35 protein-coding genes and 10 pseudogenes are annotated in these 42,841 nt (G+C 38.8%); 22 read left to right on the forward strand and 23 right to left on the reverse strand.

Going from position 1 to position 42,841, the window contains the following annotated elements; translation table 11 throughout:
• Positions 1 to 100: 100 nt before the first annotated feature.
• Both ahpF and ahpC read right to left on the reverse strand, forming a co-directional pair.
• Positions 101 to 1,633: an alkyl hydroperoxide reductase subunit F gene (gene ahpF / locus HSISS2_RS00360; protein ID WP_021144822.1), complete on the reverse strand. Its 1,533-nt coding sequence runs from the start codon at positions 1,631 to 1,633 to the stop codon at positions 101 to 103.
• 21 nt (positions 1,634 to 1,654) lie between these two features.
• Positions 1,655 to 2,215 carry an alkyl hydroperoxide reductase subunit C gene (ahpC, locus tag HSISS2_RS00365; protein ID WP_021144823.1) on the reverse strand — a complete coding sequence of 187 codons (561 nt, stop codon included), beginning with the start codon at positions 2,213 to 2,215 and terminating at the stop codon, positions 1,655 to 1,657.
• A 273-nt stretch (positions 2,216 to 2,488) separates the two neighbouring features.
• Here ahpC and rpsB point away from each other — a divergent pair, with 273 nt between their 5' ends.
• Together rpsB and tsf are read left to right on the forward strand one after the other, a co-directional pair.
• On the forward strand, positions 2,489 to 3,256 hold the full coding sequence (gene rpsB, locus HSISS2_RS00370; protein WP_002886342.1) for a 30S ribosomal protein S2: 768 nt from the start codon (positions 2,489 to 2,491) through the stop codon (positions 3,254 to 3,256).
• Positions 3,257 to 3,367: 111 nt separating this feature from the next.
• Positions 3,368 to 4,407: pseudogene (gene tsf / locus HSISS2_RS00375) on the forward strand (translation elongation factor Ts).
• A 97-nt stretch (positions 4,408 to 4,504) separates the two neighbouring features.
• Here the strand turns inward: tsf and HSISS2_RS00385 are convergent.
• Positions 4,505 to 4,975, reverse strand: a complete 471-nt coding sequence (locus HSISS2_RS00385) for a small multi-drug export protein (RefSeq protein ID WP_021144826.1) — start codon at positions 4,973 to 4,975, stop codon at positions 4,505 to 4,507.
• A gap of 312 nt (positions 4,976 to 5,287) precedes the next feature.
• Between HSISS2_RS00385 and HSISS2_RS00390 the strand changes: the two genes are divergently transcribed.
• Both HSISS2_RS00390 and HSISS2_RS00395 read left to right on the forward strand, forming a co-directional pair.
• Complete coding sequence (locus HSISS2_RS00390; RefSeq protein ID WP_008536227.1) at positions 5,288 to 5,743, forward strand: CtsR family transcriptional regulator; 456 nt, start codon at positions 5,288 to 5,290, stop codon at positions 5,741 to 5,743.
• Positions 5,744 to 8,192: pseudogene (locus tag HSISS2_RS00395) on the forward strand (ATP-dependent Clp protease ATP-binding subunit).
• Between the two features lie 127 nt (positions 8,193 to 8,319).
• Here the strand turns inward: HSISS2_RS00395 and pbp3 (HSISS2_RS00400) are convergent.
• Both pbp3 (HSISS2_RS00400) and pbp3 (HSISS2_RS00405) read right to left on the reverse strand, forming a co-directional pair.
• Positions 8,320 to 9,575, reverse strand: a pseudogene (gene pbp3 / locus HSISS2_RS00400) (D-alanyl-D-alanine carboxypeptidase PBP3).
• A gap of 143 nt (positions 9,576 to 9,718) precedes the next feature.
• A complete protein-coding gene (gene pbp3, locus HSISS2_RS00405) occupies positions 9,719 to 10,966 on the reverse strand; it encodes a D-alanyl-D-alanine carboxypeptidase PBP3 (protein ID WP_021144831.1) in 1,248 nt (415 codons plus the stop codon).
• A gap of 208 nt (positions 10,967 to 11,174) precedes the next feature.
• Between pbp3 (HSISS2_RS00405) and pnp the strand changes: the two genes are divergently transcribed.
• The 13 genes and pseudogenes from pnp (at position 11,175) to rpsI (ending at position 23,070) form a co-directional block, all read left to right on the forward strand.
• Complete coding sequence (pnp, locus tag HSISS2_RS00410; RefSeq protein ID WP_021144832.1) at positions 11,175 to 13,412, forward strand: polyribonucleotide nucleotidyltransferase; 2,238 nt, start codon at positions 11,175 to 11,177, stop codon at positions 13,410 to 13,412.
• A complete protein-coding gene (locus HSISS2_RS00415) occupies positions 13,409 to 14,179 on the forward strand; it encodes an SseB family protein (RefSeq protein ID WP_021144833.1) in 771 nt (256 codons plus the stop codon). The genes pnp and HSISS2_RS00415 overlap by 4 nt, the downstream gene beginning before the upstream one ends.
• Before the next feature lie 72 nt (positions 14,180 to 14,251).
• The gene (gene cysE / locus HSISS2_RS00420) at positions 14,252 to 14,872 is read left to right on the forward strand and encodes a serine O-acetyltransferase (RefSeq protein ID WP_002886354.1); all 621 of its coding nucleotides are present in this window, start codon (positions 14,252 to 14,254) and stop codon (positions 14,870 to 14,872) included.
• Between the two features lie 375 nt (positions 14,873 to 15,247).
• Positions 15,248 to 16,591, forward strand: a complete 1,344-nt coding sequence (gene cysS, locus HSISS2_RS00425; protein WP_021144835.1) for a cysteine--tRNA ligase — start codon at positions 15,248 to 15,250, stop codon at positions 16,589 to 16,591.
• Complete coding sequence (locus tag HSISS2_RS00430) at positions 16,584 to 16,985, forward strand: Mini-ribonuclease 3 (protein WP_021144836.1); 402 nt, start codon at positions 16,584 to 16,586, stop codon at positions 16,983 to 16,985. Before cysS ends, HSISS2_RS00430 begins: the two co-directional genes overlap by 8 nt.
• Before the next feature lie 290 nt (positions 16,986 to 17,275).
• On the forward strand, positions 17,276 to 18,955 hold the full coding sequence (locus tag HSISS2_RS00435; RefSeq protein WP_021144837.1) for a hypothetical protein: 1,680 nt from the start codon (positions 17,276 to 17,278) through the stop codon (positions 18,953 to 18,955).
• A 47-nt stretch (positions 18,956 to 19,002) separates the two neighbouring features.
• A pseudogene (gene rlmB / locus HSISS2_RS00440) lies at positions 19,003 to 19,744 on the forward strand (23S rRNA (guanosine(2251)-2'-O)-methyltransferase RlmB).
• Positions 19,719 to 20,261, forward strand: a complete 543-nt coding sequence (locus tag HSISS2_RS00445; protein ID WP_021144840.1) for an NYN domain-containing protein — start codon at positions 19,719 to 19,721, stop codon at positions 20,259 to 20,261. The pseudogene rlmB and the gene HSISS2_RS00445 overlap by 26 nt, the downstream one beginning before the upstream one ends.
• 8 nt (positions 20,262 to 20,269) lie before the next feature.
• A complete protein-coding gene (locus tag HSISS2_RS00450) occupies positions 20,270 to 21,130 on the forward strand; it encodes a DegV family protein (RefSeq protein ID WP_021144841.1) in 861 nt (286 codons plus the stop codon).
• A 152-nt stretch (positions 21,131 to 21,282) separates the two neighbouring features.
• Positions 21,283 to 21,549: a hypothetical protein gene (locus tag HSISS2_RS11540; RefSeq protein ID WP_021144842.1), complete on the forward strand. Its 267-nt coding sequence runs from the start codon at positions 21,283 to 21,285 to the stop codon at positions 21,547 to 21,549.
• Positions 21,550 to 21,761: 212 nt separating this feature from the next.
• Positions 21,762 to 21,962, forward strand: coding sequence for a helix-turn-helix transcriptional regulator (locus tag HSISS2_RS00460; protein WP_008536245.1), 201 nt, complete (start codon positions 21,762 to 21,764; stop codon positions 21,960 to 21,962).
• 241 nt (positions 21,963 to 22,203) lie between these two features.
• Positions 22,204 to 22,650: a 50S ribosomal protein L13 gene (rplM, locus tag HSISS2_RS00465; RefSeq protein WP_002886374.1), complete on the forward strand. Its 447-nt coding sequence runs from the start codon at positions 22,204 to 22,206 to the stop codon at positions 22,648 to 22,650.
• A 27-nt stretch (positions 22,651 to 22,677) separates the two neighbouring features.
• Positions 22,678 to 23,070 (forward strand): 30S ribosomal protein S9, encoded by a 393-nt coding sequence (gene rpsI, locus HSISS2_RS00470; protein ID WP_002888293.1) that lies wholly within the window; start codon positions 22,678 to 22,680, stop codon positions 23,068 to 23,070.
• A gap of 110 nt (positions 23,071 to 23,180) precedes the next feature.
• On the opposite strand, the pseudogene HSISS2_RS11545 reads toward rpsI, so the two are convergent.
• The 5 genes and pseudogenes from HSISS2_RS11545 to HSISS2_RS00495 all read right to left on the reverse strand — a co-directional run bounded on the left by HSISS2_RS11545 (position 23,181) and on the right by HSISS2_RS00495 (position 26,959).
• A pseudogene (locus HSISS2_RS11545) lies at positions 23,181 to 24,396 on the reverse strand (tyrosine-type recombinase/integrase).
• Between the two features lie 70 nt (positions 24,397 to 24,466).
• Positions 24,467 to 24,725: pseudogene (locus HSISS2_RS10560) on the reverse strand (helix-turn-helix domain-containing protein).
• Positions 24,726 to 24,784: 59 nt separating this feature from the next.
• Positions 24,785 to 25,813, reverse strand: coding sequence for a replication initiation factor domain-containing protein (locus tag HSISS2_RS00480; protein ID WP_021144846.1), 1,029 nt, complete (start codon positions 25,811 to 25,813; stop codon positions 24,785 to 24,787).
• A 2-nt stretch (positions 25,814 to 25,815) separates the two neighbouring features.
• Positions 25,816 to 26,238 carry a hypothetical protein gene (locus tag HSISS2_RS00485; protein WP_002888288.1) on the reverse strand — a complete coding sequence of 141 codons (423 nt, stop codon included), beginning with the start codon at positions 26,236 to 26,238 and terminating at the stop codon, positions 25,816 to 25,818.
• A gap of 277 nt (positions 26,239 to 26,515) precedes the next feature.
• Positions 26,516 to 26,959, reverse strand: a complete 444-nt coding sequence (locus tag HSISS2_RS00495) for a hypothetical protein (protein ID WP_021144847.1) — start codon at positions 26,957 to 26,959, stop codon at positions 26,516 to 26,518.
• Positions 26,960 to 27,116: 157 nt separating this feature from the next.
• Here HSISS2_RS00495 and HSISS2_RS10565 point away from each other — a divergent pair, with 157 nt between their 5' ends.
• Positions 27,117 to 27,692: a helix-turn-helix transcriptional regulator gene (locus HSISS2_RS10565; protein WP_021144848.1), complete on the forward strand. Its 576-nt coding sequence runs from the start codon at positions 27,117 to 27,119 to the stop codon at positions 27,690 to 27,692.
• A 539-nt stretch (positions 27,693 to 28,231) separates the two neighbouring features.
• On the opposite strand, the gene HSISS2_RS00505 is transcribed toward HSISS2_RS10565, so the two are convergent.
• Both HSISS2_RS00505 and HSISS2_RS00510 read right to left on the reverse strand, forming a co-directional pair.
• Positions 28,232 to 29,602 carry an MFS transporter gene (locus HSISS2_RS00505; protein WP_021144849.1) on the reverse strand — a complete coding sequence of 457 codons (1,371 nt, stop codon included), beginning with the start codon at positions 29,600 to 29,602 and terminating at the stop codon, positions 28,232 to 28,234.
• Positions 29,603 to 29,642: 40 nt separating this feature from the next.
• Entirely contained in the window at positions 29,643 to 29,768 is a 126-nt protein-coding gene (locus HSISS2_RS00510; protein WP_021144850.1) for a hypothetical protein, read from the reverse strand.
• A gap of 102 nt (positions 29,769 to 29,870) precedes the next feature.
• Here HSISS2_RS00510 and HSISS2_RS00515 point away from each other — a divergent pair, with 102 nt between their 5' ends.
• The gene (locus HSISS2_RS00515) at positions 29,871 to 30,200 is read left to right on the forward strand and encodes a helix-turn-helix domain-containing protein (RefSeq protein ID WP_008536009.1); all 330 of its coding nucleotides are present in this window, start codon (positions 29,871 to 29,873) and stop codon (positions 30,198 to 30,200) included.
• 424 nt (positions 30,201 to 30,624) lie between these two features.
• On the opposite strand, the pseudogene HSISS2_RS00520 reads toward HSISS2_RS00515, so the two are convergent.
• A pseudogene (locus tag HSISS2_RS00520) lies at positions 30,625 to 30,986 on the reverse strand (MerR family transcriptional regulator).
• Positions 30,987 to 31,107: 121 nt separating this feature from the next.
• On the opposite strand from HSISS2_RS00520, the pseudogene HSISS2_RS00525 reads away from it, so the two are divergent.
• Positions 31,108 to 31,356 (forward strand): annotated as a pseudogene (locus HSISS2_RS00525) (acetyl-CoA C-acyltransferase); the annotation flags it as partial.
• 13 nt (positions 31,357 to 31,369) lie between these two features.
• On the forward strand, positions 31,370 to 32,125 hold the full coding sequence (locus HSISS2_RS00530; RefSeq protein ID WP_021144853.1) for an SDR family oxidoreductase: 756 nt from the start codon (positions 31,370 to 31,372) through the stop codon (positions 32,123 to 32,125).
• A 192-nt stretch (positions 32,126 to 32,317) separates the two neighbouring features.
• On the opposite strand, the pseudogene HSISS2_RS00535 reads toward HSISS2_RS00530, so the two are convergent.
• Together HSISS2_RS00535 and HSISS2_RS00540 are read right to left on the reverse strand one after the other, a co-directional pair.
• Positions 32,318 to 32,928, reverse strand: a pseudogene (locus HSISS2_RS00535) (Fic family protein).
• The gene (locus HSISS2_RS00540; protein ID WP_014713950.1) at positions 32,921 to 33,109 is read right to left on the reverse strand and encodes a hypothetical protein; all 189 of its coding nucleotides are present in this window, start codon (positions 33,107 to 33,109) and stop codon (positions 32,921 to 32,923) included. The pseudogene HSISS2_RS00535 and the gene HSISS2_RS00540 overlap by 8 nt, the downstream one beginning before the upstream one ends.
• Before the next feature lie 136 nt (positions 33,110 to 33,245).
• On the opposite strand from HSISS2_RS00540, the gene HSISS2_RS00545 reads away from it, so the two are divergent.
• Positions 33,246 to 33,746 (forward strand): hypothetical protein, encoded by a 501-nt coding sequence (locus tag HSISS2_RS00545; protein ID WP_021144854.1) that lies wholly within the window; start codon positions 33,246 to 33,248, stop codon positions 33,744 to 33,746.
• 346 nt (positions 33,747 to 34,092) lie between these two features.
• On the opposite strand, the gene HSISS2_RS00550 is transcribed toward HSISS2_RS00545, so the two are convergent.
• From HSISS2_RS00550 to HSISS2_RS00580, 8 genes and pseudogenes are all read right to left on the reverse strand, one after another.
• Entirely contained in the window at positions 34,093 to 35,301 is a 1,209-nt protein-coding gene (locus tag HSISS2_RS00550) for a site-specific integrase (protein ID WP_021144855.1), read from the reverse strand.
• A gap of 10 nt (positions 35,302 to 35,311) precedes the next feature.
• The gene (locus HSISS2_RS00555; RefSeq protein WP_042766867.1) at positions 35,312 to 35,584 is read right to left on the reverse strand and encodes a helix-turn-helix domain-containing protein; all 273 of its coding nucleotides are present in this window, start codon (positions 35,582 to 35,584) and stop codon (positions 35,312 to 35,314) included.
• A 202-nt stretch (positions 35,585 to 35,786) separates the two neighbouring features.
• A complete protein-coding gene (locus tag HSISS2_RS11550) occupies positions 35,787 to 36,179 on the reverse strand; it encodes a hypothetical protein (protein WP_240472030.1) in 393 nt (130 codons plus the stop codon).
• 5 nt (positions 36,180 to 36,184) lie between these two features.
• Positions 36,185 to 36,919: a hypothetical protein gene (locus HSISS2_RS11555; RefSeq protein ID WP_021144856.1), complete on the reverse strand. Its 735-nt coding sequence runs from the start codon at positions 36,917 to 36,919 to the stop codon at positions 36,185 to 36,187.
• 168 nt (positions 36,920 to 37,087) lie between these two features.
• On the reverse strand, positions 37,088 to 38,200 hold the full coding sequence (locus HSISS2_RS00565; protein WP_021144857.1) for a CHAP domain-containing protein: 1,113 nt from the start codon (positions 38,198 to 38,200) through the stop codon (positions 37,088 to 37,090).
• A gap of 16 nt (positions 38,201 to 38,216) precedes the next feature.
• Complete coding sequence (locus HSISS2_RS00570) at positions 38,217 to 38,441, reverse strand: hypothetical protein (RefSeq protein ID WP_021144858.1); 225 nt, start codon at positions 38,439 to 38,441, stop codon at positions 38,217 to 38,219.
• A 1-nt stretch (position 38,442) separates the two neighbouring features.
• Positions 38,443 to 40,321: pseudogene (locus HSISS2_RS00575) on the reverse strand (conjugal transfer protein).
• An 11-nt stretch (positions 40,322 to 40,332) separates the two neighbouring features.
• Positions 40,333 to 42,837 (reverse strand): ATP-binding protein, encoded by a 2,505-nt coding sequence (locus HSISS2_RS00580; RefSeq protein ID WP_021144862.1) that lies wholly within the window; start codon positions 42,835 to 42,837, stop codon positions 40,333 to 40,335.
• Positions 42,838 to 42,841 lie beyond the last annotated feature (4 nt).

Below are 42,841 nucleotides of genomic sequence, written 5' to 3' on the forward strand. Positions count from 1 at the left end.
ATTAAAGCTATGTATATTCAAAAAAAGAGGCTGAAATTTAGTCAACCTCTTTATAGTAATTATAACTGTTGCAGACAGATTACTAACACGTAAGTTTTGATTATTGTCTAATCAAGTAATCAAATGCACCAATAGCTGCTGTAGCGCCAGATCCCATGGAGATAATGATTTGCTTGTAGGCGCTATCAGTACAGTCACCTGCAGCAAAAATGCCAGGGATGTTTGTTGAACCAAATTTATCAACGACAATTTCTTGGCGTTCATTGAGTTCAATGCCACTATCTTTGAGCCAAGCAGTACTTGGTACAAGACCAATTTGAACAAAGACACCTTCAAGATCAAGATGTTTTTCTTCATTTGTATCACGCTCAACATAATTCAAACCAGTCACATGATCTTGACCAACGATTTCTTTGGTTGCAACATTTTTAAGAATGGTTAGATTATCAGTTTTAGCAGCACGTTCTTGTAAAACTTGGTCTGCCTTTAGTTCAGGTAAGAACTCTAAGACCGTAACGTGTTTAGTAATACCCGCTAAATCCAAAGCGGCTTCCAAACCTGAGTTACCACCACCGATAACAGCAACATCTTTTCCTTCAAATAGAGGACCATCGCAGTGTGGACAGTAAGTAACCCCTTTGTTACGGAATTCATCTTCACCAGGAACATTGATATTACGCCATTTGGCTCCTAAGGCTAGAATAGCAGTTTTAGCCTGTAGAACAGCACCATTAGCTAGTGTGACTTCAATGAGTTCTTTCTTCTCAATACCAGTAGCTAATTGACTTTTGATGATATCAACATTGTAAGATTTCGTATGCTCTTCAACTTGGGCCATTAACTTAGGACCTTCTGTATATAGCGTACCAATCATGTTTTCAATACCGACTGTCTCAATAACTTGTCCACCAAAGGTTTCTGCTAAAAGACCAGTTTTTAGTCCTTTGCGGGCAGCATAAATCGCAGCACTGTTTCCAGCAGGGCCCCCACCAATGACCAAGACATCATAGACTCCTTTATCGGCAAAAGCATCAGCATCAAGTGGACCATCCAATTTTTCTACAAGCTGTTCAATGGTTGCACGACCAGATGTAAATTCTTCTTGGTCTTTGTAAACTGTAGGAACAGACATGATACCTTTGGCTTTGACTTCATCTTGATACATACCACCTTCAATCATAGTGTGGGTGATATTTGGGTTCAAAACAGCCATTATATTAAAGGCTTGAACGACGTCTGGACAATTATGGCATGTTAGTGAAACATAAGTTTCAAGATTGATAGTTTTGTCAATCTTTTTGATGCGTTCAATAATATCCTCATCAACTTTTGGTGGACGACCAGAAACTTGCAAAAGAGCTAAAATGAAAGACGTAAATTCGTGCCCCATCGGTAGGCCAGAGAAAATAACACGACTTTTTTGCCCTTTCTGTGCAATACCAAAACTAGGTTGACGTTTTAAATGTGTTGATTCAAGACTAATGCGGTCAGACATAGCGACAATCTCGTCTAGAAATTCTTTTACTTTTCGAGAATTATCGTCATCTCCCAAATCGGTTTGTAATACAATATCAGATTCTAGTAAATTTAAATATTGTGCTAATTGAGCCTTGATTTCTTTATCTAAGACCATGGATACGATACCCCCTGGTTGTTAAATTTTACCTACAAGATCCAAGCTAGGAGTCAATGTTTCAGCTCCTTCTTTCCATTTGGCTGGACAAACTTCACCTGGATGTTGGCGAATGTATTGAGCAGCACGAACTTTATCAATAAGAGTGCTTGCGTCGCGTCCGATACCATCAGCGTTAACTTCCATCATTTGGATAACGCCATCTGGATCAATGATGAATGTTCCACGTTGTGCAAGACCATCTTGACCAAGAACATCAAAACCTTGAGAGATGAGATGTGAAGGATCTCCAATCATAGGATAAGTGATAGTTCCAACAACATCTGAGTCATCATGCCAAGCTTTGTGAACAAAGTGAGTATCTGTAGAGACAGAGTAAACCTCTACATCAAGAGATTTAAGTGTTTCATATTGCTCTTGAAGGTCGCCGAGTTCAGTTGGGCAAACAAATGAAAAATCTGCAGGATAGAAGCAGAAAACAGCCCATTTTCCTTTAACATCTTCATCTGTAACAGTGATGAATTCTCCATTGTGATAAGCTTGTGCTGAGAATTCAATAATTTCTTTTCCGACTAATGACAAAATAATGTCCTCCTCTATTTTTGATAGCCTAATTATAAACGAAATATTTTCGAATCTCAAAGGAAACGATTACCTTTTATAAGGAGGGAGTGCTCTGCTAATGGATAGCTTGATTTTATAGCTTGTCAAATGTCACTTTTTTTGATAAACTACTATAGTTGCGTAAAGTAACAAATACTCATTCTAAGCCGATTGTGGTCTTGTTGCCGCAGGGTGGGACTGCAAGTCTAAAGCTTAGAAGAGGAAAAAAACAATTTTTAAGGAGAAATACTCATGGCAGTAATTTCAATGAAACAACTTCTTGAGGCTGGTGTTCACTTCGGTCACCAAACTCGTCGCTGGAATCCTAAGATGGCTAAATACATCTTTACAGAACGTAACGGAATCCACGTTATCGACTTGCAACAAACTGTAAAAATGGCTGATACAGCTTACGAATTTGTTCGTGAAGCAGCAGCTAACGATGCAGTAATCTTGTTCGTTGGTACTAAAAAACAAGCAGCTGAAGCAGTCGCTGAAGAAGCTACTCGTGCTGGTCAATACTACATCAACCACCGTTGGTTGGGTGGTACTCTTACAAACTGGGATACTATCCAAAAACGTATCGCTCGTTTGAAAGAAATCAAACAAATGGAAGCTGATGGAACTTTCGAAGTTCTTCCTAAGAAAGAAGTTGCACTTCTTAACAAACAACGTGCACGTCTTGAAAAATTCTTGGGTGGTATCGAAGATATGCCTCGTATTCCAGATGTAATCTACATCGTTGACCCACACAAAGAACAAATCGCTGTTAAAGAAGCTAAAAAACTTGGTATTCCAGTTGTAGCGATGGTTGATACAAACGCTGATCCAGATGAGATTGATGTAATCATCCCAGCTAACGATGACGCTATCCGTGCCGTTAAATTGATCACTTCTAAAATGGCTGATGCTATTATCGAAGGTAACCAAGGTGAAGATGCTTCTGCAGATTTCCAAGAAGCAGCTGCAGCTGATTCAATCGAAGAAATCGTTGAAGTTGTCGAAGGTGACAACAACTAATCTTTAAGGTTAGTTAGGGCTCGATGCCCACTAAAAATAAGACAAACACCTAAGGGGCGGGGCTCAGCCCTGCCCCTTAGTTTGATAAAATAAATTTGGAGAAAACACAAAATGGCAGAAATTACAGCTAAACTTGTTAAAGAATTGCGTGAAAAATCTGGTGCTGGTGTCATGGACGCTAAAAAAGCATTGGTTGAAGTTGATGGTGATATCGAAAAAGCGATTGAATTGCTTCGTGAAAAAGGTATGGCTAAAGCAGCTAAGAAAGCTGACCGTGTTGCCGCTGAAGGATTGACTGGTGTTTATGTTCACGGTAATGTTGCAGCAGTCGTTGAAGTTAACGCTGAAACTGACTTCGTTGCGAAAAATGCTCAATTCGTTGAATTGGTAAACGAAACAGCTAAAGTAATCGCTGAGGGTAAACCAGCAAACAACGAAGAAGCACTTGCTTTGACTATGCCTTCAGGTGAAACTCTTGAAGCTGCATATGTATCTGCAACAGCTACTATCGGTGAAAAAATTTCATTCCGTCGTTTTGCTTTGCTTGAAAAAACAGATGCACAACACTTCGGAGCTTACCAACACAACGGTGGACGTATCGGTGTTGTTACAGTTCTTGAAGGTGGAGATGAAGCTCTTGCTAAACAAATCTCAATGCATATCGCTGCAATGAAACCAACTGTTCTTTCATACACTGAATTGGATGAACAATTTGTTAAAGATGAATTGGCACAACTTAACCACACAATCGATCAAGATAATGAAAGCCGTGCAATGGTTAACAAACCAGCTCTTCCACACCTTAAATTTGGTTCTAAAGCTCAATTGACTGATGCTGTTCTTGCTCAAGCTGAAGAAGATATCAAAGCTGAGTTGGCTGCTGAAGGTAAACCAGAAAAATCTGGGATAAAATCATCCCAGGTAAAATGGACCGCTTCTTGCTTGACAACACTAAAGTTGACCAAGCTTACACTCTTCTTGCTCAAGTTTACATCATGGACGACAGCAAAACGGTTGAAGCTTACCTTGAATCAGTAAATGCTTCAGTAGTAGAATTTGTTCGCTTTGAAGTTGGTGAAGGTATCGAAAAAGCATCTAACGACTTTGAATCAGAAGTTGCAGCTACAATGGCAGCAGCTCTTAACAACTAATTCTAGTTGCTAGATAAAAAGAAAAGAAGTTACGTAATCGTAGCTTCTTTTTTGTCGTAAATAGAAAACGTCTGAGTATTCCCTAGACGTAAAAATATTAATGAGCGAAGGTATTGACACCAAGGAGAAGAGAAAGCGTCCCCATGATAATACCTGCAAGGATAACTCCAAGCATAACAGCTAAAACGCTGCGTTTAAAGTCCCAATCTAGGATCGATGCTGCCAGTGTACCTGTCCAAGCTCCTGTTCCTGGAAGTGGGATACCCACAAAGAGTAAGAGGGCCCAGAAGATACCTTTGTCTCCAGCGGCTTTTTCAAGCTTTTGCCCCCCACTGTGGCCTTTTTTAAGACACCAGGTAAAGAAGCCACCAATAAGAGGTTTGTCAGCACCCCACTCGAGAACACTGCGGGCGAAGAAGAAAATAATTGGAACTGGAAGCATATTCCCGATAACACAAAGAATGAGGGCTTGCCACCAAGGAATACCTGAGGCAATAGCGACAGGTACGGCTCCACGGAGCTCAACAAGGGGAATCATAGAGATTAAAAATGCAATGATGTATTTCATGAATAACCTTTCATAGGAAAATAAAATTAGTGAGAAGTCCCAGGTGAAGTGAGTATTTCTCGATAGTGGTAAGAGGAATATTACCATAGTATAAAGTGAAAGGCTCTTGTTCTGATGAGGATTAGCTCTTCGATTGTTCAAGTTGTTTCAGCAGAATACCTAGGTTGCCTTTTCATTTTGTCTTATTTATTGTATCTTATATGACCTCTAATGACAACTTTAAAAAGCTTTTTGAGACTATAGTTTCCCATGTGCTGACATTTTTGGTATAATAATAGTCAGTTATAGTCAAATTAGACTGGAGGAATTAAGATGGCAAGAAATACATCAGACAGTATAGAAGAATATATTAAAGAATTGCTGGGCCAGTCTGGGATTGCTGAGATTCAACGTTCGAATTTAGCAGATACTTTTCAAGTTGTACCGAGTCAGATTAACTATGTTATTAAGACACGTTTTACAGAGAGTCGTGGTTATATTGTTGAGAGTAAGCGTGGTGGTGGCGGTTATATTCGTATCGTCAAGGTCAGATTTTCTGATAAACATCACAGAATCAATGCTCTACTTCAAAACTTAGCAGATCAGCTCAGCGAACAGGTTTTTACGGATTTGATTCAGTTGCTATTTGATGAAAAAATTATCACAGAACGTGAGGGGAATTTGATTTTAGCAACTGCTAGTGATGATATTCTCGGTGAGGATGCTGCTACAATTCGTTCGCGTATCTTACGCTCGCTTTTACTTAGATTGGATAGAAAAGGAAATTAGATGACGACATATTCAAGAAAAATGCAAGCCATTTTCCATCGTGCTCAGCTTGAAGCAGAGCGCTTTGGTAGTCCTTTTCTGGAGACTTGGCATGTGCTTCTAGCTATGCTTGAAGTTCCAGGAACTGTAGCCTACCTAACATTTACTGATTTTGAAGACCGTATTCGTGCGGAAGAAATTGAGACGGCTGCTGTCTTGGCTTTGGAGAAGAGTCCAACAGAGTTGTCCAAATCAGATATTATTGATTTACGTGCACAGTCACATGCTTTAGAGGCTATGCTGCAAGAGGCAGAGGGAATTGCTAAGGTGACTGGTGCCGTTGAGGTGGGTTCTGAACATGTTTTGATGGCTTTTTTGCTCCATAAGGATTTGATGGTTTGCCGTCTCCTTGAAGTTGCTGGTTTTCAATATAAGGATGACAGTGACAAGCCTCGTATTATTGATTTGCGACGTTCTTTGGAGCGTTATGCAGGTCTTAGTAAGCAAGATTTGAAGGCGATTCATGACCAGCGTAAGCCTAAAAAAGCAAAAGCATCTGGAAATTTTGCTAATATGATGCAGCCTCCTCAATCTTCTACTGGGGAACTGTCAGATTATACAAAAGATCTGACTGCAGTAGCAGAATCGGGAGCCCTTGATCCAGTCATTGGGCGTGACGAAGAAATTTCACGCATGATTCAGGTCTTGAGTCGTAAAACGAAGAATAATCCTGTTCTTGTAGGTGAAGCAGGTGTTGGTAAGACGGCCCTTGCCCTTGGTTTGGCACAGCGTATTGCTTCGGGTGACGTACCTTTCGAATTAGCTGATATGCGTATCTTAGAACTTGATATGATGAGTGTGGTTGCAGGGACTCGTTTTCGTGGTGATTTCGAAGAGCGTATGAATCAAATCATTGATGAGATTGAAGCTGATGGAAAAATCATTCTCTTTATTGACGAATTGCATACGATTATTGGCTCTGGTTCTGGTATTGATAGTACCTTGGATGCGGCAAATATTTTGAAACCTGCTCTAGCACGTGGAACACTTCACATGGTTGGAGCAACCACACAAGCTGAGTACCAAAAGCATATTGAGAAAGATGCAGCTCTTTCCCGTCGTTTTGCTAAGATTACGATTGAGGAGCCAAGCGTATCTGAAGCTATTGATATTTTGAAGGGCTTGCGTTCGTCATATGAAGTCTACCATCGTGTGACTATCACTGATGAAGCCGTCGAGACAGCTGTCAAGGCAGCACACCGTTATTTGACGAGTAAAACTTACCTGATTCGGCTATTGACCTTCTAGATGAAGCGAGTGCAACTGTTCAAGGTCGTATCAAAAAGAAGCCAAACGTGAGATAACGCCTTTGGATGAAGCACTTTTAGCTGGTGATATGAAAGCTGCTATTAAACAATATAAGGCTAGTCAAAAGGCAAAATTACCAAAACCAGCTTTGGTGGATACGGACCAGATTATGCAAACCCTTAGTCGCCTATCAGGTATTCCTGTTGAGAAGATGACTCAGGCAGATAGCAAACGTTACCTGAATCTTGAAGCTGAGCTTCACAAACGTGTTATTGGTCAAGACGAAGCAGTTTCAGCGATTAGTCGTGCTATTCGTCGTAACCAGTCAGGTATTCGTACTGGAAAACGTCCGATTGGTTCCTTCATGTTCCTTGGACCTACTGGTGTTGGTAAGACGGAATTGGCTAAGACTTTGGCAGAAGTCCTCTTTGATGATGAGTCAGCTTTGCTTCGCTTTGACATGTCAGAATACATGGAAAAATTTGCGGCTAGTCGTCTTAATGGTGCCCCTCCCGGGTATGTTGGATATGATGAGGGGGGTGAATTAACAGAGAAAGTTCGCAATAAGCCTTACTCAGTCCTACTCTTTGACGAGGTCGAAAAAGCTCACCCTGATATTTTCAATATTCTCTTACAGGTTTTGGATGATGGTGTTCTGACAGATAGCCGTGGACGTAAAGTTGATTTTTCAAATACCATTATCATCATGACTTCAAACTTGGGAGCGACGGCTCTTCGTGATGACAAAACTGTTGGTTTTGGTGCTCGAGACATTTCTCATAACCATCAAGCCATGCAGGCACGTATCATGGAAGAACTTAAGAAGGCCTACCGTCCAGAATTTCTCAACCGTATCGATGAGAAGGTTGTCTTCCATAGTCTAGAGGAAGAACAGCTTCGTGAAATTGTCAAGATTATGGTAAAACCGTTGGTATCAGCTTTGGCTGAAAAAGGGATTGAATTGAAATTCCAACCAGCTGCCCTCAAGTATTTAGCTCAAGATGGCTATGATGTTGAGATGGGTGCTCGTCCGTTGCGTCGTGCGATTCAAACTCAAGTGGAGGATAAGTTGTCTGAGCTCTTACTAGGTGGCCAAGTAGTGAGTGGACAGACCCTTAAGATTGGCTGCTCTAAAGATAAATTGACCTTTACAGTAGTGTAAAGGCTAAACAACAAAGACAGATTGCGCTTGTAATCTGTCTTTTTGTGTCAATAGGAGTCAAGCGAGTGTAAAGGCTTCAGTAAAGCGGGTGTAAAAGAAAAAGCCGAGCCAAGCTCGACTGTAACGGTCAAAGTTTCTCGTTGACAAAGGTGACAAAGTGATTCCACCAGACCTTGAGGAAGAAGCTTTTCTTAACTTCTTTACCAGCAACAAGTTCCATGCTAGGCATGCCCTGATCCGGTAGGTAGCCCTCTCCTACAAGGGTATTATCTTCAAAGGTAGCTGTTCCCACCTTGTCTCCTGATTTGACAGGGGCTTGAATCTGGTTGGTGGAGACTTTAATATGTTTAGTGTTGTCGTCATCTATTTTTTGGATGATATTAAAGTCAGACTTGGCTACAGCAGAGACCTGTTTAGACTTACCATCAAGGACATTTGCTTGACTCTTATCTATGTCTTGACCTTTCTTGGCAACGGTCTTACTTTCCCAATGATAGACCACATAGTTAAGCAGGTCATTGGTTGCGGTAAAACGGGCGTAGTCATCCGTATCGGTATGTTCAGCATTTATGATGACTGTAATAATACTCATACCACTTTCATTTGAATGGGCTACGAAGGCAGCTCCGGCCAAATCAGTGGTACCTGTTTTGAGGCCATCAACACCCTTGCGGTAACTAGGTTGCCCCTTAAGCATATAGTTAAAGGTTTTGAGTTTATTAACACCATCAAATTTGGCTTCTGTTTTTTAGTGATGTCGAGAATTTCAGGATATTCTTTAATCACATGTTGTGCAATGATAGCAACGTCCTTGGCACTCATGGTGTTTTCTTCGTCAGATTTAGAACCTGGATAGATATTATCACCCAAATAGGAATTATTGAGACCAGAGGCGTTGACAATTTTAGCATCAGTGATTCCCCATTTTTTAAGTTGGGCTTTCATTTTGTCGACAAATTTACTTTCTGTTCCTCCGATTTCCTCAGCTAGGGCAATGGATGCACTATTGGCACTGGAAATAAGAGTTGCGTCAAGTAGTTGTTTGACGGTGTATTTTCTGGCATCTAATGGGATGTTGGAAACTCCAGCACTAACAGTCAATTCAAAGGGATAGTCGGAAATATTAACCTTTGTGTTCCATTTAAGCTCTCCCTTGTCTACCGCCTGATAAACCATATAGGCTGTTAGGAGTTTGGTGATAGAACCAATCCCTGTAGAAGTAGTGGCATCTTTTTCGTATAAAATCTTACCGGTAGTTGCTTCTACAGCGATAGCATGCTTGGCTGCGGCGTCAAATCCTTTTTTCTTCTCTGCTGCAAAAGCAGGAGCTACACTTCCCAGACAGAGTAAGAAGGTCATAATAAGCGTAATTAGTTTCTTCATGGCTTGTTCCTTCGTGTATTTTGGATATTCATTATACCACATTTTGATAGGAACTTAAGGTGTTGAGAAGAAGGTTTTACGATTTCATCATTAATTCATAAGGCAAAAAAACTCCCTTTTGATATCAAAAGGGAGTTCAGTGTCTACTTGTTTCCGGTAAAGAAATTAACAATATGATTCCACCAAACTTTTAAGAAGAAGCTTTTCTTAATGGACTGGTTGGCCGTTACAGCAACTTGAGGTGGATCAGAGATATATCCTGTTCCTACGAGGTCTTTATCATCATAGGTTGCTGTTCCAATGGTATCTCCTTTTTTGATAGGTGCTGTTACCGTTTTTGCTTTGATGTTAACAGTGTCATTTTGGCTATTTATCTTTTGGACAACAGTAAGGTCTGATTCAAGTTTAGCAGAGACGGTCTTACTGACTCCATCGGCTACCTTGATATCATTTTTCTTGACGATTTGTCCCTTAGTGTTGAGTTTATTTATCTTCCAGTGTTGGACGACATAATCTAAGAGGTCATTGGTAGCTGTGAAACGGGCGGCTTCATCCTCCCCACCATTGTCAGCGTTCATAACCACTGTAATCAAGCTCATGCCATTTTCATTAGAGTGAGCAACAAAGGATGCTCCTGCGAGTTCGGTTGTTCCGGTCTTAAGTCCATCAACCCCTTCACGGTAGTTGTCTTGACCTTCCAACATATAGTTATGAGTGGTTAATTTGTTGTCACCTTCAAAATCAACTGCGCCTTGCTTGGTGATGTCAAGTACTTGGGGATAGTCCTTGATGAGGTGGTCTGCGATAATCGCAACATCCAGAGCACTCATGGTATTTTCGTCATCTGGTTTAGAGCCAGGATAACGGTTATCTCCTAGATACTTATTATTGAGCCCTGAGGCATTGTACAGTTTTGCATCAGTAATTCCCCATTTCTTTAATTGGGCCTTCATAGTATCTACAAAAGCACTCTCTGTTCCTGAGATCTTTTCAGCTAGAGCAATTGCTGCGCTGTTAGCACTACTGATGAGGGTGGCATCTAAGAGTTGTTTGACAGTATATTTTCGAAAGTCTAGTGGGACGTTTGAAACTTCTGAATCAACTGTTAAGTTGAATGGATAATCTGAGATATCTACTTCAGTATCCCAAGTAATTTTACCTTGATCAATAGCTTTATAGACCATGTAGGCTGTTAGGATTTTCGTCATTGAAGCAACACCATCGGGAGTGGTAGCGTCCTTTTCATAGAGGACTTTCCCTGTAGTTGATTCGATAGCAATCGCATGTTTAGCAGCAACATTGAAGTCATCAGTCTGCTCTTGTGCTAGGGCAGGTGTTACTAAGCCTATTAGGATTAAGGCAACCATAATGATGTGTTGTAATTTTTTCATACTCATTCCTCTGTCTCTTATGAGTGTTTATTATATCACAAAACCACCTAAATATCTGGAACCGAGAAAAGCTTGGGAGACAACTTATGCCGAAGCTCTGCCATTTTCGACTATAATATGGTAAAATGGAAGTTATATCAAATGAATGACATAAAGTTGACCAGTTCGTTGTTGTAGGGCTGGTTATGGATAAAAAGAGGGATCAAACATGGCTAAACAAACTTTTGAGATGACCTTTGCAGGACGCCCGCTTGTTGTGGAAGTGGGGCAGGTAGCCAAGCAGGCTAACGGCGCTGTTGTCGTGCGTTATGGAGATACAACCGTATTATCAACAGCTGTCATGTCTAAAAAGATGGCAACGGCAGATTTCTTTCCTTTACAAGTTAACTATGAAGAGAAAATGTATGCGGCTGGAAAGTTCCCAGGTGGTTTTAACAAGCGTGAGGGGCGCCCTTCAACTGATGCCACTTTGACTGCTCGTCTTATTGACCGTCCTATTCGTCCCATGTTTGCGGAGGGCTTTCGTAACGAAGTGCAAGTCATTAACACTGTTCTCTCTTATGATGAAAATGCTAGTGCGCCAATGGCAGCTATGTTTGGGAGTTCTTTAGCACTTTCTATTTCTGATATTCCTTTTAATGGTCCGATTGCTGGGGTTCAAGTAGCTTATGCAGCGGAAGATTTTATCATCAACCCAAGTGCAGCAGATAAAGAAGTTTCGCATTTAGACTTGACAGTAGCAGGGACCAAGGAAGCCATTAATATGGTGGAATCAGGAGCTCAAGAATTATCAGAGGATATTATGTTGCAGGCACTCTTGAAAGGGCATGAAGCTATTCAAGAGTTGGTTGATTTCCAAAATTACATTGTTGCGGCTGTTGGTAAGGAGAAGGCTGAGGTTGAACTGCTCCAAGTCGATGCTGATTTGAAGGCTGAAATTGAAACAGCTTATTATGATCAGTTAGCTAAGGCTGTTCAGGTGGAAGAAAAATTAGCGCGTGAAGCAGCAACCCAGGCTGTTAAAGAAGAGGTCCTCGCTTCTTATCAAGAACGCTTTGCAGAAGATGACGATAAAGATACTATCTTACGTGATGTGGCAGAAATTCTTGAACAGATGGAACATGCTGAAGTGCGTCGTCTCATTACCGAAGACAAGGTCCGTCCCGATGGTCGTCGTGTGGACGAAATCCGTCCTTTGGACGCAGAGATTGACTTTCTGCCAAAGGTTCATGGATCAGGTCTCTTTACACGTGGGCAAACCCAGGCTTTATCAGTCTTGACCTTGGCTCCTATGAGTGATACACAACTTGTTGATGGTTTGGACCCAGAATACAAGAAACGTTTCCTTCACCACTACAATTTTCCTCAGTATTCAGTAGGTGAAACAGGGCGTTACGGTGCGCCAGGCCGTCGTGAAATTGGTCATGGAGCCTTGGGTGAGCGTGCCCTTGCTCAAGTTCTCCCAAGCGTTGAAGAGTTTCCTTATGCTATCCGTTTGGTAGCCGAAGTCTTGGAGTCAAATGGTTCTTCTTCACAGGCTTCTATTTGTGCAGGCACTTTGGCTCTTATGGCAGGTGGGGTGCCGATTAAGGCGCCTGTTGCAGGGATTGCCATGGGTCTTATTTCAGATGGAACTAACTACACTGTTCTAACCGACATTCAAGGTTTGGAAGATCATTTTGGTGATATGGACTTTAAGGTAGCTGGTACACGTCAAGGAATTACAGCTCTTCAGATGGATATTAAGATTTCAGGGATTACACCTGCTATTCTTGAGGAAGCTTTAGCTCAAGCCAAGGTGGCTCGTTTTGAGATTCTTGATGTTATTGAGTCAACGATTGCTGAGCCACGTCCAGAATTGGCACCAACGGCTCCTAAGATTGACAGTATTCAGATTCCTGTTGACAAGATTAAGGTTGTCATCGGTAAGGGTGGTGAAGCCATTGATAAGATTATCGCTGAGACAGGTGTCACAATTGATATTGATGAAGAAGGACTTGTTCAGATTTTCTCTAGTGATCAGGATGCTATTGACCGTGCCAAAACAATCATCTTCGACCTTGTGCGTGAAGCTAAGGTTGGTGAGGTTTACACAGTACCAGTTGTGCGTATTGAAAAGTTTGGTGCCTTTGTTCACCTATTCAATAAAACCGATGCTTTAGTCCACATTTCAGAATTAGCTTGGAAACGTACAGAGCATGTCGAAGATGTGGTTAAGGTTGGGGATATGGTAACTGTTAAAATCATCAAAATCGATGAAAAAGGCCGTGTTGATGCTTCAATCAAGACCCTGCTTCCAAAACCTGAAAAAATTGAGGACGGAGAAAATGGAGGAGAGTCTCGTCACCGTCGTCGTTCTCATCATAAACCACGCCACCACAAGGAAAGTGGGGAAGCACCGAAAAAATTTGATCAATCAGAAACGAAAGAACAAACAGAAGAATGACAGAAAATCAAGAATTGCAAGTCTTTGATGAAACCTTGAGAGAATTTTTAACAGAACCAGACCATTTTTTGACTAGTCTGGCTTTAGTTAATCACCTGCAACGTACTCCAGTATTGGCGGCCCAAGACCTCTATGCGGTTGAAGTAGAAGGAAAGAAGGTTGTTCCTGTCTTTACAAGCGAGCAGGATTTGCAAGCCTTTAAAGATACTCAAGAGAGTGCTCGAGAACAAGCATGGGTAAAACGTTCAAGTTTAGATATTCTATCGCAGCTCGTTGAGGCAGGACTTTTTGGCCTTGCTTTCAATCTTAAATCCGATGGTGATTTTTCGAACACCACTCTTTTTGCAAGCAGTGAATTGATTCAATTTATCAACTACTTTACTCAGACTCTTAATAATCTTTTGAGTGAGGAAAATCAAAAGGCAGCCCCTAAAGATAAGATTTATCTTGTTCCGGCCTTTGTTCATAAGCGTGAGACGGATGGACAAGAAGATCGTTTCTTTGCAACCATGTCTAATGCAGAGGGACAGAGCTATGTGCCTGTATTTACGAACTTGACGAGCTTTGCCAAATGGTACGGAAACGAGACTTTTGGACTTCCTTTCCGTAAGGTCAAGGGAACTATTCTACAGTGGCCGTTGTCAGAAATTTATAAGCCTTCAACAGGTGAAAATGAGTTGGATAAGGTTCAAGGTATTGTCATCAATCCTTTTGATGAGCAGCCTGAGTTAGTGGATTGGTCTTATTTTGAGGATGATAGTAAGTAGTCCTAGTATTATCAAATCTCTGAAAAGATAATAAGGCCACAGTAAACAATAATGATATAAGGAGTGACCTATATGGGGTGGTGGAAAGAAAGTATTGATATTGTAAAGAAAAATGACCCAGCGGCTCGGACAAGTTTGGAGGTTCTTTTAACCTATCCTGGTCTAAAGGCTTTGGCAGCTCATCGTATCTCACATTTTCTCTGGCGCCACCATTGCCGACTTTTAGCTCGTATGCATAGTCAATTTTGGCGATTTTGGACTCAGATTGAGATTCACCCTGGGGCTCAGATTGCCGAAGGTGTTTTCATTGACCATGGTTCTGGTCTTGTCATTGGTGAAACAGCCGTTGTGGAAAAGGGAGCTATGCTCTACCATGGTGTCACTTTAGGTGGTACTGGTAAAGATGTCGGAAAACGTCACCCAACCGTTCGTGAAGGTGCTTTGGTTTCAGCTCATGCTCAAGTTATAGGTCCTATTGAGATTGGGAAAAATGCCAAGGTCGGTGCAGCAGCTGTGGTAGTTGCAGATGTCCCAGAAGATGTTACAGTTGTTGGTGTTCCTGCTAAGGTTGTACGTGTTCATGGCCAAAAGGATGAAGAAGTGATTCATGACATTGAGGAAGGCCGTGAATATTATAGCGAAAAGCTAGAAGACCTTCTAAAAGCAGCTAGCTTTCACTCATCACGTCTATAAGGAAAGAAAAAGATGAAACTCTTTAGTTCAAAGGTGACTCGACTGACCGTTGTAGGTCCACTCGCTCTTGTTTACATAGCTTTACACCGAGCTGATTATAGCATGGCAGCTTTATGGTTCTGTATTTCACTTTTATGGGCAGGTCTTGTTTACAAACAACGTCATAAGTGAGAGCTGAATCATGAACCATTTTTCAAAAATAATCCTTTTTTGGTCTTCTATATGGTGGGAAGTTTTGTATCAGTCGTCTCTCTCTTGGCTCAAGGTAAGTTGGTTTCGGCTTTATTGATTATCGTCCTTGTTGTAGTTTTATGTTTATACCTAAACCATATCAGGGATAAAAAATAGCTTCCAGTTAATTGAAAGGAATCTCTAGTGATTAAAATTTATGATACTATGACACGTTCGCTCCGTGATTTCGTACCTTTGACAGAGAATGTTGTCAATATGTATGTTTGCGGACCAACTGTTTACAATTATATTCATATCGGAAATGCCCGTTCAACAGTAGCTTTTGATACCATTCGTCGTTATTTTGAGTATCGTGGTTACACTGTTAACTACATTTCTAACTTTACAGATGTAGATGATAAGATTATTAAGGCAGCCAATGAAGCTGGTATTTCGACCAAAGAATTATCAGACAAGTTTATTGCAGCCTTTATGGAAGATACTGCACAGCTTGGCATCAAACCAGCGACACAGAATCCTCGTGTTATTAACTACATGGATGAAATCATTGCTTTTGTGTCAACCTTGGTTGACAAAGGGTTTGCTTATGTCTCTGAAGGTGATGTTTACTTCCGAGTAGCTAAGTCAAAAAATTATGCTAAGTTAGCTAATAAGACCTTGGAAGATCTTGAAATTGGTGCTAGTGGTCGTACGGACGCCGAAACCGCTCGTAAGGAAAATCCTTTGGATTTCGCCCTTTGGAAAGCAGCCAAAGAAGGCGAAATTTCTTGGGATAGCCCTTGGGGACCTGGTCGCCCTGGTTGGCACATCGAATGTTCAGTGATGGCGACTGAAATTCTTGGGGATACTATTGATATCCACGGTGGTGGTGCAGATCTGGAATTTCCACACCATACCAATGAAATTGCCCAATCAGAAGCCAAGACTGGCAAGACCTTTGCTAATTACTGGATGCACAACGGTTTTGTCAATGTGGACAATGAGAAAATGTCAAAATCTTTGGGTAACTTTGTAACGGTTCATGATATGCTTAAGACAGTTGATGGTCAAGTGCTTCGCTTCTTCTTAGCGACACAACAGTACCGTAAGCCAATTAACTTCACCGAAAAAGCTATTCATGATGCTGAAGTCAATCTTAAGTATTTGAAAAACACCCACAGTCTTCCATTAACAGGTCAGGTTGACCAAGCTGAGTTACAAACTTATCTGGACGCTTTCCAGGAAGCTATGGATGATGACTTTAACACAGCAAACGGTGTAACTGTCCTGTTTGACATGGCTAAATGGATTAATTCAGGCCATTATGATCAAATGGTTAAAGATGCTTTTGAAAAAGTACTTCAAGTCTTTGGAATTGTTTTCAAAGAGGAAGTCCTTGATGAAGATATCGAAAAACTCATTGAAGAACGTCAAGCGGCGCGTGCTAACAAGGATTTTGCGACAGCGGACCGTATTCGCGATGAGTTGGCTGCTCAAGGTATCAAACTTCTTGATACCAAGGATGGTGTGAGGTGGACACGTGACTAAACACCTTGATGTCAACCTTATTAATGGTATTGCACTTGCCTTTGAGGGAGATGCTGTTTATTCCTTGTACATTCGTCGTCACCTGATTTTTCAAGGTCAGACCAAGCCAAATCAACTGCACCGTCTAGCTACACGCTATGTTTCGGCCAAAGCTCAGGCTAGTCTCATTGAAAAAATGCTAGATCAAGAAGTCTTAACTGAAAAAGAATTGGACATCTACAAACGAGGTCGTAATGCCCATAGTCACACCAAGGCTAAAAATACGGATGTTATTACTTACAAAATGTCAACAGGCTTCGAAGCCGTCATGGGCTATCTTCATATGACCGAAGACCTGACTCGCTTAGAAGAATTAATTACTTGGTGTATTGATCAAGTTGAAAGAGAAATCTAAAAAATTCTGCCATTGCAGGATTTTTTGCTTATCTTACAACTCCTATTAGTCGTAGCAAATAATAAAATCCTCAAAATCAAAATGATTTGAGAATCAAAGAAATTAAGCGGTTTGCCAATAAAAAATAAGATAAAACTGATATTTAGAAGGTCAAAAATGAGAAAATTAAGGAGGGTCTGACACGTGTAAAACCCTGATATTATAACGTTTTTTAATAAAACTAATTTGACAGAAAGTAAAAAAAGTCTATAATATTAATAAATAAAGCCATGTAAAAAATGAGGAGGTGAATGGAAATAGCTAAGAAAAAAGTTTTATATACAACGTTTGCTGCTTTGATTTTATCTAGTTTTACGCTACAAACAGGTAAAGCAGATGAAGTTCAGGCAAGTCCTGACAAAGCTAATATAGATTATGTTAATAGTGAGGCTCCAGCTCCAGCTCCTCTTGCTCCTCAAGTTGATTTTTCAGCAGTGGAAGCAAAGGCAGAGCCAGCGAGTCAAGTAACTTCAGTAGTGACATCAACATCACTAATGGTTGTTTCTTCGAGTGAGACGGATGAGGGACTTCTTGAAGTGCACTCTCAAGTTGATATCGTAGAGACAAGAGTTTCTAAGGCTACACCTCATTCAGAAGGGGCTCAAGTACAAGCTTTTAGTGCAGGTAGTTCAACAGCGACATCTGAGCGAGGTGATGCAAAGCCGGCATCTGATTCTGAGCAAGCCAAGCCAAACATTGTGCTTACTTATGATAAGTCTCGTGAGGCTACAGCGACAGCTGAATCTCAAGCGGTGACATCCATGTATAAAAGTGAAAGCACACTTTATACATCTGAACTTGCTGGGAATACACATGCTGTTGAAAAATCGGAATTTTCTTCACTAAATTCTCATACGACATCTGTAAGTGCTACTAATTTTAGCCAAGCCGTTGCAACTTCCGAACTTGCTTCAGAAGCTGCAAGCACTGCCAGCTCTCTTGCGTCAACGAACGCAGAAGCAAGTCAGTCAAATAAAAATACAGAGGAGAGTCTGACTGTCCTCACAGTTGGCTGGAAAGATTCAACATCAACTTCTGAAGTTTTTGAAACTTCTGTAGTGGTTTCAATGTTGCAGAGCGAGAGTTTGACTTATTCGTCAGAAGTAACCTTTACGGATGGGCTTATCTCAGAGATTCTAGCGACTCCAATCACCTCCGAAGTTTACACTGTAGTTCCTAAACGTGATAGTACCGGTTCTCTTCTTGAAGATCACCCAGCTGTTACAGGAAATACAGATATTCTCTATTTGGCACGTGGTGAAATCTTTAACGTCAACTTCGATGTTAACAAGATGGACGGTAAGAAGATTAAGGGTCTTAATCTTGTTCTTGATGGGAAACAAATTCACCATAGCTACTTTGTTGAAGGAACTTTGGATGAAGTAAATGCTGGTTTGAGTGCCTACCACTTGGCAGAGCAAACGACTGGTATCCATAAGATGACCTTTGAGTTGATCGATACAGATAATAATATCCATTATCTGACACAAACATTTAGCGTCTTCAATGATGGAGATCTGCCGGTGACTCCTGGTGGTTACCAAAGGACCCAGTACCCATCGACCACGACAACAATGACTATACCAGTAACCTATAATACTAGTGTAAACAACTATACTGAAGCAGCTAATCACATTCAGGCTACAGCAGTTAATGAGTTGGCTGAGACAACTAGAGCCTTGACACAGCAATTAGCAGATCAAATTGCTGAGGTTTTGAGTGGTTGGTCTTCAGCGATTTCTGGAAATAGTTCAACAAGCACAGGTTCAATTGATATCTTCCAAGCAGCAGGTAAAACCATTACTCAAGCTGCGAGAAAGATTGCAGAATCAATCTCAGATCCAGATACAATTGGTAAGCAAGCTTTGGCTGCTGCAACTGTTGTTCTTGTTCTTCTCGTGCTTTACCTAGCAGCAATTACGTTTATTTAATATGCTTTGCCCTCGTAAGAGGGCCTTTTTTATGATAGAATGGGCTTATGAAAACAACTAAAGAATCAAGTCTAGACATTGTTTATGGCGTGCACGCTGTAACAGAAAGTCTCGAGGCTAATACTGGTAATAAACTCTATATTCAAGATGATCTTCGAGGGAAGAATGTTGATGCTATCAAGGCTTTGGCAGCTGAAAAGAAGGTCTCTATTTCTTGGACACCTAAGAAAACCTTGTCTGATATGACAGGTGGAGCTGTCCATCAAGGTTTTGTTCTTCGTGTGTCGGAGTTTGCTTATTCTGAGCTCTCAGATATTATGGACAAGGCTGAGCAAGAGGAAAATCCTCTCATTCTTATTTTAGATGGACTCAACGATCCTCATAACTTTGGCTCCATCTTGCGTACGGCCGATGCTACTCAGGTAACAGGTATTATTATTCCTAAGCACCGTGCTGTGGGGTAACACCTGTCGTTGCCAAAACCTCAACAGGAGCAGTGGAGCATATTCCGATTGCCCGAGTGACTAATCTTAGTCAAACTCTTGATAAGCTTAAAGAAGCAGGCTTCTGGATATTTGGAACAGACATGGATGGTACACCATCTCATAAATGGAACACCGCTGGGAGACTTGCTCTGATTATCGGTAATGAAGGAAAAGGCATCTCTGCTAACATCAAAAACAAGTAGATGAAATGATTACTATCCCTATGAGTGGCCATGTACAGAGCCTTAATGCTAGCGTGGCAGCTGCAGTACTCATGTATGAAGTTTATCGAAACCGATTGTAACGATGAAAAAAGAATACTTTTGGTTGATGGTTATAACATGATTGCCTTTTGGCAAGAAACCCGTCAACTCTTTAAGACTAATCAGCTTGATGAAGCTCGTGAAACACTGCTTCGTAAGCTTAATCATTATGCCAACTTTGAACATATTGATGTCATCTGTGTATTTGATGCCCAGTTCGTTCCAGGAACCCGCCAGCGCTACGACCAATATCGTATCAGTGTTATTTTTACTGAGGAAGACGAGACAGCAGATAGCTACATTGAGCGAGCAGCAGCTGAGATGAATACCGTTCAACATCTAGTTGAGGTAGCAACCAGTGACCTAAATGAACAGTGGGCTATATTTTCTCAGGGGGCTTTACGTGTTTCAGCACGTGAGTTGGAAGAGCGTGTCAATACCGTTAAATCGGACTTAGACAAGATGTCGGCACATATTGACTTAAAAACACCCAAGTTAGGTCCATGGGATGATACACAATTAGGTCAATTACAGGATCTTTTAAATGAAATAGAATAGAGGGACATATGACATTCAAAATTTTGACAGATTCAACAGCAGATTTAGATGAAAAATGGGCTCAGGAAAATGAGGTAGAACTCGTTGGTTTGACCATTACTCTGGATGATACTACCTATGAGACCGTAGGACCTAACCGTTTAACCAGTGACCGTCTCTTGGAACGTATGCAGGAAGGCAGTCAGCCGACTACTAGCCAAGTGAATGTTGGTCAATTTGAAGAGGTTTTTCGTCGTCACGCCAAAAATGGTGATGCCCTTCTTTATATTGCCTTTTCATCAGTGCTTTCAGGTACTTATCAAAGTGCTGTTATGGCGCGTGACATGATTTTGGATGAATACCCAGAAGCTGTCATTGAGATTGTAGATACTCTAGCGGCAGCAGGTGGGGAAGGTTATCTCTCTATCTTGGCGGCAGAGGCCCGTGACAAGGGTAAGAGTTTATCTGAAACAAAAGACATGATTAAGGCTATTTTGCCACGATTACGCACTTACTTCTTGGTTGATGATCTCTACCATTTGATGCGTGGGGGGCGTCTTTCTAAGAGTTCAGCCATTATTGGTAGTTTGATTAATATCAAGCCTCTCCTTTGGTTAGATGCCTCAGGCAAGTTGGTTCCTTTGGCCAAGATTCGAGGACGTAAAAAAGCTATTAAGGAAATGTTTCTGCATGCTACTCAAGATATTGGTCATAGCACAGCAATTGTTGCTTATGCTAACGACATCGAAGCGGCAGAAAAGCTCAAAGAAGATTTGTTAGCAGTTGATGGCATTGAGCAAGTTATTATTATGCCACTTGGTCCAGTCATCTCTACCCACGTCGGACCAGATACCTTGGCCGTCTTCACGATTGGTAAAGAAGCTAGATAGAAAAAGTGTCAGATAGGCTTTCCTATCTGATTTTTTGTTTTCTTAAATGATATGTTAATAGCAAATAAAAATATAACTTATACAAAATAAATGATATATTTGACATTGTGTAAAATAATGATATAATGAATCTAGAAAATGGAGGAAACAAAATGAAGAAGTCAAAGAAAAAAGTAGTTAGCACGATGGATGAACGTGCTCGATTAATCAGTGCAGAATCAGCTGCTATAGCTTATTGGGTAGCCATGCTTGGTATATTTGTAACGATTCTGGTTACTGCTAAGACACACTCCCTAGAATTAGCTCAGTCCTTATTATACATTACTTTCTTTGGTTCTATGTGCGTGGCCGTGGTGCATAGCGTATCACGTAACGGGCACCCATTCTTACTGGACAAAAAATTGAGAAGAAAATATTAATATTTTCCTGGGTAATGTTACTTGGTGGAGCTTTTGTATCGTTAATTTATCTACTAATTTTAGTACAGTCGTTTAGATTGGGTAAGAATCTTATGGGCAGTGTAACAGCTTTGACATCGAGTTTGATTGTATGCTATGAAGGATGGGCTATCATCAAAAGAATCAAGAAGAACCGTTTGGAAGAACTAGAAGACGAAGAATAGGATTTTTGAATGAAAAATTTAAAATTAAAGTCAGCGCGTGTGGCAAAAGACCTCACTCAACAAGGCTTAGCAGATGCTATAGGGGTCTCTCGTCAGACCATCTCTGCTATTGAAAAGGGAGACTACAACCCGACTATAAATCTGTGCATTGCTATCTGTAAAACATTAGACAAAACTCTGGACCAGCTTTTTTGGGAATCTGAGGACTAGTTTGCATCCCTTAGAGGAGGGGGTGTTGAGGGCTAATTCTATTACCTACCTTATAAAACAGAGGCTAAAAAATAAAAGAAAAACACCTCCAAATGACTTGCCTTGGACGTGTTTTTTTGATATTATGTTAAACGGTATTGTTTACCCCATTTGAAAGGCCCCGGAACCTTCCAAATACTTTTCGATGGGAAGGAACACCCATCACTCGTAAACAAAAATCGAACTATATATAGGAGAAATCATGAACAAAACAACATTTATGGCTAAACCAGGCCAAGTTGAACGTAAATGGTATGTCGTTGACGCAACTGATGTGCCACTTGGACGTCTTTCTGCAGTAGTTGCTAGCGTACTTCGCGGAAAAAACAAACCAACTTTCACACCACACACTGATACAGGTGATTTCGTAATTGTTATCAATGCTGAAAAAGTTAAATTGACTGGTAAAAAAGCAACTGATAAGATCTACTACACTCACTCAATGTATCCAGGTGGATTGAAACAAATCTCAGCAGGTGAACTTCGTTCTAAAAACGCTGTTCGTTTGATTGAAAAATCAGTTAAAGGTATGCTTCCACACAACACTCTTGGACGCGCACAAGGTATGAAATTGAAAGTCTTCGTTGGCGGTGAGCACACTCACGCTGCACAACAACCAGAAGTACTTGATATCTCAGGACTTATCTAATTCTAAGAGGAAAGGAGCACTAATATAATGGCACAAGCACAATATGCAGGTACAGGACGCCGTAAAAACGCTGTTGCACGCGTACGTTTGGTTCCAGGTACTGGTAAAATCACTGTTAACAAAAAAGATGTAGAAGAATACATCCCACACGCAGACCTTCGTCTCGTTATCAACCAACCTTTCGCAGTTACTTCAACTGAAGGTTCATACGACGTACACGTTAACGTTGTAGGTGGTGGATACGCTGGTCAATCAGGTGCGATCCGTCACGGTATCGCTCGTGCACTTCTTCAAGTAGACCCAGACTTCCGCGATTCATTGAAACGCGCTGGACTTCTTACTCGTGATGCACGTATGGTTGAACGTAAGAAACCAGGTCTTAAGAAAGCTCGTAAAGCTAGCCAGTTCTCTAAACGTTAAGAAACGGCTACAATACAGCATTTATCAACACTTCATGGTTCACACCATGGGGTGTTTTTTGATGTTTTTTTAGCAAAATTCACACCACTTTTCACACCAAATTCACACCATTACTTTTTAAGGTTACGGTAGGCAATTTCACCAACAGCCATTGGTATGACATTTGAAGTGTTGACATAGGTCTTAGTTGTGAGAGTATCGCTATGCGTTAGAGCTTCTGAAATGTCCTCTAGTGATGTGCCAAATTGTTTGGCAAGAGTTGCACCCGTATGACGTAATTTATGAGGTGTAGCGTGTGTTAGTTCCTTATGACGGCGTTCGACTGACTTCATCTTATTATTAAGATAATCAGCGTGTAAGGGACTATTAACATTCCCTTTTGTATCAATATAAGTAAAAATATACTGTTCATCAGATTGGATAATATTGAATTTTGCCAATTCCAATTTTTGTTGTTTTTTCCAAGCACAGAGTAAATCAGTTAGTTCAATAGGAATATGGAAAGTTGTCCTTTTATTTCCCTTAGTTGATTTTGGATTTTTATACTTGTCCAAGGCTTTCACTAACTGAATTTCTTGTTTCTTTAGGTTAATGTGTTTCCATTGCAAAGCGTAACTTTCGGATTTCCTATCTCCTAAGAAAAAAGTTGTATAGAGTAAGACATAATCTTTGAATAGGAGCTTGTCGTTTTCTAAATCTTCTTCAAAAGCGGTGAACCATGCTTGAAGTTCTGATTGTGACAGATATAAATCTTCATCATTTTTACTCTCTTGTAGTTTAATTTTTTAGTTGCCTTAATACGGCTAATTGTTTTAGAGAGACGATTAGTTTCGATATATTCCAATTCCTCAGCCCAATCAAAAATAGAATTAACGTAACTTCTAATGACTTTAAAGTTTGCATATTCTTCTGCCTTTTGTGTCAAAAGGTTCAAGATAACCTGTTTATTTTGATTGAGAAAATCAATGGAATAATTACCAAGCAAGGGTAGGATATGTTTTCTAAAGACAATTTCGGTACCGTCAATAGTAGCTTGTGAAGGTGGTTTTGTGGTAGATGTTGTTTGACCTGCTTTATAGGATTCCCACCAAACATTGTGATAAAAATCGGAAAAGAGGATTGAGCCATTTGTTTCCAATTTGGTTGATTCTCCGCTTAAAATTTTATCAATCTTGTTTTGTAATTCAAGTTCGTATTTTTTAGCCTCACTCCTTAATTTGAAACGTTTTTCAATCACTTTTTTATTAATTCCCAATGAGGATTTGACTTCTTCTGGGACATAGATACGTAAGCGATAAGTTCCGTTTTAGTTTTTGTAATTGACATAGTATTCTCCTTTTTTGAATTGAGCTAGAAAAATACCGTGGCTTCATTATATCAGGCCACGGTTAGAATGCTACTGATTTTGTAACCAGTGATTAAGTTCGGCTCTATCAAAGCGGACAGTTTTTCCAACTCGAATAACTGGTAACCCCTTTTTATCCAAGAATCAAGCGTATTATTGGCAATTCCTAGATACTTACAAGTTTGTTGTTTGTTCAAGAAGGGACTTTCAATGTTGTTACTATCCAATTTATTTTTATTTCGTTTTCTATAAGCTGGCTAATTAACAGTTGTAGCTGATGAATTTGTTCGTCTGGTAAAATCACTTGCATAGTCTTTTCTGTCCTTTCATGATATAATGTTAGCGATTATTATTTCTAAGGCGATTTGTTTACGGCAAGTCGTCTTTTTGTATGCCCCAAGTGTTGGAGCTCTGGTGTTCACGGACATATTGGTCAATCTCCTTTTCATCGCTGTTAGTAAATTTCGATAATCCCAACTTTAAGAGGTCTTGGAGAAATTGGTCTGCTCTTTCAAGTGTGGTTGCCTCATATTTAGCCACATAGAGTTTGGCTAAAGTCTTTGAGACCTGTTTTTCCGTCCATTGTTCTGACTGTCTAAGCGTTGGCTTGGTACGCTCAATACTCAAGCGAGTTTTGGTTTCCGTCTGGAGGTAATCAAGCCACCATTTGACCGGCTGTCTTCTGCGCTTATTGGTGTCCTTGTCATTAGGTCTGACAAAGCGGTAGTGTCCGTTGATAGCTTCAAAGTAAATGGCTGTCAAAGGTTTTTTAAGGTATATTTGTTGAGCAATGATATTAGCTTTGCCTTGCCAACAACGTAGCTCTGCTCTGACCCAAGAATGGGTCTCATCAGTGACTTTACCTTTTCCTTTTTGTTCCATGAGTTTGTTATAAACACACCATTGTTGACTTCCTCGTGCGCCTATGGTGACCGTCTCACCAACTCGTTCGCCCGTTTCAAGAATTGAACGCTCGTGATAGTCCATATATTGTGCTCTCGTGATACACAAGCCCCGTTTACAATAGGCATAGAGGGTTTGAACGGATAATGCTTTATCGTAGATGTCATTAGCTATATCTATTCGGGTAAAGTTGACCTGATAGCGGTACAGGCGTGTGACCAGAGCTACCCAGTTATTAACGTTACCTGCCATAAATTCCTCATATTGACGACAACCTTTTCCTTTAAGTTCCAGATAGACCCCCATGTTATCTAAGACTTGGTTAAAGTAAACCTTGATGTCTGAACAAGCATAATGGCGTTGATACTTGTTTATTCCCCAAGCATTAAGCACAAACTTATCTTGGGGAATGAGCAGTATTTCTTCCAAAACTTCCTCTGGTGGAACATCTTTAACAGTGACAGCGAAGTAGTCAATCCTCACGCTGTTGTCCATGTTTAATTACCAAAGATTTTAAGGTCGTTTGCCACTAGTTTTACGCCAGACCAGTTACTACGAGTCATGTTCCACATGAGACGGACTTGAGGATTGACGAGTTCAACGGTCTTATCAAGCAACCCGTCATTTTCTGCTAGTTTTGTGATTTTGTCGAGGTTGTCATGAATTTCAAGCGTAATCGCTTTGAGTTCCTCAATGGCAATGTTCATTTCTTTTAACACTTTGATTTTATCCGCATCTTGAACGCTACAAACTAGTTTGGATGGTTCGTCTGTTCGGACTTGTTCGCCATTTACTTCTTGATACTTATAACTCATACGAGCAGAAAGTACCACTACTTTTTTAGGAAGCATGAATTGACTTTTATCAAGGTTCAATTCGCCAAGTTTAAGTGTTGTGTCAGTTAGTGTTAAGTTTGTCATCGTATACTCCTTTGTGTTTTTAAAGTAGTTATCTTTTCTAAACGTACGCAGAATTGGCTTTGAGCCTTACTCTTCCAAGGGATTTCAGTGAAAACTTCAACTGATTGGCTTTAACCCCAGACGTATCAAGGGGTTAGCCCTACTTTCGTGTACGTTCGTACCCCCTATTAGTAGTGGGGCACTTATTTTAGTGGCAAGTCTCGCCCGTTTCAAGCCCCGACCGCCTTGTGGGCTACCGTGTTGACCACTCGCCCACAGCGTTGGTGCTGTACCGTGCTCACTTGCCAAAGAGTGTTCGCTTCTTAGGGTGTTCTAAGACCTCTATGCGCTTTTCCAGTGAGGTTTGGCGCAAGGTTAGAACTTGATTATCTCTGGTTAGTCCCTCAACCTGATTGTTCAGTTGAGACACTTGAACAGATAGTCCCTGTACTTGTTTAGTCAAGGGAACAGGTGAGGCACGGGTTGGCGGATAGACTTTGAGAATGGCTTTCTCTAGTCCCAGATTGCCTTTTAAATAGGCAATCTGTTGCAACTGCTCAATGTCACTATCAGTAAAGAGAGTAACCTTACTGTAAGAACGTTTGCCTGTTCGTACTCGGCTTTCTTCAAAGGTATGTCCTGTTAAGCGTTCAATCTTTAAGCGCCATTTCTTTAAAGTTGAGACAGAGTTCAAACCATTAACCAATTCAACCGTTTGGGGATAATCGTAAAAGCGTGTCATTTTAGCCTCCTTCCATTTACTCTCAAGGTAAAATATTATATAATCAAGAGGTAAACAATTATTTTACCTATCGATTGTTTTCATTATACAAAACATATTTTTACTCGTCAACTAAAAAGTAAAAATAATTTTACCTAAATAGAAAGTGTGAAATCCAATGTCAGCTTTATATAACTATGCCAATGTCTTACGAGCGGGGGAGCTTGATATTAAATCTGCCCGTTTAAAAGCAGGAATGACCCAAAAGGAATTGGGAAAAATTCTAGGTGTAACTAAACAAACAATTATTAACTATGAAAAAGGCACTACCGAACCAAGTTGGGAGCGCCTAGAAGATATTGCGAAAGCTCTAAAAATAGATGTGGATGAACTCTTTCCTTATAGTGAGTTTGGAGAAAAAAAGGGGGATTTAAAGTGGGCAGAGCATTTGGAACGTTTGGCAAATGATTTTCAGTATGCTCGAATGGCAGAAGAAGAATTGCTGTTACAAAGTCTTTTTAATTACTCAAAATTTCAGCGAGAGGTAGAACAAAAAACTTATATGAAAGAGCAACTCAATCAAGCATTGGAATTGGAAAGTAACAATACTATGTCTGACGAGGATAAAATAGACCTCATTACTCTAAAATATGAAAAAGATATTCAGAAGAAAATCGACAATCTGATTGCGTTATATAAAGAACAATCAGACAAAGAACTTGATGCTATTCGATTTGAAAAGATAAATTTATAAAGAAATTACCTTGAAGCTGTTTTTTTGAGTTTTTTGAAACTCTTAGTAAGCAAGCTATAGGGCAGAGAGCAAAGAAATGTTTAGCTACTTATGGTAATTTTCAGAAATACAGCTAATAAAATCCATTAATTATATATCAAATACAATCTATACTACTTATCAGTTAGTAAAAGATTTAAAAGACTTGACTAGTGAAACGATTGCTAGCGAGGTTTAGGATATGAGTGAAGAGCTACTCAAAAGAGATATTGCAATTGATAGTAGCCTAGTTCATTATGATGACGGTTTTCTTTTGGGAAGTTTAATCAATATTGAGGATAGCCAAGGAACACGACGAGTGTTATCTAATTTATCATATGAACTAACGCTTATGCATTTTTCATAGTTTCATCAAGGTTATAAGGTAGTTGGTATTTTACAATCTTTGCGACAAAAGTAATTGAGTTATTTATCAAGCAAATTATGATGATTGGAGTAATTGTGCTGAGAAATAATATAAAACGCAATCAACTTTTAAATTGATTGCGTTCTGTTTAGTTTTATTCTTTTCCATAAAGGTAACGACTAGCAATTAACCAAGTAGCAATATACATTATCACGTTAAACAAAAATGCGACAACGATGGCTATATTCCAATCATGGGATAAATTAGTAGTTACAATCCCCATAATTGTTGTACCAAAAAGTCCACCAATCTGTTTGTTAGCGTTTAGAGTTGCACCAGCAATTCCAGATAATTCTTGACCAGCAGCTTCCATAAGAATGGTTGTAGTTGCTGGAGTTAACACTCCGATACCTAGACTCATTAAAGAAAATAAAGGAATTAGGATGTATAGTTGAATTTCATGAAAAAGAACTCCAATTCCAAAAATTCCTGCTGCTCCTACAATGGCAAAAATAATTGAGACAGTAGCGAGGCTTCCCACGGAAAATCGTTTTACAGCACGTGCGTAAAATAAATTACCAATAATTAAGACAATCATTCCTGGTAGAATGAGGAGTCCAGAAACCATTGAGGAAAGGTTTAAATAAGTTTGAAAATAGAGTCCTAGCACCAAAACAATGCCATATAGTGAAATGTTAACTACTAAACCTAATAGATTAGAGACAATAAACTTAGCATTTTTTAATAGTTGGTGGGGAACAATAGGTGCTTTACTTTTTTTATCGTGGACTACTAAACCAATAGCAAATAATATAAATAGGAGAAGAAACAATAAAAGATTTGAGTTACTATAACCATATTGATTCCCTTCAACAAGGTAAATAACTAGACTTCCGATAGTTGTAACCAGAAATATATTACTAAAGATGTCAATTCTGGTCTTTAGATTGGCAATATTATTTTTCACGAGAAGTAATATTGAAATTACTGTCAAAATTCCAAATGGAATATTGACCAAGAAAATACCCCTCCATCCGAAGTAGTTAATAATTAGTCCACCAATAAAAGAACCAGTACCGGTTGCAACAGAAATAATTGCTGTCCAGATTCCTAACATACGTGCTCTTTTAGTAGAATCGGGGTATGAAATGAATAAAAGTGCTAATGAACTTGGCATGAACAACGAAGCACCGAAACCTTGAATGAATCTAAGTATAATTAATGTTTCAATATTTGGTGAAAAAGAGCACCCTAACGAGGCAAGTGTAAAAATTGTCATTCCAATTAATAAAATTCTTTTAGCACCATATTTTGTTGTTAAATTTCCTGAAAGTAGGAGCAAAGACCCTAAAGCTAGTGTATAGGCATTAATAATCCAAATGGATTGCTCTAATGAGACGCTCATAGCTGTTTCAATATGAGGCACTGCAAGAACAACTCCAGTTGTATCTAGGACCGCCATAATGTATCCTAGTGAAAGAATAAAAAGTAGATAAGCTGGTGCTTTTGTATTTGTTTTTTTCATCAAGCTTCCTCCGTTATTTCATCAAACCAATTTTCATTTATCAATCAAAAGCAATATGTTTAACTTTCTGAAAATATTTTACTTGAGTATATCCAGTACCAAAGTATCTTCCATCAGGACTACCGAGAATATCTTCAATACGGTCAAACTTAGTTATAATATCCATAGTGATTTTTCCCTTCAAGTGATATAATAAACTTATCATGTAATTATTTATGAAACAAGAAGGGAAAAAAAGTATAGTAACTATCAAAAAAGGAGGAAATGAATGGAGACTTGCAAGATGCAACCTTTGAAAAAATCAATTTGTCCAGCAAGAAGGGTCTTGAATTTACTAAAGGGTAAATTTACTCTTGAGATTTTATCTGAAATTATTGATGGTAATATACATTATGGTAGTCTTTTGCGTAGTGTAGAAGGTATTAATCCTAGAATATTAGCTCAACGGTTACATGATTTCGAGCAAGAAGGCATTTTATCAAGAAAAGTTTTACCGACATCGCCTCCACAGGTTGAATATAAAATGACAAAGAAAGGTATTGCTCTAAGAAGTATCGTTGAAGAAATGAAAAAATGGGAGCAAACTTATAGTAATTAGATTGAATTTACATAATTTATTACTAATATTTTTCCTATAAAATAGAAAATGTAATTCTGAAAGATTTGGTAACCTTGTTAATCAAAGCAACGTAAAAACCTAGTTCAAATGTGTGACTAGGGTTTTTTGGCTCTATAATTTTTGTCGTGGGTAAGACCATAGGTAAAAACAGGCAAAATAAAAAATCATCTAAATAGTGGTGTGAACTTTTTGGTAAAATCTAGCTCAATTCGTGTATTTTTAGGGTAAAATTCACACCACTCAATTGAAAGTTACCCAAATTAGATGAAATATTTCTTTCTGAAAACGTGGGGAAACATTGATATTAAGCATATATTGAAATTCATTCAAATACGAGATGTTCAAAAAGGGATTGAAATTTTATTGTCAATCCCTTTTTTAGATAAAGAAAATAATAATGGTGCTAATTAGGATTAATACCTAAATAAGTTTTAATTTTCTTTTCAAGAAAATCAATATGTTGGTTAATTTCAGTTTGTTGCTTATGAAGTTCATCAAGTTGAAAAAATAGTAGTCTAAGTCGTTGAGGAATTGTGGAGTCTCCTTTATATCTTAGGTCAGCGTATTCTTGCATATTTTTGATAGACATTCCCGTCTTTTTTAATCTAATAATGAATTGAGTCCACGCTATATCAGAGTCATCATAGTATCTACGATTATTTTCTTCTCTGTGTGAGTAAATCAATTTTTCTTGCTCATAGTATCGAAGTGTGGGAATAGGAAGTCCAGTTTTTTAGCAAATTCTCCAATAGAATAGTGAGCCATAATATTTTCCCCCCCTTTATTTTTTATTATTTTAGCATAATTTTTAAAAAAATCAAAAAAATTCAGTTTTCTCTTGACATAAAGTGCACTTTACTATGTAAGCTACATAGTATCAAAGGAAAATGAAGCATTTGCTGCACAATCAATAGCTTGCATAAGACAATTGGGAATCAATGATATGGATAAGGTTAATCCTAAGGGTGGTGCCATTGCTTTAGGGCATCCAGTTGGAGCTTCAGGAAGTAGAATACTGGCTACTCTAATTTATGAGTTGATTGAGAATAAAGGAAATTATGGAATCGCTTCTCTGTGTATCGGTGGCGGAATGGGAGCAGCGACTCTTATAAAAAATGCAAATAGCAATCTGTAAAGGAGAAAATAGTATGGAACAAACGAAGAATTATACTTGTATTACTGGAGCCAGTGCTGGTATAGGAGCGGAGACAGCAAGACAATTTGCAAAATTAGGAACGAATCTTATTTTAATTGCTCGGCGTCAAGAACGACTAGAAAAATTGAAGCAAGAGATTTTGAACCATTATCCGGATTTAGATGTTGTTATTAAAGTTGTTGATTTATCGAAGTCCAGTAATGTTTTTGCTCTTTATGAAAGCTTGAAAAAATATTACATTACTACTCTAATAAATAATGCTGGTTTTGGAAATTATGATAAGGTTGAATCTCAAGATTTAGAAAAGATAATAACATTAATCCATCTAAACATTGAAGCTTTAACAATTCTATCAACTCTATATGTGAGAGATTATAAAGATTGTAAAGGCGCTCAATTGATTAACTTATCATCTAGAGGCGGATACATGATGGTTCCAAATGCAGTTACATACTGTGCAAGTAAATTTTATGTCAGTGCTTTTACAGAAGGCTTGGCATTGGAACTAGAGGCAAATCAACATCAATTAAAAGCTAAGGTTTTAGCTCCAGCTGCCACAAAAACGGAATTCGGTCAAGTTGCTACAGATTCGAAAGAATACAATTATGATGAGTATTTTGCTAAATATCACACAAGTGAAGAGATGGCACAATTTTTGATGGAATTATATCAAAGTGACAAAGTTGTTGGTTTAGTTGATGTTACAAATTTTGAATTTCATCTTAGTGGACCACTACTTAATCATTAATTATTTTAATAAATAGAGATAATATGTATTGAATAATAATAGTTGCAGCCATTTTATGACAAGAAAAAAGCCTCTGAAATGTTAGATTTCAGAAGCTTTTTGTCTATCTATTATGATTTAAACCTTGGTAAGTTATAATTTTCTGTGATATTTAGGATATTTAAAAATATAGAAGTATTTTTGTAGACTAATTTACAATTTTTCCAGTATTTTACCAAGTAGTTCTTCTAACTTTCCTAAATCTCCATAGACTGTTCCGTCCATATAAAGATTGTAAACCTCGTCATCTTGCTCCACACGTATTTGTGCAGAATAACCTTTTGATAGTGCTAAGGAACGAATAACTTCTCGTTGAGTTCGTCCATTCCCTTCTCGAAAGGGATGGAAATAATTAAGATTATCAAGAATTTTTGCTAATTGTTTAATAATTTTATTTTTGAATTAGCAGTTTGATAATAGGTATGAATAAGATGGTTGATATAGTCTTGGGCAGTACTGAAAGATTGTATTGGCATAAAGGGATTCCCGCTTTTTGAGATATTCACCTTGCGATATTGTCCCGCCCAAGCATAGACATCTTGAAATAAATATTTATGAATGGCTAAAATATCACTAATGGAGTAGACTTCTATGGTTTTCAAGCGCAAGTCTGCAAGCCTTCTAGTAACGAATAAATGCTCATTCCGGTAGGCTTCTTCAATATTTGTAATATTTTGTTTGTTGATTAAGACTGTAGAATTTGGATAGGTATATTGGTGATTGGGGTCAATGTACTCATAGCCTTCGTATTGATTTTTAACCAATATTCAATTCCTTTCGTCTGTTGATAACATAAGTTTTTAAATCAATCACATCTTGAACAGTAGGTTCATAATTTTCAATCATTGATGACCCAATAGCATACCAGACAGTATCAAAATCTGAAAAGTTATCAAAGGGAATCCCTAAAATTGTTAATTCTTCTTTATTTACATCAAGAGTCATGGCACACCTCCTTGCATAGAGTTATCCTTATTATACCATAAAATCGGTATTTTCACCTAAAGGATAGAGACTGTTATTAAAGTATGAATTTATGATAAAATAATTTTATCATAAAAAGAAATAGCAGGGGTGTAGCATGGAGGCATATATTACAGAAGCGTTAGTAAAAGCAGGGATTGAGTTGGGAACTCTAACATTTAAAGGAACAACAACACTAGTGAATAGTAAAATTCAATCATTAAAGGAAGAACGTAATGCTGATAAATTACGAAATACTTATGATGAAATTGTAAATGAGTTACTTTCGGAACGAGAACAGGCAATTAGAATTGCTCAGGCATATAAAGAAGAATATGAAAAAGTACATATTGATGATAAAGATATTGAGTATTTGCACAACACTTTAGAACAGGTTATTTCTCTGCTATCTTCATTTACTAGTGTTGAAGATGGGAAAGAAGATTCAATGAAACAATTAGTTGCTTTACTTAATAAGGATACTTTAAAGACTATGCAATTATTGGGATTTAATTACAAGGAGGCAATAGGAGAACCTCTAACGGAGGTTTGCTCAAATGCTATAAGAAATAAATTAGGAGGTCTATCATCTAAGAAAAACGTACGTAACAAAAAATAATTTAACCAATGGTGTGAACTTTTAGTATTTATCAGCTCAATTCTTTGTAATTTTGGGGTAAAATTCACACCATTCAGATGAAATTAGTTGAGATTAATTGAAATAACGCTTTCAGAAAAGCGTAGAAATGCTTGATATTAAAGACTTTTGAAATTTAGTCAAACAAAAGTCGTTCAAACCAGGTCTTAAGAAAGCTCGTAAAGCTAGCCAGTTCTCTAAACGTTAATCAATACGATTATATCAACGTTTCAAGACATTCAAGAGTTATCTCTTGGGTGTCTTTTTTATCAAAAAATCTATAGTTTCCCTGAGAATTTCCCTGAAATTTCCCTGAAATTTCCCTGACCTAATTTTTAAGATTCCTAAATGCAATTTCACCAACAGTTTGATTTACTATATCTTTAGTATTAACATAAGTCTTTGTAATTTCTTTGTCACTATGAGTTAAGGCTTCAGAAATTGCTTCTAGTGGAACTCCAGCTTGTTTTGCGAGTGTAGCACCAGTATGTCTTAATTTATGAGGAGATGCGGGTGCAAGTTCAGGATGTCTACGTCGAACGGATTTCATTCTGTAATTTAGATAATCTACATGGAGAGGTAAGTTAATGTTGTTTGATCTGTCATTGTAGGTAAAAACAAACTGTTTTTGATTTTGTCGTAGACCAAATAGTTTAAGTTCTTCTTGCTGTTTGATTTTCCAATTTTCCAATAAGTCCATCAATTCAACTGGAGCTTTAAAAATAGTCTTTTTGTTCCCTTTTGTTGATTTGATATTACCAAAACGATCTAGTGCTTGCTCGATAAGTATTTCTCCAGTAGAGAAATTAATGTGTTTCCATTGCAAAGCATAACTTTCTGATTTTCGGTCAGATAAGAAGAATGTCGTATAAAAGAGCGTGTAGTCTTTTAGGTCTATCAGCCCATTTTCTAAATCTTTATCAAAAGCTAGTAGCCAAGATGTTAACTCTTCTTTATCTAGGGAAAGATCTTCCTCACGTTTGCTTTCTTTAAGGAGAATCTTTTTATTAGCTTTAATTCTACTAATTGTTTTTCGAAGTTTATTTGAAGGAATATAGTCTAGTTCCTCAGCCCAATCAAACACGGAGTTAACATAGCTTCTAATCACTTTGAAATTAGCATAGCTATTTGCCTTGGGAGTGAGTAGTGAAAGAATAAGTTGTTTATTATTATTTAGGTATTCAATGGAATATTTACCTAGAATAGGTAAGATATGTAGTCTGAATATGTTTTCTGTTTGAAAAATAGTCGCCTTTGTTGGTGGTTTAATTGTAGTTGTGGTTTGACCTGCCTTGTATGGTTCTAACCAAATTTGTTTATAAAAGTTCTCAAAAGTGATTTCTTCCTTTTTATCAACAGGAAGATTATTTCTTGCTTTTTCTATATTCACTGCAAATTTAAGTTCAGCCTCTCTAGCCTCCCTTTTTGTTTTAAAACGCTTTTCATAATATTGCCCCAGACCCAGTTTCCCTCGAACATCAGAGGGAACATAGATTTTTAATTGATAAGTTCCGTTTTTCGTTTTCTTAATAGACATATTTACCTCCTTATGCGCTGATTTCTAATCTTGTCATCCATTGATTGATACTTTCCTTGTTAAAACGAATAGATTTTCCAATTCGGATATAGGGCAGTCCCATTGCGATCCAAATATCAAGTGTATTATTAGAGACTCCTAGATAGTTACAAGTCTGTTTTTTGTTTAGAAAAGGGCTATCAGCCCCAATATCTTCTTTAAAATGATGAATTTCATTCTTTATTAGTGTTGCAATCATTTGCTGAATTTCTTTTGTTTGTTCTTGTGGTAATTGTACTAGCATATATTATTCTCCTCTCAAAAATAAAAAGAAGAGTAAAATACTCTTCTACTGTCAAAAAGATTAATTCTTTTTATCTGTTTGTGTTTTGATAAGACCTAGCAAAGCAAGCCCAGATATTCCGAGTGCCCAATGTTTGTATGTATTACGACATGAATCACAAATTGGTATTCTTGTAGGTGATGAGATTATTTTTTTACATTTTTTACACTTCTTCGTTTTTAGTGTCATTTTTTTTCTCCGTTTCGATTTTTGCTGTTTCAGTATTACTTAATTTAGTGTTACTAACTTGGTGGAATTCAATTAATTTAGTATTAATAGTATTGAATAAGTCAATATTGTTTTTTGTGTAGCTGTAATGATTATGGATTAATTCTAACAAACTTATTTTTGGAATATTATTATTCGTAATCCATTTTGAATTTTTTAGGTAAGGAAGTTTCTTTGCCAGTTCTTTTAAATAACTTACTTTGTATGGAATATCTTGTTTAGAAACTAATTCCATTGAACCCTCAAAAGATAGTAGCCTGTCATGTGCCATTTCCTCATTATTTAATGTTAAATCTATATAAATTTGCATACCAACAATTTTAGTCATAATTTCTATGTCATGAAGTAAAAATCAGCATGCTTTTGTAAAGAAGCTTGAAGGTATGTTGGTTGGCTGGTTTTCTTAATAATTTCATCTCTATTTGAAATTATATCAGATTTAATGACACTTACTGACTCTTCAAATAATGTATTTGCCTCCTTTAGTAACTTAATTTTTTCTATAAAATCTTTGCTATTGTTGGCTTCTATAACTTTTGTCCGAGCTGAAAAAAATGGAGATAGTATACTATTGTTTCGATCCCATAGGATCTGATAATCTTGGCTTTCTTTGATGTCTAACAGTAAGTTATAGATTTGTTTAAGCTGAGCTTGAGCGATTAGATCACTAGTGACCTGATTTTCGTTATTATTGGTCGCTTTCCTTAATGTCAAATCTTCAACACGAGTTTTATGATCAGTTGTGTCTACAATTACAGCCCTAAGATTTCCCTCGACTTTTCTAGATTCTCCAATTTTATAAGTACCGTCTTGAAGTTTCATTTTGGTGTCAGGAGTTAGACTGTCAAAGTCAACCTCATATAGAGTACCATTATTGGGATCTAGTATTTTAGTGTTAGGATTAAGATATTTATTTGAAAAGTTGATTAGGATGTTTCCCTTAGTATCAAATAGGTTTGAGATATCAAAGGGTAAATCTTTCTCAATTATGTTTGGGAGAGCTTGTTCAAAAGGACTACTTATTTCAAAGATATTAAGTGATTGGATATCTGTCTTATTTATAAACAAATCAAAAGATTGTAAATTTTTTTGATTAATTCTCTTTTTTGCTTCTCTGATTTAGTAACTTCATTCATTAGATCACCTAGTCATTTTTGTATTAATTATAACATTTAGTATTGATTTTACACGTATCTACACTAAAAATATTAAAAATTAATATTATTAAAATCATCATCAGTGTCCAATAACATAAGTAAATTGTTTTGCTGTTTCTGCATCAAAGGTACGGTAGCTAACGACTCCTAGACCTTTAACGTTTGATTCAGAGATAAGAATAGAGCCATCTGATTTGACTTGTTCCACAAAGGCAATGTGTCCATAGGTTGGGTCTGCTCCAGCTTGTCCTGGGCTAAAAGATAGTGCGGAGTGTTCGGTAGGGGTATGAGTTGTTTGGTAACTAGGGGCATTCATCCATTGACCACCATTTCCCATGTACTCTCCGAAGCTAACACCGACCTCTTTTCCTCGGTTGTAGACAAACCAGGTACATTGTCCCCAAGGATAAGACAGTCCTGTATAGCTTGAAGTATTGATTTCTTTGGTGAGGCTGTAGCCTTGTGGAATATTCCCAGTTGTGATACCACCTCCATCTCTGGCTTTTCCTGTCGTTTGTTTAGGGGCCTTAGGTGTGCCTCCATGCTCATCGATATAAGTATCGAGTTTTTGCATGGTTTCAGCACGCCTTTTTCCTGAGCCAGAAGTATCGGTGAAATAGACTCCCCCATCTGTTGATGTATTGAGAGAACCACTCGCAAATTTTTGGGCTTTGTCATCTTGGACCTTGAAGGTTTCGTTTTTATTGCCAATGATGGTCTGATTGGTGAGTCCCACAACTGCCACTTCATCGTTAAAATTATTGGCGTTTTCTGGATTAGAGTCAAATGCCCCAAAACCAAACATGTTGGAGCCTGGATTTGTAGCAACTCCAGCTGTTCCAAGTGAGCTTTCATTTAAGGCAATCGCTACAATAGCACGAACATCTAAATTAGACTTAGCCTCCCAGTCTAAAAGCTTTTTACCATTGATGCGCTTCTTGTCATAGGAGATTCCTAAAGTATCTAAAAACCCGTCCAATTGCTCTGCTTTAATACCATAGCGATGGACGAGTAAATTATGGGTATAGGGATCTCCATTTGACCAGTGGTCCGTGTAGGTTGCCCCATTTAGTGATTGAGAAGAGCCACCAGTGCTACCTCCCCCGACTGCTCCCATAATGATGATAATGATAAAAACAGGAAAGAAGAGAGGAATAAGACTAGATAATAGATACCATTTTAGTTTTTTCATTGGCTCTCCTTTCTACTCAATGTCTGATATAAGCTGTAAATAGAACAGTCCCAAAGCGCCATTTGGCATCTAAGACGACGGAATGAGCTTTTGTTTGTGCAATAATCTGGTCTCTGTCTTTTTCTGAGACTGGAAATAAAAGAAGGAAATCGACGGAGCGTTTCCCTTCTTGGTAGGCCTTAAAAAGTGTTTCTTCAAGCATTCTTGGAAAGGCTGTTCTTGAGCGTATTTTAGTATTCATTCTATTCTCCTCTCAATTGGTTTAGGCGTTGCGTTAAACGATCTCGTCGCTCGATATTGGCTCTTATTTTATCGTCTCGTGTCATAGTCTGACGATAAGCACGTGTGAAGGCATTAGATCCTTGAGCTTTATACATGGCTTGAGGGTCCTTGTAAGCATCCAATCTACGTTCTAGGATGTTGATACGGTGTTGTTTGAATGGCGAAATCCACTCTTCTCTGAGCGTTTGGAATTCGTCCTCTGGATTAGGTGTTCCTTCTGACATGATTGGTGACTCGCTAGGAGGTGATGGGTTCTCTTTTTCAATTGGCTTGAAGTTATCAGGTGGTGTCTGTGTTGGAGGAATGATTGGTTCTGGAGATTCTGGGGTTGTTGGAGCCTCTGTTGGTCCAGATGGCATAACTGTTTCTGGTTGGCTTGGTTCTTTACGGGTAAAGAAGGAACCAGCATTTTGGTAATGGCTTTTGGCATTCATCATCACCCCAGTCCCAAAACCAGCACCAGCCAATGCAAAGTTTCCGAGGTGTTGAGCCGTCGCAAGGCTTCGTGTTGGGACTTGTGAAGCGACCTCTTTGGTTTTTGTGACGCCTTGTTCAACTTTAGTGCCAATATCTGTCGCAACCATTCGAGCTTTGGAGCCAAGAATGAATTGGAGGAGTTGGCCTTTGAATCTCCAGATGAGGAAATAGATGACACCTTTAGAAACCACTGATACTAAGAGTTTGAAGACAAGACCAAATAAAAGAAGTGACGGTAAGGTTTTTAGAACACCATCAAACCCATTTGTGACAATGTTTTCTATCATTTTTCAATATAGAAAATAAGGAGTGTTAAGAGAGTAGTAATCGCTGGAAAAATCAAGCCCCCAAACATAACTTTAAGCACTCCAAAGACTAACTCTTGCATCCTTGGAATGAATGACATGAGAAGGACTACTGGAAAAAGTAGAATCATGGTGAGGACAAGGATTTGAGCCACTACATTTAAGAGCTGGATAAGAATAATGGGGACGGCTAATACAAAGGCTTCTACAATTTTAAAAATCACATAGAACATCCGAGTGAAGATGAAGTCTGGCATGGCTGACACCCAACGGTTTTTTCACCATCATCGTTGGCGCCATCTCCTAAATTGTCTAAATACTTGGAACGGTCTTTAGCTTTGACTGCCTTGAAGTTTCTATTCTTATCACTAGTTCCAAGGACCTTACTGTCGTCAAAGGCTTCTTCCTTGCCATCTTGGCTATTCTTGTATTTTCCATTTTCTTGGCCAGTATTGACGAAGACATAGGCTTTATAGGATGTTTCTGCAATGTAGCTATCCGACATCGATTTTCCAATTTTAATCGACTTGTCTTTGGCATAGTCCACCTTAATTCCTGCAATCTTTTTGGTAACGTCTTTAGAGACGTTATTAACGGTATCAAGGAGATAGAGACCACCAGAAGTTCCTGCAACTGTCCCAAAGTACCCCAGAGCTAATAGGAGTACTAGACAGACGTGGAGGAGTGTTCTTGAAAAGGAACCTTTTGAAAAGAAATATTGGTAGAACAGGTAGAAAGCTAAAACCAAAAGCAAGGTGCCTACAAGTGATTTGTTGGTAATGTTGCCAGTATTAGAGCCAGTAAATCCGTGCCAAATACTGCTTGCCCCATGAAAGACATAGGTTTTATAGGTGGCATAGAGATCAATCTTTTCTAAGATGCGAATGAGGAGGGAAAAGAAGCCAACGACGGCATTGAGAATGAAAAAGAAGAGGTTAACGAAGAGTTCATTAATGAGGACCCAGGCCCCATTAAAGGAGCCAAAGTTGGTTGGTTCCATGTAGGACTTTAGGGAGAAGATATCCACTCCCTTTAGCTTGGCAAAAGCTTCTTGCATCGGTTCACCTCCTAACTAGCGTATTTATTTTCAAGACTTGAAGACACTGTTGCTTTCATAGGTTTTAGAAGCATATCAATATCTTCAAAGAGATTATGAACGGAAATCATATTGAGATTACCGTAGACATCGTAGTAAAGGCACTGACCAGAAATCATATTATCAATCCATTCGAGGTTACTTTCAGTGACTTCGAGATTGACGTGTCTGAGAATATCTTCACGTTCAGATTTTTCATAGAAGGCAAAGATGGTCCCAAATCCAGTCGTGTCATCGTCATTTTCTGCATCGTGGACTGATTGTGTAATCAGTGCCAAGGTATTGTTCTTAGAGCGTCCAATACGTCTCATATTTTTGATAACGGCTTTTCCTTCTGCGGATTTCATTAGAATCCAGGCTTCGTCAAAGAACTCAATGGTATCTTCGTTTTCATTTCGTTCGCCAAAGTGGGTACAAAAGGCTCCAAGTGCAAACATGAGGGCAATAGAGTTTCGTTCATGGTCTGAAATCTTTGTGGAGTCATCTTTTGGGAGCTTGAGATTATTGACTTCTAGGATAGTGACTCGGGACTCATAGTTAAGTCCTGGGGTTGTGCCATCTGAGAAGGCGAGTTCCAAGATGGAGTTTGTCACAATGGACGTCAGGTAGCGACCCACTGAGGCAATTTCAGATGAGGAAGCCTGTCTTAAAGCTTCTAGGACATGTTTAAAGCCGACGTTTTCACCAGCTACTCGACGTTCTACGATAGCGTTAATGGCTTCTGTGATGGCTGTTTTCTGGTCCATTGTTACGTCATCGACAGCTTGTAGGAGAAACTCGAGCATGTTCTTTGCGACCTCTACGGCTTGTTCCTTATCAAGGACTACAATGGGATCTAGGACTCCGTGGTTTGATGGCAGTGAGCTATCTAGTGTCACAAAGTTAAAGTTGTCAATCTGTTTTTTACGTTCAGGGTAGCGTCTTGCAAATTTAGGGGAGTTGATTACTTCTTGATAGTGATTTCTAAGTTCACGTTTGGGGTCAATATAGAGGGTTTTGACATTTTGTAAGGCTACACTTAAAAAGATAATCTGAGCGAGGAAAGATTTTCCTTGTCCTGTCGCACCCGTAATAATGATATGTGGGTTCTTGGTAATCTTTCCAGCGATATCTTCTTTATTTCCGACTGTGGCATTGTAGAGAACGATATTTTTAGAGGAATCAATAGCTTTAGCGATAGTGTCCCAACGGCCAGTCCAGTTGTCTACTCGTCCGATATACCAACCGATACGGTTCCCTGAGGACGTATTGGTAAAGGGCATGAGTTCTGAAAAGCCACGGGCTGTGACCATATGTGTCCATGTGCGAGTTTTCTTTTGGAGGTTTTCTCCATAAAGCAGAGCTTGAAAGAGGTATGGGCCATCTTGCGAAGCTTCACTGATTTCAACGCCCATATCATCAAAATAGTTGAGAACAACTTGTCGTCTTTGACGAAGCTGATTGACACTAGAAGCTGAGACAATGAGATAGGCCCCATATTCGATGATATCTTCCTTGTTTCCGACTTTTTTCATCAGGTCTTTTAGGGAGATAGAGCCCATGATGATCTCGTCTTGTTGGACGGTGTCTGTGTTGTCAGCTTCTTCCATGATGTTTCGATAACGGGTATTGGAACGTCCCATTCTCCCCTTGATTTTGTTAGTATCAATAAATTCTGCCTTGATACGTAGTTCTACGGGAAAGTTCAAGCGTTGGACAAATTCGCCTAAGTGAAAGCCGTTGAATTGCACAGGAAACTTTCCAACAGGAAGAATGGTCACAAAGGAAGAACCATAAGGACTTTCGAGCTTGAGGAAGCCTCCTTTTAGGACTTTAATTAGGGTGTCTGTGATATTAAATTGGGAGCGATTAGCGAGGACCTCCTTCTTGTAATGGGGAATATAGCGGAGATATTGCATCCGCTGGTAGTAGAAGAGTTCCTCATTGGTCAGACGTTTAGCACGTAGGACAGAGAAAGCTTGGAAAATAGTGAATTCATCACTTCTGTAATCGTCATACCATGTGGGACTCAATGCGTATTCGTAGCCAAGACCTTTTGCGATTTTTTCCGAGAACTCATTAAAGCTCTCATAAGCCAAGTCTTTCACCGTTGCCCCATGATTTTGTTTGCGTAAGGTCACTCCCACGACCCAGTCAAACTGATAAGGAATTTCCATTTCATCCGTGAGACGATTAACCGTGTAAAGAAGGAGCTCTTCTCCCAGTTCACGGCTATCATCTGCCAATGCTTCTGAAAAGTCCCTCATTTTCTCTTCTAAGAGATAGTCTTTGGGAATGAGTGAAATCTCAAAGGACTTGTTTTTCTGGAGCTTTTTCATCATCTGAGCAACTGTGATTTTGTGTTTCCCCTTTTTCTCTTCATCTGTAATGGTGATGGGAGTATTGGGAATGCGGTAATAAGCGACCACCGTTCGATCTTTTTTGAGGGCTAGATTTTCATGGGTTTCCCTAATAGGATAGGTTAAGGTAATACTCATAGGA

It is taken from the genome of Streptococcus sp. HSISS2, assembly GCF_000448665.1.
In the GTDB taxonomy this organism is placed as follows: domain Bacteria; phylum Bacillota; class Bacilli; order Lactobacillales; family Streptococcaceae; genus Streptococcus; species Streptococcus raffinosi.

What these genes read in the sequence shown, in the direction of transcription:
- ahpF (WP_021144822.1), bottom strand. Translation starts at nt 1,633, where the DNA reads ATGGTCTTAGATAAAGAAATCAAGGCTCAATTAGCACAATATTTAAAT.
- rpsB (WP_002886342.1), top strand. Translation starts at nt 2,489, where the DNA reads ATGGCAGTAATTTCAATGAAACAACTTCTTGAGGCTGGTGTTCACTTC.
- HSISS2_RS00385 (WP_021144826.1), bottom strand. Translation starts at nt 4,975, where the DNA reads ATGAAATACATCATTGCATTTTTAATCTCTATGATTCCCCTTGTTGAG.
- HSISS2_RS00390 (WP_008536227.1), top strand. Translation starts at nt 5,288, where the DNA reads ATGGCAAGAAATACATCAGACAGTATAGAAGAATATATTAAAGAATTG.
- pbp3 (WP_021144831.1), bottom strand. Translation starts at nt 10,966, where the DNA reads ATGAAAAAATTACAACACATCATTATGGTTGCCTTAATCCTAATAGGC.
- pnp (WP_021144832.1), top strand. Translation starts at nt 11,175, where the DNA reads ATGGCTAAACAAACTTTTGAGATGACCTTTGCAGGACGCCCGCTTGTT.
- HSISS2_RS00415 (WP_021144833.1), top strand. Translation starts at nt 13,409, where the DNA reads ATGACAGAAAATCAAGAATTGCAAGTCTTTGATGAAACCTTGAGAGAA.
- cysE (WP_002886354.1), top strand. Translation starts at nt 14,252, where the DNA reads ATGGGGTGGTGGAAAGAAAGTATTGATATTGTAAAGAAAAATGACCCA.
- HSISS2_RS00435 (WP_021144837.1), top strand. Translation starts at nt 17,276, where the DNA reads ATGGAAATAGCTAAGAAAAAAGTTTTATATACAACGTTTGCTGCTTTG.
- HSISS2_RS00445 (WP_021144840.1), top strand. Translation starts at nt 19,719, where the DNA reads ATGAAGTTTATCGAAACCGATTGTAACGATGAAAAAAGAATACTTTTG.
- HSISS2_RS00450 (WP_021144841.1), top strand. Translation starts at nt 20,270, where the DNA reads ATGACATTCAAAATTTTGACAGATTCAACAGCAGATTTAGATGAAAAA.
- HSISS2_RS11540 (WP_021144842.1), top strand. Translation starts at nt 21,283, where the DNA reads ATGAAGAAGTCAAAGAAAAAAGTAGTTAGCACGATGGATGAACGTGCT.
- HSISS2_RS00460 (WP_008536245.1), top strand. Translation starts at nt 21,762, where the DNA reads ATGAAAAATTTAAAATTAAAGTCAGCGCGTGTGGCAAAAGACCTCACT.
- rplM (WP_002886374.1), top strand. Translation starts at nt 22,204, where the DNA reads ATGAACAAAACAACATTTATGGCTAAACCAGGCCAAGTTGAACGTAAA.
- rpsI (WP_002888293.1), top strand. Translation starts at nt 22,678, where the DNA reads ATGGCACAAGCACAATATGCAGGTACAGGACGCCGTAAAAACGCTGTT.
- HSISS2_RS00480 (WP_021144846.1), bottom strand. Translation starts at nt 25,813, where the DNA reads ATGGACAACAGCGTGAGGATTGACTACTTCGCTGTCACTGTTAAAGAT.
- HSISS2_RS00485 (WP_002888288.1), bottom strand. Translation starts at nt 26,238, where the DNA reads ATGACAAACTTAACACTAACTGACACAACACTTAAACTTGGCGAATTG.
- HSISS2_RS00495 (WP_021144847.1), bottom strand. Translation starts at nt 26,959, where the DNA reads ATGACACGCTTTTACGATTATCCCCAAACGGTTGAATTGGTTAATGGT.
- HSISS2_RS10565 (WP_021144848.1), top strand. Translation starts at nt 27,117, where the DNA reads ATGTCAGCTTTATATAACTATGCCAATGTCTTACGAGCGGGGGAGCTT.
- HSISS2_RS00505 (WP_021144849.1), bottom strand. Translation starts at nt 29,602, where the DNA reads ATGAAAAAAACAAATACAAAAGCACCAGCTTATCTACTTTTTATTCTT.
- HSISS2_RS00510 (WP_021144850.1), bottom strand. Translation starts at nt 29,768, where the DNA reads ATGGATATTATAACTAAGTTTGACCGTATTGAAGATATTCTCGGTAGT.
- HSISS2_RS00515 (WP_008536009.1), top strand. Translation starts at nt 29,871, where the DNA reads ATGGAGACTTGCAAGATGCAACCTTTGAAAAAATCAATTTGTCCAGCA.
- HSISS2_RS00530 (WP_021144853.1), top strand. Translation starts at nt 31,370, where the DNA reads ATGGAACAAACGAAGAATTATACTTGTATTACTGGAGCCAGTGCTGGT.
- HSISS2_RS00540 (WP_014713950.1), bottom strand. Translation starts at nt 33,109, where the DNA reads ATGACTCTTGATGTAAATAAAGAAGAATTAACAATTTTAGGGATTCCC.
- HSISS2_RS00545 (WP_021144854.1), top strand. Translation starts at nt 33,246, where the DNA reads ATGGAGGCATATATTACAGAAGCGTTAGTAAAAGCAGGGATTGAGTTG.
- HSISS2_RS00550 (WP_021144855.1), bottom strand. Translation starts at nt 35,301, where the DNA reads ATGTCTATTAAGAAAACGAAAAACGGAACTTATCAATTAAAAATCTAT.
- HSISS2_RS00555 (WP_042766867.1), bottom strand. Translation starts at nt 35,584, where the DNA reads ATGCTAGTACAATTACCACAAGAACAAACAAAAGAAATTCAGCAAATG.
- HSISS2_RS11550 (WP_240472030.1), bottom strand. Translation starts at nt 36,179, where the DNA reads ATGACTAAAATTGTTGGTATGCAAATTTATATAGATTTAACATTAAAT.
- HSISS2_RS00565 (WP_021144857.1), bottom strand. Translation starts at nt 38,200, where the DNA reads ATGAAAAAACTAAAATGGTATCTATTATCTAGTCTTATTCCTCTCTTC.
- HSISS2_RS00570 (WP_021144858.1), bottom strand. Translation starts at nt 38,441, where the DNA reads ATGAATACTAAAATACGCTCAAGAACAGCCTTTCCAAGAATGCTTGAA.
- HSISS2_RS00580 (WP_021144862.1), bottom strand. Translation starts at nt 42,837, where the DNA reads ATGAGTATTACCTTAACCTATCCTATTAGGGAAACCCATGAAAATCTA.